Here is a 55,162-nt window from a genome sequence, read left to right on the forward strand (position 1 = left end):
GATATAGGGCGCGCCCAGTTCGTTGATCGGAATCGCATGGGCCGCCGTCAGCGCTTGCAGCGCTGTGATGCCGGGAATCACGCGTGTTTCTGGCTGAGGGGTCAAACGTGCCGCGATTCGCAGCGAACTGTCATACAGCGACGGATCCCCCCAGATCAGCAGCGCCACATGACGGGCCTTCGGGTGGGCTGCGATGGCCTCCTGCCAGCGCAATGCAATCGCGTCGTGCCATTCGTCCACTCCGCGTAAATAGCCATCATCGGCACGGCGTTTGGGAATGTCGAAATACGCGATTTGCGGAGGAGTATCCGCGACCTGAGCGATGATCTGCTCGCGCAGCCCTGCCAGATCGGCCTTGTTTTCGCCCTTGCGGGGGATCAGGATCAGGTCCGCCGAACGGATCGCCTGCGCCCCTTGAAATGTCACATGATCCGGGTTGCCGGTGCCAATACCGATCAGCGTCAGGTCAATCATTTTCGAACTCTGCCAGAGGTCCATACAGGATCAGGGCCGGGGCGGTGCCGATCTCGGTTTCCAACTGCTGCGACAAGGCACCGATGGTCGAGCGTTGCAGCTTTTGTTCGGGGGTCGAGACGGATTCGGCCATCAATGCAGGCGTGTCCAGCGGTAGGCCGTGCGAATGCAGGGCGCCAACCAAAAGGGGAAAGGTGCGCTTGCCCATAAATACGACGGTCGTAGCCTGTGGATCAGCCAGTGCTGCCAGGTTCAGATCTTCGGGCAGTTTGCCACTGACATCGTGGCCGGTGACGAATTGCACGCGCCGCGCGGTCAGTCGCCGGGTCAGCGGAATGCCTGCCGCTGCCGCCGCCGCTACCGCCGAGGGGATGCCGGGGATGATTTCATAGTCGATCCCGGCCTCTTGCAGGGCCACCAGTTCTTCTTCAAGCCGGCCGAACATGCCGCCATCACCGGATTTCAACCGCACAACATGCTGACCGGTTTGTGCATATTCGACCAACAAGCGGCTGACGTGATCCTGCTTGGGCGAGGGGCGCCCGGCGCGTTTGCCGACACCAACCAGGTCAGCATCCTCGCGGGCATGGCTCAGGATCGGGCCGCTGCTGAGGTCGTCAAACAGCACCGCATCAGCTTTCTGCAACCTGTCTACCGCCTTCAGCGTCAGCAATTCCGAGTCGCCGGGGCCTGAACCGATGAAGGACACAAAACCACTCATGCCGAGGCCTCGGCGATCAGATGAAAGAATGTCCCAGTGACATTGCCTCGCACCGATCCGGTTTGCGGGCCTTCCGCGCCTTCGGCGTCGAACACGCGTGCCAGCGGCGCGTCAGGCTGTTCGATGATCGAGGAATAGTGGAACTCATGCCCGCGTAGCGCTGTGCCTTCGGCAAATCCGGCCATCGAGGCCAGTAATTCTGCCTTGCGATAACCCAGGTTGAACTTGCGCTTTTCATAGGAGGTCACAAGGCCCAGAAGGCCCGCCATTTCGTGCTGGACTCCGTCTTTGTCGATCAACGCCTGACCCAGCGCCATGTAGCCCCCGCATTCGCCGTGCACAGGTCTTGTCTCGGCATGTTTGCGCAGCCCAGTCTGGAAGGTGTTGGCAGCGGCCAATGTGCCTGCGTGCAACTCGGGATACCCACCCGGCAGCCAGACCAGATCGGCATCCGGGGCAGGGGCTTCATTCGCCAGTGGTGAAAATGGTAGGATTTCTGCACCCGCCGCGCGCCAGCCTTCCAGCAAATGCGGATAGGTGAACGAAAACGCAGCATCCCGGGCCAGTGCGATCCGCTGCGCCGGAGGGCGCGGCAGCACGGCTGACGATGGCCTATCTGGGCTTGAGGAAGCCGCCCGCTTGATCGCCTCCAGATCGACATGTTCACGCAGGAACGCAGCATAGCCGACAATGGCGCTTTCCAGATCGGGATGTTCCACCGCCTGGATCAAACCTAAGTGCCGCTCGGGAAGTGTCAGGTCTCCGCGTCGTGGCAGAACGCCCAGAACCGGCAGGCCTGCACGTTCCATACCCAACCGGGTCAGACGCTCGTGACGCGGGCTGGCGCAGCGGTTCAAAATTACCCCGGCAAAGGGCAGGTCGGGGTTGTACATCCGAAACCCCAGCGCCGTGGCTGCAGCTGATTGCGCCTGACCGCCGACATCCAGAACCAACACCACAGGCCAGCCCATACGCTGCGCAGTTTCCGCGCTAGATCCATGGCCAATCTCACCGGGTTTGGCGACACCGTCGAACAGACCCATCGATCCTTCGGCTACGACGATATCCGCGCCGTCAGCCTGTGCCGATATTGCGTTCAGCAGAGGATCGCCCATCGCCCAGCTGTCCAGATTGAACGAGGCGCGCCCAGCCGCCGCCCGGTGAAAGGCCGGGTCGATATAGTCAGGGCCGCTTTTGAATGGTTGGACGGTCAGGCCATCCTCGGCCAGCGCACGCAGCAGGCCCAGCATCACGGTGGTCTTGCCAGTCCCCGAAGACGGTGCCGAAATCAGAATACCCGGAGGGTTAGTCATCACCATGGCTCCAGGTTGACCAAGGGCTGTCCGCGCTTTGCGGGCGATACCGGCGGTCGTAATCCTTAGAATACAGGCAGCTTTCGTCAAACCCTTCACCAGCCAGTGCTGGACCCACCATGATCAGCGCTGTGCGTGAGATGCTCTCGTCCAGCGCGTCTTTCAGCGTCGCCAGCGTCGCACGGATGATCTGTTCGTCGGGCCAGCTGGCACGATAGACCACGGCCACCGGGCATTCGGCGCCATAGGCCGGGGTCAGATCGGCGATCACAGTGTCTAGATTGCCGATCGACAGGTGGATGGCCAGCGTCGCCCCGGTACGGGCAAAATTCGCCAACGTTTCGCCCTCGGGCATCGACGATGCGCGTCCCGGTGTCCGGGTCAGGACCACTGATTGCGCAAGTCCGGGCAGGGTCAGTTCCGTGCCCAGTGATGCGGCCGCAGCGGCAAAAGACGGCACGCCAGGGGTCACGCTGACCGGGATGCCCAGCTCTTTCAGGCGGCGGATCTGCTCGCCCATCGCGGACCAGACCGACAGGTCGCCGGAATGCAGTCGCGCAACATCCAGACCGGCCTGATGTGCGGTCTCGATCTCGGCCATGATTTGATCCAGATCCATCGCCGCCGTGTTCACGATCTTGGCGTCGTCGGGGCAATGGCCCAGAATTTCCTCTGGCACCAGCGAACCCGCATACAGGCAGACCGGGCAAGCGGCGATGATATCGCGCCCCCGCAGGGTCAGCAGGTCGGCGGCGCCCGGTCCAGCGCCAATGAAATGAACGGTCATGTCTGTCCTCCGATGGCGATGGCGCAGGTGGCCAGCCGGTCGTCTGAAATCTGTCGGGGTGAGATCAGCCGCGCACCAGGTCCGGCGGCGGCAAGGGCGGATGCTTCGGCGACGCTGCCGGTGCCATAGGTGGCGCGGCTGCGGGTCGAGCAGGTGAGGGTGCGCTGCCCAGCCAAATCGGCGGGGGCAATGAAATGCAATGGCAGGGCAATGGCCGAGGCGAAATCTGTCAGCGCGGCGTGGCCTTCCTTGTCGGCAACCGTGGCCAGCGCGTCCACAGATTGGCCGATACTGGCCTGATCATAGGCGGCGCGCAGGCTGTTCACCGTGGCGGTCGAGGAAAATCCGATGCCTGCGACGATCATAGCGTGACGCTCCATTGCACCACCGGATAGGCCGATTTCCAACCGCGCCGCGGCCCCAGGGCTGAAGCCTGTGCCAGTTCGATCCGTAGCAGCTCACCGCCCAGCATATTCTGCCATTGCGCCAGCAGAGCTTCGCTCTCCAGTGTCACAGCATTGGCCACAAGCCGCGTTCCAGATGGCAGAGCCGCTTGCAGCCATTGCAACAGATCCCCGCTTAGCCCGCCACCTATGAACACCACATCGGGCAGGGGCAGGCCGTCAAGCGCATCCGGGGCGCTGCCGTGCACCACCTGCAGCCGGTCTTGACCCAGCGCGTCGGCATTTCGGCGAATGCGCTCGGCGCGGTCTTCGCGGGGTTCGATCGTTGTGGCGCTGAGCGTTGGATCACACATCAGCCATTCGATGCTGATTGACCCGGTGCCGCCGCCAATGTCCCACAGATGCTCGTCCCGCTGCGGGGCCAGCGCCGAAAGGGTCAGCGCACGGATAGGGCGTTTGGTGATCTGGCCGTCGGTCTCAAAAATCTCATCCGGTTTGCCAGAGGCGCGCGGAAAGGCCTGCCCGCCGCCAGCAACCTCGAGCCCGACGCAGACCGGGTGATCGAACCCACCCAGCAGCGCCTCGGTCAGCGAGACACTGCGCGCCCGTTCGCGCGGGCCACCCAGGGCCTCCATCACATGTAGGTGTGTGTCGGCAAAGCCGGTGTCAGTCAGATAGGTGGCAAGTTCCGTCACGGCCTTACCATCGCGCAACAGCAGAATTGCGCGCAGGCCGGGGGCCAGATGCGGGCGCAGCCGGGTCAGCGGGGCCGCGTGCAGACCAAATGTCTGCGTGCTTTCCAGCGGCCAGCCCAACCGCGCAGCGGCCAGCGAAAACGTCGATTGGCCGGGCAGGGCGGCCCATTCCCCGGCTTCGAAATTCCGCGCGATCACGGATCCGGCGCCGAACCAGAACGGATCGCCCGAGGCCAGAACCACGGTTGATCGCCCGCGAAAACCGGTCAGGATCGGCAGACCATCGGCAAAGGGCACAGGCCATTCCACCTGCTGGGCTCCGAAATCGGGAACCAAGGACAGGTGTCGCGGTGGCCCCATGATGATTTCAGCGCGTTCCAGCACTTGACGGCTTGCGGGGGGCAAGCCATCCAGTCCATCTTCGCCCAAACCCAAAACGGTCAGCCACGGAGCTTCAGACATGTCCAACCTCCTGATATTGGGCGGCACGACCGAGGCCAACGCGCTGGCAAAAGCCATTGCCGACCGGGGTATTCCCGCGACGTACTCCTATGCAGGACGCGTGGACAACCCGCGCCCGCAACCTCTGTCGGTGCGTATTGGCGGGTTCGGTGGGGCCGAAGGGCTGGTGAAATATATCCATGACCACAGCATAAGCCACGTGATCGACGCTACCCACCCTTTTGCCGCCGGGATGAGCCATAACGCGATTGAGGCCTGCCATGCGGCGCAGATTCCACTTGTTGCGCTGACACGGCCCGAATGGGCACCGCAGCCCGGTGACACCTGGCTGCGCGTCCCGGATATCGCCGCAGCGGTGGCCGCTTTGTCCGGTAATCCGCAGCGCGTGTTTCTTGCGGTCGGGCGCATGCATCTCGAAGATTTCGTCAGCCAGCCCCAGCACCATTACCTGTTGCGGCTGGTGGATGAACCCGATGTCCTGCCCTTGCCGAATTGCGAGGTTGTCGTGGCGCGCGGACCCTTTGCCGAGGCTGATGACCGGGCGTTGATGCAGCGCCACGGCACGCAGCTGGTGGTATCCAAGAACGCGGGCGGCGCCGGCGCGCGCGCCAAGCTGGACGCCGCGCGGGCTCTGGACATACCGGTGTTGATGATCGACCGTCCAGCCCTGCCGCAGCGGCTGGAACTGTCGAGCGTTCCGCAGGTTCTGGACTGGCTGGCTCATTCGGGTGTGAACCTCGGCGTATAGACGATGGGATCACCGTCGCGTTCTATCACGCGGGTTAAGGATGAGCCGACGATCACCACGGTCTGCATATCGGCCATATCAGGCGTGGCCTCGACCAATGTCGAAATCCGGATTGCCTCATCCGCCCGGCTGACAGCGCGGGCGAACAGGATCAGCCGCTCGGGTTCACATTCTTCGCGCAGGATTTCCAGCGTTTTGACAAAGCCTTCGGGGCGAGATTTCGAGCGGGGGTTGTAAAACGCCATCGCGAAATCCGCTTGCGCGGCCAGACGCAGGCGCTTCTCAATCAGAGGCCAAGGTTTGAGGTTGTCACTCAGGTTGATGGTGCAGAAATCATGCCCCAGCGGGGCACCAGCGCGGGCGGAGGCCGCAAGCATCGCAGTGATCCCGGGCAGCACTTCAACCGGTAGGTCTCGCCATTCACGGGGGCCGTTCTCCAGCGCTTCGAACACCGCTGCTGCCATGGCAAATACACCCGGATCGCCCGAGGATACGACCACTACGCGCTTCCCTTCGGCCGCCATTTGCAACGCATGCTGCGAACGGTCGATCTCAACCCGGTTGTCGCTGGCATGCAGCGTCAGGCCGGGGCGTTCGGCGATGCGCGCGACGTAAGGAATGTAGCCGACGACATCCGTCGCCTCAGCCAGCGCAGCGGTCACTTCGGGCGTCACCAAAGCCTCGTTTCCTGGCCCGAGTCCTGCGATCTTGACCCAACCGCTCATGGCCGCCGCCCTTGTCCGTGAACGATGATGATCGAGAAATACGGAGTGATCCCCTCGCAATTTTCCGACAATTTGCACACGCGTTGATTGGGCATCTGAGCGTATTCCACGATCCAAGCACGGTCATACAAACCGGCCGTCTTCAAGGCCCGCTTCACTTTGTCGATATTGCGCCCGATCTTCATCACTACCAGCGCGTCGGTTTGCGCCATCCGATGTGCAAGATCATCCTCGGGCAATGTGCCTACCAGCACGGTCAGAACATCATCGCCCCATGTGATCGGATCGCCAGTTGCGGTCCATGCGCCGGACATTCCGGTGATCGCAGGCACGACTTCTACTTCAGCTCCGCTGCGTAGGCGATTGTAAAGATGCATGAATGATCCATAGAAAAACGGATCTCCCTCACACAGGACCACCACGTCTTCGCCCTGATCCGACAGTGTCTTCAGATGCGCGGCACAATCTTCATAAAACGCCGAGAGCAGCTCATTGTACCGCGGATCACTCAATGGAATTTCTGTGGTCACGGGGTATTCCATCGGGAATTCCACCGCGCCTTCTGGGATCATGCCATTGACGATCTTGCGGGCCTGACCACTGCGACCCGGTTTTCGGAAAAAGGCCACGTGACGTGCTGTGCGCAGTAGGCGGTCGGCCCGGACGCTCATAAGGTCCGGATCGCCGGGGCCGAGGCCCACGCCGTATATCTTGCCCGCGTTCATTCGGCGCGGCTCGCGATGGCGTTGATGGCTGCGACTGTGATGGCACTGCCGCCGAGGCGGCCCTTGACGATGCAGGACGGCACGGGCTGCGCCTCCCACAGAGCGTCTTTAGATTCGACCGCACCGACAAAGCCCACCGGGCAGCCGATGATGGCCGCAGGGCGCGGGCAGTCGGGGTCTTCCAGCATGTTCAGCAGGTGGAACAGGGCGGTGGGCGCATTACCGATGGCCACCACGGCACCTTGCAGATGCGGGCGCCACAACTCCAGCGCAGCGGCGGACCGGGTGTTGCTCATCTCGGCAGCCAGCGGACGCACACGTTCGTCGTGCAGGGTGCAGACCACCTCGTTATCGGCGGGCAGGCGGAACCGGGTCACACCCTCGCTGACCATGCGGGCGTCGCACAGGATCGGTGCGCCGTCTTCCAACGCGGCACGGGCCGAGGTCACAAAACCGGTTGAGAAATGCACGAACTCTTCCAGCCCCACCATACCTGCCGCGTGGATCATCCGGACGGCGACCTGTTCCTCATCGGCGTCGAACCGTGCCAGATCGGCCTCGGACCGGATGGTGGCAAAGCTTTGTTTGTAGATCGCGGCGCCGTCGGTTTCGTATTCATAGGGCATCAGGTGAAGTCCATGGTCATAAGTGTTTCGGGGCTTAACCCGCGCAGGTTTGGCTCATCTCCCGCGCGGCCTTGTTTGACAAGATCAAATCGACCATCGTGGCCGACCAGGGTGACATCAGCTGGTCCCATGCGCGCGCATCCTTTGGCACAGCCCGAGACATGCAAGTGGCCGGGAATACGCGAGGCAAGCGCGCGGGCGATATCGCGGGTCTCCACCTGCGCCTGCGGGCAGAGCGGGGCGCCGGGGCAGGCGTCAGTGGTCATCAGCGGGTCGGTGCCATCGGTGACGAACGCTCGGGCGGGTATCGCCGCCCCGCCTTCCATCAGGAACAGCCGCCAAGGGGTGACCCGCAGCGCAGAGGCACCGCAGGTCTCAATCAGCCCCGCAAGCCCGCGCGCTGGCAACTGACCGAACGCGGCTCCGTAAAGCGCACCCAGTTCCACGATGCCCGGCTCAGGCAGAACGCCAACATCACCCGGTGCGCTGCCTTGGCATTCTGACGGCAAATCCTGTGACGCAACCACGCGGGCCATGCGCCGGGCCTCGGGAGTGTGGTGACCCGCGAACCATTCGGCCAGCGCGATCAGGTGGTCGATGGCGATTTGTTCGGTCACGCGACGCCCTGTTTCGGCCCCATCAGCGCGTAGGATCAGCCCCTCGGGGCCTGTCTCCAGCCGGATATCCGCGGAATCCCCGACCAACAGGCGATTTGGTCCGGTGTCGATGGCAAACCCAAACTTGGCTGGTAGCGACGGCAATTCACCCAACCGGTCGGTCAGTTCCTGCGTCAGCCGTGCGGTAAGATCGCCGGATTGGTAGAGCGGCGTCACCAGAATATTGCGCCGCACCTCGATACCCGGTTCCGCATCCAAAAGGTTCAGCGCAGCGAGTTCTTCTAGCAAAGGTTGGTGATCGGCCTCGGCCACACCGCGCAGTTGCAGATTGGCGCGGTTGGTCAGATCGATGGTACCATTGCCGAACCGGTCGGCCAGGTCGCACAGGCCCAAAACCTGCGCTGCCTCAAGGCGCGCCAGCCGCGGCCGAACCCGCACGACCAGCCCGTCCCCCGACATCATCGGGCGATGGGCGCCGGGGCACCAGCCCTGAACGATCGGTGCACTCATCCCAACCCCTCCAGATCGGCTCGGATCGAGTTTCGGCGCGTGTTCCACAGGCCAGCCTCGAGCAGCGCACGGAACCGGTCCTGCATGGCCTGATGCGCCTGTGGGTTCTTCTCTTGCAGAAAGGCATCAACCTCGGCGTTACCCAGTGTGGCATCGTGGTAGATGTCAAACAGATGCGGTGCAACGGTTCCCGACAGATGGGCAAAGCTTGCCATATGATCCAGCGTTGCCGCGATCTCGGCGGCGCCGCGAAATCCGTGCCGTTGCATTCCTGCGATCCAGTCAGGATTAGCCGCGCGCGCGTGGACAACGCGGCTGATTTCCTCAGACAGGGTTCGGGCGCGGGGGGTGTCTGGGTTGGTATTGTCCAGATGGTACAGCTGCGCAGTACCGCCAGTGACTTTCTTAGCGGCGGCAAAACCGGCCTCATGGGTGGCATAGTCATTGGCCAACAGCAGATCGGTTTCGGTCAGGTCCTGAAGGTGAACAAAGCTGTCGGCAAGAGCAACGCGTTGGGTAATACCATCGACATCCCGTGCAATTTGCTCGCCCTCAAGCGCAAAGGAACTGGCATCCAGCCAAGCCTGACCGGCCTGTGCCCGCGCTTCGTCCGTATAGATTTCGGATAGCTGCGTCATGTTCAGGCCATAGCTGCCGGGGGCGGGGCCATAGACACGGGCGGCGGGTGCCTGCCCGGCATATGGGTTCCAGTCTGCTGCCTCGTCCCGTTCACACAATGCTCGCACTGCTTGGCCATACAGCGCAGAAAGCGTCGGGAATACATCGCGGAACAGGCCCGAGACACGCAAGGTCACGTCTAGCCGTGGACGGCTGAGATCAGTGATTGGCAGCACCTCGATACCGGAAACCCGCTCCGACCCCTTGTCCCAAACCGGTTTCACACCCAGTAGGTGAAGCGCCATGGCGAATTCTTCACCCGCAGTGCGCATCGTGGCCGAGCCCCAGAGGTCGACAATCAGCCCCTTGGGGTAATCGCCTTCTTCCTGCAGATGTCGTCGCACTAGTTCCTCGGCCAGTTTGACACCTTGGGTATAGGCCGCGCGTGTTGGAACCGAACGCGGATCGGTGGTGTAAAGATTTCGCCCTGTCGGCAGCACGTCCGAGCGCCCGCGATAGGGTGAGCCAGACGGGCCAGCCTCGATCCGTTTCCCGGCCAGTGCGTCCAAAAGTGATTGACGTTCCGCATGCGCCGAAGGCGTGGCATCAAAATTGCCGGTCACTTCGGGGACGCGGCCAAAGACGTGCAAGCCGTCGCCGAACTGGCTTTCTTTGATGTCGCAGACAAATCGGTCGATACGGGTGATCGCTTCGGCGGTACAGGTTGCCTGATTCAGACCCAGATCGCTTTCCAGACCAATGGCCTGCGCCTCATCCCGTATGTCTTCTTGTAGTCGGTCGCGGCGTTTGGGGTCCAGCCCGTCGGCGTTCGAGAATTCGTCCAGCAGGGATTCCAGCCGCACCATACGGTCCGGCGTGTCACTTGTTCGCATCGGGGGTGGGATATGGCCCAGTGTAACCGCGCCGATCCGGCGCTTGGCCTGTGCGGCCTCGCCGGGGTCATTCACGATAAAGGGGTAGATCACCGGCAGATCGCGGACCAACGCCTCAGGCCAGCAGTTTTGGGACAGGGCGACCGATTTGCCTGGCAGCCATTCCAACGTGCCATGCGCGCCGATATGGATCAGCGCGTCCGCGCCATGCCCCTTACGCAGCCAGAGATAGAAGGCAACATAGCTGTGGCGCGGGGTGCGGGACAGGTCGTGATAGTCGTCATCGCGCAGCTCGGGCGTGCCGCGTTCGGGTTGCAGCGCGATCAGCGTCTTGCCCCGGTTCAGGGCGGTAAAGTGGAAGGCACCATCGGCAAAAACCGGGTCGTCCTCAGGCTTGCCCCAAACGGATTGCAAATCCGTTTGCAACTGTTCCGGCAAGTCTGCCAGCGCGGTCTGATAGGCCGCGAGCGGCCAAGCCAGTCGCGCATCCAAAAGCGTCTCGGCTATCGGTTCGCCGGGTGCTGTATCATAGCCTTCAGCCTGCAGATCGGACAGCATCGCCTCGGCCGAGGCCAACGCATCCAGGCCAACCGCATGGGCCATCTGCCAGTCCTTGCCGGGATAAGTCGACAGCACCAACGCTGGGACCTGATCTGGCTTGGGTTTGTCGCTTAGGCGCAGCCAGCCGTCCACCCGATCAATGATCGCCTCAACCCGTTCCGGCTCGGGGCGGTGGGCAAAACGGGAGTATTCCAGATACGGGTCGCGCTTGCCCGGTTCCTTGAACGAAGCGATGCCCGCCGAAATGCGGCCATCCACCTCGGGCAGGACCACATGCATTGCGAGGTCGGCGGGGGACAGCCCGCGTTCTGCATCGACCCAGGCCTTGCGGCGTGCGGTGGACAAGGCGACCTGAAACACCGGCACATTGGCGGCGTCCAACGGGGAGGTGCCCGAGGCGCCTTTGCCCGAAAAGGATGTAGCGTTGATGATGGCCGAGGGGGCCAGCACCACGGCCTGTTCGCGCAGCCAATCGGCGGCGGCAGGGGCCTTGAGGGACTGCGCAAACAGGCCGATGGCCTGGAACCCACGGGCGCGTAGGCGGTGGATCACGGCTGCAACAGGGGCCGTGTCAGCCGAGGTCAGATAGGCACGATAGAAAGTCACCAGGATGCGCTTGGCATCACCGTCGAAGGCTGTGTCCGCAGGGATGACCCCCCGATCCGGGCACCACGCGCCGCATTCCGGGATCGTCTTGGCACCCATCACCGGCCCGGCATACAACCCCGCTGCCAGTGCCATCTGCGCCAGTGCCGCCTGCGCTGCGACCTCACCGCCTGTGTCGCAAAGATGCGCCAGCCGCCGCAGGGTTGAAACGGGCAGGGTAGAATAGTCATCCAGCCGCGTATCTTCACGTCCATCCGCAGGCAGCACAGCAACGGCAATGCCCTTGGCTTGAGCCAGTGCCAGAACCTGCTGCAAGCCATAGGACCAGTAGGGCACGCCACCGATCAGGCGGATCAGGATGCCTTTGGCGCCCTCCAGCGTCTGCTCGACATAGGTGTCGACAGAAAGCGGGTGCTTCAGCGCCGTTAGATTGGCCAGCCGCAGGGTCGGCATCCGACCTTCGGGTCCACCCCCCCGATGCCAGCCTGCCGCGAAAGCGCCAAGGTCACTGTCGGAAAAGGACAGCACCACCAGATCCGCCGGGCTCTGGCCCAGATCGGTTGGGGTCTCCGTTTCCTCTAACCCGTGGCTTTCGCGGAAGACGACGTGCATGGCTTACTCGGCAGCCTCGGTTACACCCACGAGGATATCGCGGATTTCGGCCTCTTTGATGTCGTCATGTTCGGCGATGACCACCAGACGCGAGCGGCGGTCTTCACCTGGCTCCCACGGGCGGTCGTACTGATGACGCACACGGGCCCCGACAGCCTGCACCAAAAGGCGCATGGGTTTGCCGGCAACAGCGGCATAGCCTTTTACCCGCAGGATGTTCAGTTCATTCGCCAGACGTTCGATATTGGCGACCAACTGGGCCGGATCGGTCTGTTCCGGCAGTTCAACAATGATGCTTTCGAAATCATCATGCTCGTGATCGTGGTGGCCATCGTGATGGCTGGGACGTGCCTCCATGTCATCTTCGGCAGCGGCCTCAAGCCCCAGCACAACACGTACATCCACAGCGCCTTCGGCCACTTCGACCACGGGCAGCGGGCGCGGAGCCTCTGCCGCGATGATTTCCTTGGCCTTGGCGACCCCCTCGGGGCCAGCAAGATCAGGCTTGGTCAGCAGAATGATGTCGGCGCAGGAGATCTGGTCCTCGAACACCTCGGATAGCGGCGTTTCGTGATCAATCGAGTCATCGGCCAGGCGCTGGGCATCCACCGCAGCGACATTTGGGGCAAAGCGACCGGCGGCCACAGCTTCGGCATCGGCCAGAGCAATTACGCCATCCACGGTGATTTTCGAGCGGATATCCGGCCAGTCGAACGCTTTCAGCAGCGGCTTAGGCAGGGCCAAGCCAGAGGTTTCGATCAGAATGTGATCGGGGCGCGGTTCTAGCGCCATCAGCGCCTCGATGGTCGGGATGAAATCATCTGCCACGGTGCAGCAGATGCATCCATTGGCCAATTCCATGATGTTTTCCGCCGGGCAATCGGGGATCGCGCAGGATTTGAGGATATCGCCATCGACGCCAACATCTCCAAACTCGTTGACCACAATGGCCAGGCGCTTGCCCTGCGGGTTCTGCATCAGATGACGCACCAGCGTGGTCTTTCCCGAGCCCAGAAAGCCGGTGATCACAGTGACGGGCAGTTTTTCGAGATTGCTCATATCTAAGCTCCAATCGGGGGAATGCGGGCCGCACAGTTTTTGCGGAAATGTTCAGGACGTTCGCGCCATTTAACGAGGCCATCTTGGGTCGCGAGATATTTGGTCGCGCCTTCAACAATGGTCTCGACATGATCGGTTTCATCGAGATGCTCATAGACAAAGGTCCAACGTTCGGGTCCGCCACGCAGCACAATCGAGCAGCCCTGATCGCAATTTGAAAGGCATTCTACTGCCTTCAAAGTGACGCCATCAGGAAGTTCTGCCTGCTCCAACGCCTTGTGCAGCAACGCCCCAGGACGATCTGCATCATTCTCGACGGGCAGGCCGCGGCGGCAGGTCGTGCACACCAGCAGTTCAACAGGTGTGGTCTCGGTCATGTCTCTCATCCCCCCAAATCCTCTTCGCGGGGGACGGGGTTTCATGCGGGCCACGTATTGCGACATGGGCCCGACACCGGATCACCCCGTCCGGTTTCAACTTCGGATGTTGGCAGGTCTCCCGGCTTGCGGATGTCAGAGGCTGGCCTCTGGCAGATGTCCCGCCTTCCCGGCCTGTCTGGCCAGTGGCTTTGGGCACCCTCTCCGGTCACGGTCGCGGGGGCGGCTGCGTTTGACGGATGACCGCTGACGCATTCCCTTTTCATCTGCATGTGCAGACACCAACGGATGGGACATGCGGCACGGGCAGGGGGCTTGTCAAGCGCGGCAGACGCACGGAAATCATCGAGAATGGAAAAGCGACCTGCCAATGCCTGTCAGCGGCATGTTTGGTCAGCCATATGCAAAATGACCGCAGGCGAATTTGGGCTTTGCACCTCGAAGATATCCAGACGAAAGGATTCGCGGGCCCGTCACTTCAAAGGGCATATCGCGTGGAATCGATAGAGCGGTCAAATTTACCGGCCGAGCCAGTGAGTTCACCGCCTTCTGATCAATCCGGTGCCAAGCTTCACTCAGCAAAGCACTGCTGTAGCGAGACGGCGTGTCGCAGGCTCGAAAAGCCGAATGCGAAGCAACTGTTTGAAAGTATTGGAGGCGAGTACCGGAATCGAACCGGTGTACACGGATTTGCAATCCGCTGCGTCACCACTCCGCCAACTCGCCTTTTCAAGTAATATCAAATACTTGCCGTGGTGTGACAGGCGTTTTAGCAGCTTTAATCCGGGGCGTCCAGTGGGTTCGGTCTAAATTTGACGAACTGAAAATTGGATCACCCAATCGGATCACTCTAAAATCTTCACGACAGACGAAAGTTTCCGCTTGCGGGCCGTTGCTGGTTTGCCCGGGATGTGGCACAAGCCCAGCAACCTTGGGAAATGAATGAGCGATCCAATGACAGATTTCGCAGCCCGCCGCCGCACCATGGTCGATACGCAGGTCCGGCCTTCGGACGTTACCAAGTTCCCGATCATTGATGCCATGCTGTCCGTCAAGCGCGAGAATTTTGTGCCAGACGCGCAACGCGAAGCCGCCTATGTCGAGGGTTTGATAGAACTTGAGGCTGGACGCTGCATTCTGGAACCGAGAACACTGGCCAAGATGCTGGATGTACTGAACATTACCAATGATGAGGTTGTTCTGGATATTGCTCCGGCGCTGGGATATTCGACGGCTGTTGCAGCCCATATGGCGCAGTTGGTCGTAGCGGTGGAAGCGGATGAAGCGCTAGCTGCCGAAGCGCAAACGCTGCTGATGGAGGCTGACGCGGATAATGTGGTCGTTCACGTGGGGCCGCTGGATGAGGGCGCTGCCGAGCATGGGCCTTATGACGTGGTCATGATCCAGGGCGGCGTAGAAGAGGTTCCGTCTGCATTGATTGACCAGCTTAAAGATCATGGGCGTATCGCCTGCCTGTTCATGGAAGGTGATCTTGGGACAGTCCGTATAGGCCACAAATCAGGCGATCGCGTTACATGGCGCCAGGCATTCAACGCCAGTGCACCTGTTCTGAAGGCTTTCTCGGCCGAGAGTGCATTTTCGCTATAGTCGGCGGGCAGATTTATCTGCTGCCTTGATTAGTTCAACACAAAGACGCAAACTGCCCTGAGGGCTGCGTTATTTTGATTTGAGAGGATTTCGCCATGCGTTTTGCAGCAGGAGGCAAGCTGGTCAGGACTCTGGCAGTGACTGCGGGTATTGCTCTGGGCACGTTGCCCGGTAAGGCGGTTTGGGCCGATAACCTGACTGATGCGTTCATCGGAGCTTATAATACCAGCGGTTTGCTGGAACAGAACCGGGCGCTGCTGCGGGCTGCGGACGAGGATGTGGCGATCGCGCTGTCGGCTTTGCGCCCTATTATCAACTGGACCGTCGCGGTTAGCCAAGACTATACGCGCAGCAGAAACAGTGGTGTTACGAACAGTGTTGATCCTTCGAACTTCTTCTCGGGCCTGACGCTGAGCCAGCTTTTATACGATGGCGGAGCCTCGATTCTGGGCAAGCAATCAGCGCAGGAAACGGTGCTGTCGACCCGGCAGGCGCTGATCGATATCGAACAGCAGGTCCTATTCCGCGCGGCGACCGCTTACCTGAGTGTTCTGCTGCAGGAAGAGACCGTATCGATTCGTCAAAACAACGTTGAACTGTCCGCAGAAGAGCTTCGCGCCTCGCAGGATCGTTTCGAAGTTGGGGAAGTTACCCGCACAGACGTCGCATTGTCTCAGGCTCAGCTTGCAAGCTCGCAGGCCGATCTGGCGAATGCGCGCGGCGATCTGAGCACTGCTCAGGCGGAATATGTGAACGCAGTTGGCAAACTGCCGGGCCGTACTGCTGGTCAGCCCAGCCTGCCAAACTTGCCCCGGTCCCAGAGCGAGGCCGTCAGCCTGGCCCAACGCAATCACCCATCCATTCTGTCCGCCCAGCATCAGGTGCGCGCCCTTGATCTGGTCGTGCAGCAGCAGCGCGCGGGCCTGGGTCCGAATGTCAGCCTGAACGCTGATGCGGGCGTCACCGAGAGCTATGATGACGACGATTATGTGAATGATGCGAGTATCTCGCTGAACTTCAGCCAGCCGATCTATGCGGGTGGTCGACTCGCGGCAAGCGTGCGCCGCGCAATGGCCTCGCGGGATGGGTCACGTGCCAATCTGCTGAATGTGCAAAAGAACATTACGCAGGGTGTGTCTGATGCCTATGTCCGGTTTCAAACTGCAAGCGCAAGCCTGAGGGCCTCTTCGGAACGTGTGCGCGCCTCGGAAGTTGCGTTTGATGGTATCCGCGAAGAGGCAACTTTGGGTGCGCGGACCACTCTGGACGTGCTGGCTGCTCAGCAGGATTTGCTGGACGCGCAGCTTGCCGAAATTGCTTCCAGAACCGAGCGATCTCTGGCGGCTTATCAGTTGCTGCAGGCCCAAGGTTTGCTCACGGCCGAGCGTTTGGGTCTGGCGGTTCAGATTTACGATCCGACCCTTTACTACAACCTGGTGAAGAAGGCTCCAGCGCAGGTCAGCAAGCAGAGCAAAGATCTGGATCGGGTCCTGAAAGCACTGCGTCGGGATTAAACACCCAATACTGCCTGTTGTGAGGTCTGCATTGTTTGGCTACACTCGGACCTGAGGTTAGAGCGGTAGAAAACAATGACAGACAATGTCGTGAACTCCGGGATCGAAGACGTACTGTCATCGGTCAAGCGGCTGGTCAGCGAAGAAGGTCGAAAAGTTCCCGATCTGGTGCGTTCCAAGTCAGAGCGAAAGCCAGGGCGGCTTGTTCTGACTGATGCGCTCAGGGTTGGCGAGCAAACAGGTGTCGAGACGCAGCCTTTAAAGCTGGATGCTGCGTACAGCGCTGAAAAATCGGTGAAACCGATGCTTCTGCGCGCCTGTGATGTTGTTGCGGGTGATGAAGCGGAGTCGGCTACAGAATATTCACCTGATCCAGTTGCGGAAGAGGGCATAGCCAAAAGTCTAAGTGCCAAAATTGAGGCGCTGGAAGCCGCGATCGCCCGGACCGAAGATCAGTGGGAGCCGGACGGTGACAGCGTAGATGCCTATTCCGGAACGCCAAATCAACCGTTGGAATGGCAACCCCAAGACGAAGCCCCAGATGCAGAGACAGAGACTGTTGAAAAGGCAGTGTTTGTACGGGACCCAGAGGTATCGGCTGCCGCGGATACAACAGGTTCAGAAGCAGATGCTGCCATGTCCCGGCTTGATGAAGATGGCTTGCGCTCTTTGATTGCGCAGGTTGTTCGTGAAGAACTGCAGGGCGTACTGGGTGAACGCATTACGCGGAACGTTCGAAAAATGGTTCGCCGCGAAATCTACCGTGCGTTGGCCGAGCAAAAAGCCGAGTAAAAGTCAGCCTCTAATCGGCGTTTCAGCCAGTTCCAGCAAGCGGTCCAGATCCATATGTCGTTCCAGATGGTCGGCCAGACGATCAAGCGTATCTTCGACACCGTCCTCATAGTGCAGGGTGGAAGAGACTCCCAAAAGCTGTAGGTAGTCGGCCCGAAATTGATCGGATGAGAATATACCGTGTAGGTAGCTTCCGCGTATCCGGCCAGTCCGATCAGCTGCGCCCTCCGGGCGGCCCTCGACCTCCAGCCAAGCGTGGGTGCAATCGTTGCCTTCGGTGCGGCCCATATGGATCTCATATCCGGTTAGCGGTTGGTGCCCCGGCAGGGCGCGTGCAGTCCGCAGGGTCACCTTTTTCTCGCCGACCATAACGGTATCCACATCCAACAGCCCCAATCCATCGACTGTACCTGGCCGCCCGTCCACACCATCGGGATCAGCAATGGTGTTACCTAGCATTTGGTAGCCACCGCATAATCCCAACACGTGACCGCCACGTCGCACATGGGCATAAAGGTCGATATCCCAGCCCTGCGCACGAAAGTAAGCCAAATCGCCAATGGTTGATTTGCTTCCGGGAAGCAGGACCAAATCCGCATCGCCGGGCAGCGCGCGGCCAGCGGGCACGATCTCGACCGTGATGCCGGGTTCTGCCGATAGCGGATCAAGATCATCAAAATTGGCCATCCGTTCCAACTGAGGTACTGCAACCTTGCAGGAACCGCCACTGTGGGACCGGATGTCCATCATATCTTCGGCTGGCAGTTTCCATGCATCGTCGAACCAGGGCACAACACCGATACAGGCCCAGCCTGTTCGAGCGGCGATGTCATCGCGACCTTCGTCGAATAGGGATACATCGCCCTTAAAGCGATTGATGGCAAAGCCTCGGATCATTGCCAGATCGCCAGCATCCAGCACGGCCTGAGTCCCGACGATCTGAGCAATTACCCCACCTCGGTGAATATCGCCGACAAGTACGACCGGCACACCCGCGGCGCAGGCGAAGCCCATATTGGCAATATCACCCTGACGCAGGTTGGTCTCGGCCGGGCTTCCGGCCCCTTCAACCAACACCAGATCAGCGTCGGTGCAGAGCCGGTCAAAACTCTGGCGCGCGGCTGTCATCAGCTTGGATTTATCCTTGCGGTAATCGCCAGCCTGCATCGTTCCGGCGCGTTTGCCCTGAATGATGATCTGCGCGCCTGTATCTGTTTCAGGCTTCAAAAGGATCGGGTTCATATCCGTATGTGTGGCGCGTCGTGCCGCCAACGCTTGTAGGGCTTGCGCGCGCCCGATCTCGCCACCATTTTCGGTTACTGCGGCGTTATTCGACATGTTCTGCGGTTTGAACGGGGCAACCCGCAGGCCTCGGCGCGTATAGGCGCGTGCCAATCCGGCCACCAGAACCGATTTTCCAACATTGCTGCCTGTGCCCTGAATCATGATGGCGCGAACCATGCCGTGTCTCCTGTTAGCTAACGCGCAGATGACCTGATTTAACGGTGAAGGGAAAGCCCCGGATGACGCGGCATTGTCATCATTTTTCAGTCATCGGGTGAGGGCGCAGTTTCGCACCGGAATTCATATTCGGGGTCTATGCAACAAAAAAACACGCCTCCATCAATAGGAGGCGCGTTTTTTCAAACAGACTCGTGTCTGTGATCAGGCGGCTTCGGCCTGTTGGGCGGCGTTGCGGCGCTCGCTTTCTTCGCGCGAAAGAGCGACCGAAGTCCGCACACCGCGACCAACGAAATCCATCAATCCGCTGACAACCCGTTCATTTGGGTCGATACCCGCGCAAGACAGCACTTCGCGCCCATCGCGCGAGCGTGCCCAGCGGGCGATCTGTTCTGGGCCATTGCCATACTTTTTGTCGTCGGCAATAGCATCATCCAGCGCAGCCAAAACGACAGCTGCGAAAAGTTTACGAGCACGGTTGCCTTGCTCATTGTTAAAGGCGGTGCCGTCAACGAAATCTCTCATCTCGTCTTCCTTGTTGTTCTTGCTCTTGCATTTTCGGCGTGACGGTTCTTATGACCTATTAAGTGCGATTCGGATACACCTAATGTGCATAGTTGCGTTGCGTCACGCGCATAGCTTGCTGCGGCTGCAGCACAAGGTGTCGTTGTCTTGTCAGGTGCGGCCACGCCAGATATAGGGTGCGCGACTGACGCATCAACCGTTTGTGAAGGATTTATGTAATGCCCAAGATAAATGGGAACGAAATTCGCCCCGGCAATGTGCTTGAGCATAACGATGGGCTATGGGCCGCTGTCAAAGTTGATCATGTAAAGCCCGGTAAAGGCGGGGCTTTTGCACAGGTCGAACTGCGCAATCTGCGCAATGGTTCCAAACTGAACGAACGTTTCCGCTCAGCTGACAAGGTCGAGCGTGTTCGCCTGGAACAGAAAGACCAGCAGTTTCTATACGAATCCGACGGCATGTTGGTGTTCATGGATTCCGAGACCTATGAGCAGATCGAACTGTCCGCTGATCTGTTGGGTGATCGCCGCCCGTTTCTGCAGGACGGCATGACTATCGTCGTAGAATTTTACGAAAGTGAGGCACTGAACGCCAAACTGCCACAGAAAGTGACGTGCAAGATCGTCGAGACCGAGCCTGTGGTCAAAGGTCAGACTGCTGCGAACTCGTTCAAACCGGCCGTCCTGGACAATGGTGTAAAAGTCATGGTGCCACCGTTTGTGGGCCAAGATGAAATGATCGTGGTGAATACTGAAACCATGGACTATTCGGAACGCGCCTAACTGCACTTCTGCTTCAAGACACCGAGAACCGCGACAGCCTGCGCTGCGCGGTTCTTTTGTTTTCACTCTTTGACGCGCCGGTATTTCTCGGGGTTCGGGCCAAATAGTTCGAGCATCAGTTCGAATTTGATCCGATTTGCGCTGACCTGGCGATAATAGGCGATCAGAAAGGCCGTGGGGCCTTGAATACGGCTGAGCCCACTGGTGGCGGCAACAACTGTGCCGACATCGGTTCTGCCCTGAAGGACAAGCCAGCCACCCAGCATCAGAACCCCAACCGTCCCGGCGCCGTTGATCACGCTTAGAAGGAATTTGGCCGAGAGCTTCCAGATGAACATCTTTCGGCGAGTTTCGTAGATTTTGTCGAATTCCGCTTCGATCTCGTGCGCGGCCGCGTCAATCTTTTCTGCTGTCAAACTGTCGGTGGCACGGCGCAGGATACGAACGCGTTCGGCGACAAAGACGTTCACTTTGCGTTGCGAAACCAGAACGATGATGATCTGCGGCGCGACCATCGAAAAAGCGATCAAACCCAGCCCCGGCTGTGTAGACGAGATATAGCCAATCACGCTGATCAGAGTGCCGATTTGGACCACGGGGTCGGAAAAGGCACCGCCTGCGAATTTACCCAGCTCTTCTGCTTCGGCAGAAATGGCGGTAGTCATGGTCCCCTTGCGCATGGTCTCGCCGGTTTCATCCAGATCGGCGGACCGGACCAGCAGCCTTTGCCGGATCAGGCGGATCATATCCTCGCCTAGTGTTCCCGCCCGATAACCGAGCAGCCATTTCAGCCCCAGGCTCAGCAAGATAACCACCATCATGCCCGCACCAAGCAGGATCATCCGGTCCACAGATACATCGTCCGAGGTCAGGTGGTTGATGATATCGCGCTGAAACTCCAGCGGGACCGCTGCCAGAGCGGCAACCGCAATAGACAGGATGATAAGGATGATCTGCCGGGCGGAACTGGCACGCCAAATTGCTTTATACAGACGAAACATCAACTCACCCGGATCACTGAACCAAACCTAGTTTGGCAGCCTGTGCTGGGCGGATCAAATGGTTCCGGGGCTGGCGGGGCCATGGCCAGGCTGTATTCGAGAAATTTCATTCCGTCAGGCGCACGGTCGCGTCGCCCGCCTGCATATCGCTCTTGGCCCTGTCGAGCCTGAGATATGCGATCCCCTGGCCATCCGCTTGGGTAAACAGGCGCCCCACGGATTTCCCGTCAGCAGTTATTTCGGTTCCGACAGGCGTGGTGCCTGCGACAAGTACCGTGCGCAGCCCTTTACGCAGCTCGGTCTTGTGTTTCATGCGCGCGGTCACTTCCTGACCGACATAACACCCTTTTTTGAAATCAACGCCGTTCAGCAACTCGAACCCTGATTCCAGAATATAACTGTCTTCGGTCAGTTCGATTCCGGTTTCGGGAATGCAATGGAGCACGCGGATCGCGTTCCAATCGGTTCCGTCCTCGCTTTCGGCATCTTCGGTATATGCGCGCCAGCCCATATCTGAATGGCGCGGATCGGGCAGGGCCCCATCGGGTGCCAGGCCAGTGCCGCGTTGCAGATTCAGGCCGCTGGCTTCGATCGTCAGGTCGGCGCGCAGCTTGTACATGCTCAGACGTTTGATCAACCCGTCGGCAATAACCTCGGCGACGTCCAGCAAGATATCGTCGCCCTCGCGTTTCAGAAAGAAATCGGCCAGATACTTGCCTTGTGGGGTCAGCAGCGCCGTATAGACCAGACCCCGATCAAGCCCGGCAATGTCATTGGTCACCAGCCCCTGCAAGAAGCTGTCAACGTCGGCACCGGTTAGGCGCAGAATGCGGCGATTGGGCATGGCAGAGTCCTCGTCTTTTCCATGGTGCTCGTGATATATGAGAAATCGCTCATAAGACCAGAGGATATCCGACGTGCCGGCACCGATCAGTATTGTAATTCCAACCCTGAACGCGGCCGAAACCTTGCCTGCTACACTTGGAGCGCTGATGGAGGGGCTGCGCGCAGGGTTGATCCACGAATTGATTGTGTCGGACGCAGGCTCTACCGACAAAACCCATGAAATCGCCGAGAATGCCGGGGCCAGGATCGTGACCGGAGAAGCCTCGCGCGGGGGGCAGCTGCGCCGTGGCTGTGCAGCCGCCAAAGCCGATTGGCTGTTGGTAATTCATGCGGATACGGTTTTGCAGGACGGGTGGAGCAATGTTGTGCGGGATCATCTGCCCTCGGGGCGACCTGCGGCGTTCAGACTGGCCTTTGTGGCCGCGGGGTTTGCGCCATCCTGGGTTGCCGGATGGGCCAATCTTCGTAGCCGGATCTTTGGGTTGCCCTATGGTGACCAGGGCATGCTAGTCCGGCGTTCTGAATATCAAGATGCAGGCGGCTTCCCGGACCAGCCCTTGATGGAGGACGTGGCGCTTGCCAAAAAGTTGCACCGCATCACGCTGTTGTCCGCCCGCGCCTTTACGAGCGCGGACCGGTATGAACGGGCGGGGTGGTTGCGTCGTGGTGGTCGGAATCTGTGGACTCTGATCCGCTATCTTCTGGGCGCTGATCCCGAGCGGTTGGCGCGGGCGTACCGGCAGTAAGCGTCGTTCTGAGTTCGACAATGGATTTGCCCAGCCGGAACGGGGCGGCAAAGCTGACAAGGCACAGCGCAATGATCTGAAGCACCAGAATATGCCCGTTTTCCCGCAAATACTCCCATTCATCCTTAAGCTTGCCGACTTGAGTGACAAGGTCATCGTAACTTTGGGCCAAGATCAAATAGTCGCCTGCGATTGCGGGAATTTTCCTGCGCAGATTGTCGATAGCTTCCTGTGTCGGGTCATCCAGCGTTGTGAACACCAGAAACTGGTCGACGTCGAATGAGTGCACCTTCGATGTCATCGCGCGCATGTCATCACGCTCTTCCTGGGCCTGCCGTCCAAACAGGAATTGTAGCCCCCTCAGAGGGGCGACTTCGTTTGTTACGGCAATAAACAAGGGCAGGTCAGCGTTGCTTGCGGTTGAGGCTGAAAGGAACTCAACTTTTTCGCACAGCGCTCCGATATCCTTGTCATAGGCTGGGTCGCAGAACCGCAATCGAAACCGCGCGGCGTCGCGGTCAAAGGCAAGTGTTGCGGCATAGGCAACGTCAATCTGCCGGTCCAGACGGGAACTGTCCGCTGTATAAAGCCCGGCCATCACCGCAACCAATGCGCCGACCCCGCCCAGAACCACCCAGACCAGATCAGCCAGTTTCCATGCGCGATGCCCGGCTGGTTTGCGAAACAGGAACGCTGTGCCAACTGTGCCGATCAGAAAAAACAGAATCAGCAGCGGCAGCTGGTTTTCGGTAATAAATGTCATGGAAACAAAGTGACCAACCGCCGGTCAAGTGGCAACACTCCTCACGGGCAGTTGTAGTTTTGGAACAATCCGAAGCTAAGAGCCCGAACTTTGACCGAATTTCCGAAACAGCTTGGTGCGATCAAAGGCCTGTTCCAGTTCGACCGTGCGATCTTTGACCGAATCCCAAAGCCGTTCCTGAACTTCGGCTATGGCGCATTCCATCAGGGTCAGTATCGCAGCCATCGAATCCCAGGCAGAAGGCACCGAGATGCGCGCCGCGAATGTGTGTTTGGCCAGCCGGTGGATTGGCGAGCGCCACTGATCGGTCAACAGCACGATTTCGGCCCCGCGCTCGTGGCAGAGCTGACCAATCAGCAGGCTCGCATTCTCATAGCGCCGGACATCCAGCGCGATCAGCACATCCCCTTGACGCACGTCCAACAGATCATGGGTCCAGGATGCGGCGACCGGCAACAGGCGGACATCCGGTCGGATCATTTGCAGGTGCAGATACAGGTATTGCGCCAGTGTTCCGGTAATGCGGCCACCGGTGATGAAAATACGCCGGTTCTGATCGCTCAGCAGGCTGCAGAAGCTATCGAATTCGTCGGGGTCGATCTCGTCGATTGTGCGCTTCTGGTTGGCCAGAGAACGCTGGGAATAGCGGTTGAGGATATGTTCTTCGGGCAGGTCATTCTGCCAGACATCACGTTTGGCTACTGGCCCCGAGATCATTTCTTTGACCTCACCACGCAGCGCGGCCTGAAATTGAGGATATCCGTCAAAACCGGTCTTTTGCAGCATCCGTGCAACCGTAGTGGTCGAGACTGAGGCGGTACTGGCCAATTCGGTAATACTACCCAGCCCGGCCATCGGGTAATCATCCAGCAGAACGCTGACCAGTTGCCGTTCAGACGGGGTCATCTTGTCCCGATGGGCCAGAAGCCTGTCTGTCACCCGCACTGGTGTGTCCTCCTATTATGCGACCAGACCATAATGTGAATAATTTTTCAGCAAGATCAAGCTTGGAAAAATTTATACAGAAAAAATATTGACAGGATGATGCGGTCTGTGGAAATTTTTCCACAATGTCTCATTTTGGAATCGCAGGACGGTAGATTGGACTTCGGCAAAGTTGTTCATACGGATTTGGCGGGCAATGCGCCTGTGGTCGTGCTGGTGTGCGAACATGCGTCTAATCGTATCCCGGCTTTTCTGGGTGATATGGGGTTAAGCGCTGAAGCACGCGAAAGTCATATTGCCTGGGATCCAGGCGCACTGGCCGTGGCGCAGGCTATGGCCAAACGCATGTCAGCACCTTTGGTCCATGGCGGGGTGTCTCGGCTGGTCTATGACTGCAATCGCCCGCCCGAGGCGGCGGGTGCAATGCCGATCCGCAGCGAGGATTACGAAATCCCGGCGAACATCAACATGTCGCCCGAGCAGCGAGTGGCCAGAATCGAAAACGTGTATCAGCCGTTTTGCGCCGCTCTGTCGGATTTGATCGATCAGCACAGCGCTTCACTTAGGCTGATGGTGACAATCCACAGTTTCACGCCGATCTATATGGGGCAGAAACGGCAGGTCGAACTGGGTGTTCTGCACGGTGTGGACAACCAGTTTGCCACAGCGATGATGGCTGATGGAGCTATCGGCAGCCCCTTTATCATCAGGCTGAATGAGCCTTATTCTGCGGCGGATGGAGTAGCTCATACACTGGATACCCAGGCGCTGCCCCACCGCTTGCTGAACGTGATGATCGAGATCCGCAATGACTTGATCCGCACGCCTAAGCAGCAGGCAGAGATGGCCGATTGCCTGGTGCCCTGGATAGCGCGTGTTCTGTCGGATTTTCAGGAAGGGGCGTCAGCGTGATCAAAGCAATGAGCGCATATGTCCGTATCGTGGATGCGATCAACTATCGGATCGGGCGGGTCATGATGTGGGGCCTGTTTGTCATGATGGGCATCCTGCTGTGGTCTTCGATATCAAAGACCTTCTTCCTACCGTCGCTCTGGACACTTGAAATGGCACAGTTTGCGATGGTGACCTATTACATCATGGGTGGGCCATATTCGATCCAGCTGGGTTCGAATGTGCGCATGGACCTGTTTTACCACAACTGGAGCCCCCAACGAAAAGCGTGGTTCGATGCGTTCACCGTGCTTTTGCTGATCCTCTATCTGGGTGTGCTGTTCTACGGTGGGCTTGGATCGACGGCGTACAGCCTTGGTTATTGGGGCGACGAACCCGTTTCCTACTTCACCGGACTGCTGACCGGCAGTGAAGAGATCGGTCGGCTTGAACGTTCCTCGACCGCGTGGCGGCCGTATATCTGGCCGGTCAAATCCATCATGGTTTTCGGCTTCTTCCTGATGTTGCTGCAGGCAGTCTCGGAATTTTTCAAAGACATTGCGCGGATCAACGGGCAGGAAATCGGGGTACAGCGGGCATGAGCCAGGAATATATCGCCATCTTCATGTTCGCGTTGATGATGCTGATGCTGTTCACAGGTCAGCGCGTTTTTGGTGCGATCGGTGCGGTTGCGACGATCGCGGCGCTTTCATTGTGGGGAACCGGAGGGCAGGACATCACATTTTCAGCCGCGATGAAGCTGATGAAGTGGTATCCGCTGCTGACCCTGCCAATGTTCATTTTCATGGGCTATGTGCTCAGCGAAAGCAGGCTGGCGGATGACCTGTATCGCATGTTCCATGTCTGGATGGGGCCGGTGAATGGCGGGCTTGCCATCGGGACGATTGGTTTGATGGTCTTGGTTTCTGCCATGAATGGCCTCAGCGTGGCCGGGATGGCTATTGGAGCCACGATTGCTTTGCCTGAACTGTTGAGACGCGGGTACGACAAAACCATGGTGACCGGTGTCATTCAGGCCGGGTCCAGTCTGGGTATTCTTGTACCACCTTCGGTGGTTCTGGTGCTGTATGCGATGATCGCCCGTCAACCTGTGGGACAGTTATGGCTGGCGGGGATCGTGCCCGGGCTGATGATGGCTGGTATGTTCATCCTTTACATCTGGATCCGCTGCCGCATTCAGCCCGAGCTTGGTCCAGCGATGAAAGACGCGCACGAGGTTCCGCGGGCCGAGAAAATCCGGTTGCTGGGCGCGGGTGCGTTGCCGCTGATTATCTTCGCTGCGATGATGGTGCCCTTTGTGAACGGGTGGACGTCACTGGTTGAAAGTTCGGCCATCGGAGCGCTGGCGGCATTGGTGGTTTCGGTGGCCAAACGTCGAATGACCTGGGCGATTTTTGAAACCTGTACCAAGCATACGCTGGCGATATCGTGCATGTTCATGTGGATCATCCTTGCAGCACTTGGTTTTGGCGCGGTTTTCGACGGGCTTGGTGCGGTGAAGGCAATCGACAACTTGTTTACCGACCAGTTGGGCCTGTCACCCTGGATGATCCTGATCCTGATGCAGCTCAGCTTTATTGTCATGGGCACGTTTCTGGACGACACCGCGATGCTGGTGATTGTGGCACCGCTTTATGTACCGCTGGTTGGTGCGCTGGGCTTTGACTTGATTTGGTACGGGGTTCTGTACACGATCACCACACAGATCGCCTATATGACACCGCCTTTCGGCTATAACCTATTTCTGATGCGCGCGATGGCCCCACCAGAAATCACGCTGAGGGATATCTATGGCTCGATCTTTCCGTTCGTCGCCGTGATGGTTCTGGCGCTTACGATTATCATGATCTTCCCGGAACTGGCTCTTTGGCTGCCCGGCTATGTCTATGGAAATTAACAAGAATGCCTTTCGAAGAGGCACGAAGCACTTCAACAGAGAGGAAATTGACATGACGACAAGACGTAAGTTTCTGAAAACCGCCGGGGTAGGGGTCGCAGCCGCACCTCTGGCCGCACCGGCGCTGGCTCAAAGCACGATCACGTGGCGCATGCAGACCTATGCCGGTCCTGCGCTGGCTGCGCATGTGATCGACCCGGCAATCGAGATGTTCAACAAGATTGCCGGTGACCGGATGCAAATCGAGCTGTTCTATGCTGACCAGCTTGTTCCGACAGGCGAACTGTTCCGTGCCATGCAGAAAGGTACCATTGATGCGGTACAGTCCGATGATGACTCGATGGCGTCGCCCACCGATGTCACAGTATTCGGCGGCTATTTCCCGTTTGCCTCGCGCTATTCCCTGGATGTACCGGTTCTGTTCAATCAGTACGGTCTGAACGAAATCTGGGACGAAGAATACTCGAAAGTCGGGGTCAAGCACATCTCGGCTGGCGCATGGGACCCGTGCCATTTCGCCACCAAGGATCCAATCAACAGCCTGGCGGACCTGCAAGGCAAGCGTGTCTTCACTTTCCCTACAGCGGGTCGCTTCCTCAGCCAGTTCGGTGTGGTACCAGTTACACTGCCATGGGAAGATATCGAGGTCGCCGTACAGACCGGCGAGTTGGACGGCATCGCATGGTCGGGCATCACCGAGGATTACACTGTCGGCTGGGCGGATGTGACCAACTACTTCCTGACCAACAACATCTCAGGCGCCTGGGCCGGGTCTTTCTTTGCCAACATGGATCGCTGGAACGAGTTGCCGGAAGATCTGCAAACCCTGTTCCGTGTTTGCTGTGATCAGTCGCATTACTACCGCCAGTGGTGGTACTGGGGCGGCGAGGCCAGCTTGCGGGTCAATGGCGACAAGATGCAGCTGACCACGATCCCAGATGAGGAATGGGCACAGGTCGAAGGCGCGGCAATCGCATTCTGGGATGAGATTGCGGCAGAATCTGAGATCAAGGCGAGGGTTGTTGAGATATTCAAGCAATACAACGCCGACATGCTCAAGGCCGGACGGCCTTATCGTTACGGATAATAAGCAACTTCCCGACGCGGGTAACTCCTCTCGCGTCGGGTTTGGACATCACCTGGCGACACCTCTTATGTTCATATCAATCCCAATAACAGAGATGCGAAACCGGATGCACAGTGCTGCTCACCGGTCGGACGGGGTATGAACACATGGCCATCGCTGGTTTTCTGATCGAGATTTTTGCCGCAACCATGTTGCTGCTTTTCGCCGTTCGCTTGGTTCGTACGGGGATTGAGCGGCGATTTGGCGCGCTATTTCAATCGCTTTTGACCCGACATTCAAACAGTTTTGTCGCCGGTGGCGCGGGTATGGTTCTGGCCACGATCCTGCAAAGTTCAGCCGCCGTGGCGGTTTTGCTGACAGGGTTTGCGGCGGCCGGAATGGTCAGTTTTGGCATCGCCCTGGCGGGGGTTTTGGGGGCCGATCTGGGATCGGCTCTGGTCATTCAGATACTGTCTTATGATTTGGGATGGTTGCAGCCGGTGTTGCTGGCGCTGGGCGGGTGGCTCTACCTCAAATCCGATCGGGCAAATGTTCGCCTGATGGGGCGGATTGTTCTGGGTGTAGCCTTCATTTTGGTATCACTGCAATTTTTGCGCGATGCTGTCGATCCGATCCGCGAAAGCGCCTTTTTGCCGGCCATCGCGGGCTATCTTGAAAGCGACTATTTCAGTGCCTTCATCGTTGGAGCTGTGCTTGCCTTTGTCATGCACAGCTCGGTTGCGACAATCCTGATGTGCGTGACGCTGGTACAGATCGGGGCAATCCCATTCGCGGCGGGTTTGTCGTTGGTATTGGGGGCCAATTTGGGCTCGGCCTTTATTCCGATCTGGTTGACGCGCGACCAGATCGTTTCGGCCCGCCGGATACCGATAGCCAACCTGTTGCTGCGCGGCAGTGCGGCGCTTGTGATGCTGTTTGCTGTCAACGTCACCGGGACCCATGCCGCATTGATGATCAGCGGACCGGGGCAATCGTTGATCTTTGCCCATATCGGTTTCAACCTCGTGGTGTTTCTGCTGGCAACCGGATTCGTCACCCGGATGGAAGCGCCGATGGCATTGCTCATGCCCGAGACCGACCCTGAATCTGGTGTGGCAGATCAGTTCTCGGGTGCTCTTAATCCGCTAGGCGACCCCAGTGCCACAGGCCCTGATGTTGCGATGTCCTCGGTGCGACACGAATTGTTGCAGATGGTCACGCAGGTCGAACGCATGTTCCGCCCGGTGCTGGATATCTATGAGCGTGACGACATTGATACCATTGCCGCTCTGTCGCAGCAGGATGAAATGGTAAACGCCCAGTTGACGGAAATCCGACGCTTTGTCGCGCGGTTGCCGCGGCAGAATATGAGTAAGTCTCAGATCAAAGCCGCCCGTGGTCTGGTGGAATACGCTATTCGGCTCGAGGCCGCTGGAGATGTCGTGTCGAACAGAATGACGCGTTCAGCAAAGATTAAACACATGGAAAGGGCCGAGTTTTCCGCCCAGGGGTGGAAAGAACTCAAGGATTTACACGCCACCATTCAGGAAAGTTTTTCGCTGGCGCGACACGTTTTGTTGGTGGACGACGTCGACTGTGCCCGCCGCCTTGTTCTGGACAAGGCCGAGATCAAAAGGATGTCCCGCGACAGCCGCAAGGCGCATCTAAAGCGGCTGGAGCGTGGTCAAACGGAAAGTTTCCAGTCCAGCGATCTGCATCTGGAGGCACTGCGCGCTATGCGCGATCTGCACGGCCATATCGCGGCCATCGCCTATCCGATCCTCTACAAAAGCGGACAGGTTCTGGAAACGCGGCTGGTTATGGAAATGGAGAAAGAAGCGGCCGAAGACTAACGGCCGTCGATGGGAACAGGGGCGCGGTGGGCCCGATTGTGATGAAGGATGAACATGATGGGCCATGATGTTGTGTTGGCGGACCTCAAAGCCAAGGTTGAAGCAGGTCAAGTAGACACCGTTCTTGTTTGCATGGTGGACATGCAGGGGCGGCTGATGGGCAAACGGTTTCACGCCGGTCACTTTGTGGCAGGCGCTTGGCAAGAGACCCATTGCTGCAATTATCTGTTGGCGACAGATCTGGAAATGGGCACGCCTGACGGATATGCCTCGACCAGCTGGGAGCGGGGCTATGGCGATTACGTCATGAAACCTGATCTCAGCACTTTGCGCCCGGTGCCGTGGCTTGAGGGCACGGTGATGGTGATGTGCGATGTTCTGGATCACCACACGCATGAAGAGGTCCCGCACGCGCCCCGGTCGATCCTGAAGAAACAGGTCAAACGCCTGAAAGCCATGGGTTACGACGCGATGTGCGCCACTGAGTTGGAGTTCTTTTTGTTTGAGAAGAGCTTTGACCAGATCCGCAAGGAAGGGTTTCGCGATCTGGCGCCGATCTCGGGCTATAATGAGGATTATCATATCCTGCAGACCACCAAGGAAGAGCATGTGATGCGTCCCATCCGCAATCATTTGTGGAACGCGGGCATCCCGGTCGAGAATACGAAGGGCGAGGCCGAGACCGGTCAGGAAGAATTGAACATCAAATACGCCGCCGCCATGGAAACGGCCGAGTATCACTCGATCGCCAAGAATGCGGTGAAGGAAATCGCCTGGCAGCACGGGCATGCGGCCACGTTCCTGCCGAAATGGCATCATGACAAGGTTGGCAGTTCATCCCATGTGCATCAGTCGCTGTGGTCTGAGGGAAGGCCAATCTTTTTCGACGAAAAAGATCCGCTCGGCATGTCGGCAGTAATGAAAAGCTATATGGCCGGGTTGTTGAAATACGCTGCCGATTATACGTGTTTCATGGCCCCCTACATCAACAGCTACAAGCGTTTCCAAAAAGGAAGTTTTGCGCCGACGCGGATCATCTGGTCGGTCGACAACCGCACCGCCGGTTTCCGACTGTGTGGTGATGGAACCAAATCGGTTCGCGTGGAATGCCGTATTCCGGGCTCGGATATGAACCCGTATCTGGCGATTGCTGGTATGTTGGCGGCGGGTATCGCAGGCATCGAGGAGGGGTTGGAGCTTGAACCACCAACCAAAGGCGATGCGTATCAGAGCGAGTCCGGCATGATCCCCGGGAACCTGCCCGCTGCGCGGGATGCCCTGCTTGGCTCAACCATGTTGCGGGCCGCTATGGGGGACGAAGTTGTTGATCACTATGCGCGCGCCGCCGAGGTAGAAATCGAGGAATTCGAAAGCGTGGTTACTGATTGGGAAATTGCCCGCGGGTTCGAACGGGCCTGAGGGTGGACGAAGCTGGGGGCCCTGCCTGCCGCTATTGGTGCTTGAACCAATGGTGCATCAATGACGGCCCCCGAGGTTTGTGTTGGCCAGATAAAGCAGGAGATTCTGCTTTTTAGAGGATGGAATGGAGATGGGGCAGATGTTGGAATGCATCTCGCCGATCGATGGATCGGTTTATGCTGAGCGCGAAACCTTATCGCGCGAAGCAGCGTTTGAGGTGGCCGCGCGGGCCAGGGAAGCGCAAACAGCCTGGGCAGCACGTCCATTACAAGAGCGAATTGATCTTGTGATGGCGGGCGTGGCCGCCGTGGGCGCGATGAATGATGAGATTGTGCCGGAGCTGGCCCATATGATGGGGCGCCCGGTGCGCTATGGCGGTGAGTTTGGCGGCTTTAACGAGCGCGCCAGTCATATGGCCGAGATCGCGCAGGGTGCACTGGCCGATATTGCGGTGGGCGAGGATGAGGTCTTCAGGCGCTATATCAAACGGATTCCGCACGGGGTGGTCTTTGTCGTGGCGCCCTGGAACTACCCGTACATGACGGCGATCAACACGGTGGCCCCGGCGTTGATTGCGGGCAATACCGTGGTGTTGAAACACGCGACCCAGACCTTGTTGGTGGGTGAGCGGATGGCGCAGACTTTCCATTCGGCAGGTGTTCCTGAGGATGTGTTCCAGAATGTGTTCCTGAGTCATGATGTGACTAACGATTTGATCGCTGGAAATGCGTTTGATTTCGTGAACTTCACCGGCTCGGTCGGTGGTGGTCAGGCGATGGAACGTGCGGCGGCGGGCACATTCACCGGGGTCGGTACCGAGTTGGGCGGCAAGGATCCAGGCTATGTCATGGACGACGCCGATCTGGACGCAGCTGTTGATACGCTGATCGACGGTGCGATGTTCAACGCGGGCCAGTGCTGCTGCGGGATTGAGCGAATTTACGTGCACGAAAGCCTGTATGATGCGTTCGTTGCCAAAGCGGTTGAGATTGTTCAGGGCTATAAGCTGGGCAATCCGCTGGATGCAGAGACGACGATTGGACCGATGGCCAATATACGCTTTGCCGATGAGGTCCGCGCGCAGATTGCCGAGGCAGTCGCGGATGGCGCAGTTACCCATATCGACACTTTCCCCGAGGATGATGGGGGGGCATATCTGACCCCGCAAATCCTGACCAATGTCACACACGACATGCGGGTGATGCGGGATGAGAGTTTCGGCCCCGTAGTTGGTATCATGAAAGTGTCGTCGGATGACGAAGCCATCGCGCTGATGAATGACAGCGAGTTTGGTCTGACCGCCAGCCTCTGGTCCTGCGACGTGGACCGGGCCGCGCAGGTCGGGGACCAGATTGAAACTGGCACCGTCTTCATGAACCGCGCCGATTATCTGGATCCGGGCCTGTGCTGGACCGGTTGCAAGAATACCGGGCGTGGCGGTGGTCTTTCTGTCATCGGCTATCACAACCTTACCCGCCCCAAATCCTACCATCTGAAGAAGGTGACATCATGAGCCTGTCTGGAAACTGGTCCTATCCGACCGCGATCAAATTCGGCGCTGGCCGCATCAAGGAACTGCCCGAAGCCTGCGCTGCGGCCGGAATGAAACGCCCTCTGCTGGTCACGGACAAGGGGTTGGCTGATCTGCCGATCACCTCGGCGACGCTGGATATTCTTGAGGCTGCGGGTCTGGGGCGTGGCCTGTTTAGCGAAGTGGACCCGAACCCCAATGAGAAGAACCTTGAGGCCGGCGTTGCGGCGTATCGGGCAGGCGACCATGACGGGGTAATCGCATTTGGCGGTGGCTCGGGGCTGGATCTGGGTAAGATGGTGGCCTTCATGGCCGGGCAGACGCGCCCGGTCTGGGATTTCGAAGATATTGGCGACTGGTGGACCCGCGCCGATGCCGATGTCATTGCTCCGATCATTGCGGTGCCGACCACCGCCGGGACGGGGTCAGAGGTGGGGCGCGCCAGCGTCATCACCAATTCGGAAACCCACGCGAAAAAGATTATCTTTCACCCTAAGGTACTGCCAACCGTGGTGATCTGTGACCCGGAACTGACCGTGGGGATGCCGAAATTCATCACCGCGGGCACCGGTCTGGACGCCTTTGCCCATTGTGTTGAGGCGTTCTCTAGCCCGCATTACCACCCGATGTCACACGGCATCGCGCTGGAGGGGATGCGGCTGGTCAAGGACTACCTGCCGCGCGCCTATACCGATGGCACTGATATTGAAGCCCGTGCCCAAATGATGAGCGCGGCAGCGATGGGGGCCACGGCGTTTCAGAAAGGCCTCGGCGCGATCCACGCGATGAGCCACCCGATTGGCGCGGTGTTCAACACCCATCACGGGACGACCAACGCGGTCTGTATGCCCGCGGTGCTAGAGTTCAACGCCCCCGCCATCGCCGACCGGTTCCAGCAGGCAGCGGCCTATCTGGGCATCGATGGAGGCTTTGACGGGTTCCGCGCCTTTGTGCAGGAGTTTAATGACTCGCTGGGTATCCCCCGCAAACTCTCGGATATGAAAGTGACCGATGCGGCAATCCCCGAACTGGTCAAGGGGGCGATCATCGACCCCTCTTGCGGCGGCAATCCGATTGAACTGACCGAGGACAACCTGACGGCGCTGTTCAAAGCGGCGCTGTAAGCCTCTTGCCGATCCGCTCCCTCATCTCTCATAGTGAAGGCAGGTGAGGGGGCGTTTCCATGACCAAAGAGATTGTTCTGATCCACGGAGCCTTTGCCGGACCGTGGTGTATGGCCGATTACGCAGAATTCTTTCGCGACCGGGGCTGGATGGTGCACACGCCCGCTCTGCGGTACCATGGTGGCGATCCCAAGGCCGAACCCGATCCGGGGCTGACCGACACCAGCGTGACGGACTATACAAATGACATTGCCGACTTTGTTCAGGGGCTGGACAGCAAACCGGTTATTCTGGGCCATGCCATCGCGGGCGTTGTGGCGCAGCAGGTGGCAGCGCGCGGCTTGGCCAGCGCCATCGTTCTGATCAACCCGAACGCGCCGTGGGGCACACTGCCCGAAGCCGACGACGAACGCGCCGTTCCGCGTGCGTTGATGGAGGGCGGGGCGTTCTGGAAACAGCCCATGCGCGTTGAGTTCGATCTGATGGCGCCCTTTGCGCTGAACAAGATGCCCGAGGCGCAGCAGCACGCGGTGTTCGACCAGCTGGGTGCCGAAAGCGGGCGGGTGATGTTCGAGATGTTCTTTTGGATGTTCGACGATCACCACGCGATGAAGGTGGATATCGACAAGGTCGACTGTCCGGTTCTGATCGTGTCCGGCACCGAGGACCGGGCCGTGAACCCAAACACCTGCAGCACGTTGGCGAAGCTCTACGGAGACCGCGCGACGTTTCTGCCGGTCGATAACCACGCGCATTTTCTGTTCATGGAGCCCGGGTGGGAGGGGCCAGTCGGGCAGATTGCGGAGTGGTTGGACGGGGTGTCGGAGTGACGCCCAATCGTGCGGGAATCGGGAATTGTGGTAATGCAGGATGGGTGTTTCGCCCACCTAGATGTGGAAAATTTGATGGTTAAAAACTCATCCTACGCTTGCGTGTTTTATTGACAGGAAGCGTTGATTACGTTTTGGGAAACTTCTTTCGTTCTTGCTCGGCTCTGCCCATTCACCATTTCATTATGATAAACCAGTTGCATTGCGATTAGAGGCCGGGCATCGAAATTTTGAAAAATAGGCGGACCAAAGGTTTCACCTGAAAGCGAATCTTCTGAAAATAGTGAATCCAAGCCTATCGGATCGCCCGGCACGCCACTTGCGTTGAAAATTTCTTCTTTCACACAATTCGCAAGCCTCATTGGCGAAGTCGATGTTTTGATCCAAACTTCGGAATACTCAATTTCTGCATCTGGCCAGTCAAAGTTCGTGGCAAGGCAGGTTAGCTTTTTGGATTTTAAGAATTTTCCAAAAAACTCCGGCACTAGAGAGGTTTGATTTGACTCATCAGAGTCGCCAACCAAGATAACGTGGATAACGCCAGTTACAGTTTCTGGATGCTCATCAAGATAGAACTCTAGCCCGGACAAGTGGTTAACCAAGTTGATTGTGTATGCGGCGTTAGCGTTGAACAGTTTTCTCGTTTTCTCAGAACCACCGTCATCTATAGTGATTTGTATGGGGCTTGTTCTTTTCTTCAACCCTTTGTCGCAGCCATCGGCAAAATGGCAGTACTCAACATCGTGTGCCATGTGGGCGACCAAGTCTGGGAATGAACCCTCGCCCTTAATGCTCTCATAGACTTCAATGTAATCACACGCAGGTTTTGACAGCTCTGAGCCTGCAGCAGTTGCGAAGGCGAGAAATATTGTACCTGATGCGATATTGAGTTTGAATTTATTCAATTTTGTAACAACTAGATTGTGAATCTATGAAGGATAGAACTATTGAGTTTTCGCGTCATTTAGATTGAAGCTGCAAAATCTTCGACGTTCACTTCTCAAAGCACAAACTCAAACATCCAACTCCTCCACAAACCGCGCGTTTTCCTGAATGTATTGGAACCGCAGTTCGGGTTTTTTGCCCATCAGACGCTCGACTAGGTCGCCGGTCTCGCCAGGTTCGTCCTCGTCGATGGTGACCCGGATCAATTTCCGGGACGCGGGGTCCATCGTGGTTTCTTTCAGGTCTTTGGCGTCCATTTCACCCAGACCCTTAAAGCGTGAGACGTCGATCTTGCCTTTGCCGCCCAGACCTTTTTCCATCCATACGTCGCGCTCGGCCTCGTCCAGACAATAGACGCGTTTGGCGCCTTGGGTCAGGCGGTAGAGCGGCGGGCAGGCGAGGTAGAGGTGGCCCGCGTCGATCATGGGCCGCATCTGGGTAAAGAAGAACGTCATTAGCAGCGCCGCGATATGCGCGCCGTCGACATCCGCGTCGGTCATGATGATGATCTTGTCATAACGCAGGTCATCGACGTTGAAACGGGTGCCGAGGCCCACACCCAGCGCCTGGGTCAGGTCGTTGATCTCGGCATTGGTGCCCAGCTTGGAACTGGCCGCGCCCAACACGTTCAGGATTTTACCGCGCAGGGGCAGCAGCGCCTGTGTTTTGCGGTTGCGACCCATCTTGGCCGAGCCGCCCGCCGAGTCGCCCTCGACGATGAACAATTCGGTGCCGTCCCGTGTTGAACTGGAACAGTCCACCAGCTTGCCGGGGAGACGAAGTTTCTTAGTGGCGGACTTTCGCTGTGTTTCCTTCTCGGCTCGCCGGCGCAGGCGCTCCTCGGACCGTAGAATGAGGAAGTCGAGGATCGCTCCGGCGGATTTGTTATCCGCGGCCAGCCAGTTGTCGAAATGGTCACGGACCGAGTTTTCGACCAGCCTCTGAGCTTCGACCGTGGCGAGGCGGTCTTTGGTCTGGCCAACGAATTCAGGCTCGCTGATGAAGCAGGACACCAGGGCGCAGCCGCCGGTAACCAGGTCGTCGCGGGTGATCTGCGCGGCCTTTTTGTTGTTGATCAGCTCGCCGTAAGCTTTGATGCCCTTGAGGACAGCGGCCCAGAAGCCTGCCACATGGGTGCCGCCTTCGGGGGTGGGGACGGTGTTACAGTAGGATTGGATGAACCCGTCGCGTGAGGGGGTCCAGTTGATCGCCCATTCGACCTTGCCGGGCGCGTTGAACTTTTCGCGAAAGTCCACGGTTCCGGCAAAGGGTTGCTCGGCATAGGTGGACGAGCCGTTCATCGTTTCCTTGAGGTAATCTGACAGGCCACCGGGGAAGTGGAAGGTCGCCTCGGTCGGGGTTTCGCCGTCGTCGATATGGGACTTCCAGCGGATTTCGACGCCCGAGAACAGGTAGGCCTTGGAGCGGATGGATTTGAACAGGCGGGCCGGTTTGAATTTGTGGTGGCCGAAGATATCGGGATCGGCGTGGAAGGTGACGGTGGTGCCGCGCCGGTTGGGGGCAGCGCCGACCTTTTCCACCGGTCCCTGAGGTACTCCGCGCGAGAAGCGTTGTTCGAACAGCTGTTTGTCGCGGGCCACCTGAACAACCATGGAATCTGACAAAGCATTGACCACAGATGCACCAACCCCATGCAGACCGCCCGAGGTCTGATACGCCTTACCCGAGAACTTGCCGCCCGCGTGCAATGTGCACAGGATGACCTCAAGCGCGGATTTGTCGGGGAATTTCGGGTGCGGATCGATCGGAATGCCGCGCCCATTGTCGCGCACGGTCAGGGCGAAATCTGCGTGCAGTTCGACCTCGATCCGGTTGGCATGGCCTGCCACCGCTTCGTCCATCGAGTTGTCGAGGATTTCAGCGACCATATGGTGCAGCGCACGCTCATCCGTGCCGCCGATATACATGCCGGGGCGTTTGCGAACAGGTTCAAGACCTTCGAGCACCTCAATGGATGAGGCGTCATAGGTATTGGTCGCTTCGGGCGTCAACAGATCGTCGGGCATATGGGCTGCTCTTGTTTTTGAGTTTCCCCCATTATGGCAGGTGATGTGGTCCGGGGGAAGAGGGACGCGAGGTGTTGTGGATGGTTTGGGGCTGGTTGGCCGATTAGAGGATAATCAATATGGTTGCGGCACCAGCTATCACTAATGGAAGCGATGCGGACAATGCTGCCATTGAGCACATCCAAATTTCTTAGGCTTGAGGCATGTAGTTCATGGCCCGTCAGGCAACTCAACTTCGGGTGTCTGATCAGCCGTAGTGTATCGGATTCTTATACCTTTTTCATCGCGCCAAGTTTCATAAAAGTGCCCCAAATAGATTAAGTCACGGTAGTAACGCGAATGTCCATTCAAGTTTTCTTTTGTGATTTGGCCTTTGATACAGAAATCTTCGAGGGTTCTGTTAAACTCCAAAGGTTCAAGGGTGAATCCAAAGCACCAACCCTGCCCCTCATGCACTACATAAGCTCCTGAAATATGGCGATATAAATTGGAACCGCGCCACCATCCCGTGTCTCCGAATAGTTCTTTAGAAATCCGTTGACCGTTGTATGTAATCAAAACTTTTCGGTGCCAGTCGCTGTGAAACCCTTGCATAGGCCATATCGACATTGTGATCTGAAGATACTCTTCCGGCGTTGCGGAGGTCTTGTGAACCCGAGGATAAAACATCCAAGATAGCCCAAAAATGATGAGTGGAATTAGAGCCCATTTCTTCACGGTTCTGACTTTCTGCGTTCCTATTCAAAAGACTCATAGGCACCGCTTTTTGCAAATTTTTACTAAAAGATGTGCAGTAACTTAGGGCTCAGAGCAGAAGTTCGACGATTTCGTTTCGCGACCTGCTCTAAGGCCTCTTAGGCTGCGGATAACAAATCACCGCGACAGCAGGAGTCTTAAAATGAGCTGGATAAAAACCATCCCCTACGATACGGCTACTGGTCGGCTGAAGAAACTCTACGACCGCGTCACCGGCCCCGACAACAATGTCGACAATATCATGATGGCGCATTCCTTGCGGCCGCATTCGATGGAAGGGCATATGGCGCTGTACAAGAATGTGCTGCATCATTCGGCCAATCAGATTCCGAAATGGTTTCTCGAAACTCTGGGTGTCTGGGTCAGTTCCCTGAACCACTGCGGGTACTGTGTCGAGCATCATTTCAACGGGTTGCAAAGGCTGTTAGGCGACGAAGTGCGCGGTAATGCAATCCGTGCCGCGATCGAAGCTGGGACACCCGAAAGCGCACCATTGGAGGCTGCTCAGGTTGCGGCCATGTTGTATGCGCGCAAGCTGACGCAGGCCCCGGCGGATCTGGTGGAAGACGACATAGCCGTCCTGCGCAACACAGGGTGGGACGATGGTGAAATCCTCGAGATCAATCAGGTCTGCGCCTATTTTGCCTATGCCAACCGCACCGTTCTGGGGCTGGGATGTTCCACCGAGGGTGACATTCTGGGGCTGTCCCCCAATAACTCGGCTGATCCTGCTGATTGGGGGCATAAATAGGCCTCAGCCGTCTGTCCACTCGATAATTGCCTGTGCCATTGCTTCGGGCTTCTGGTGGTGTAACCAGTGATCTGTGCCCGGAATATCGACTCGTGTGAGGTCGGGCGCGAAATCTTCCAGACCGTCTGTCGTCTCGGGCAGCAGCGCTTTGTCATCGGAGCCCCATAGCAAAAGATGTGGGCAACGAACCATCAGCCGCTCGACCGGAAGCCGGGGCAGGTCTGTGCAGGGCTCGCCCGGTTTCGCCACAACCAGCGGAGAGGCCCGATACCAGTTCAGCATGGCATTCAGGCGACCGGGACGGGCCCATTCAGTGCGATAGTCCTCCATCCGGTCGTTGGACAGCCAGTCCAAGCCCATCCCGTGGCGAAAGAAACTTTCCAAGCGGGTAAAATTGTTCGCGGCAAAGTGTGTTGCGGCATCAGGGGCCCGTAGCGCGTTAATATATTGAGAGGCCGCGGATTGCGCGCCGCCCGATGCCATAGCCCGTTGGAAGGGCACCGGGTGAACGCCGTTTGCGATGATCAGGCGACCGACGAGATCTGGGCGGAACATGGCCAGGCCATAGGCGACCGCGGCGCCCCAGTCATGGCCCAGAACACTGATTGGCGTATCCAGAGCTTCGACAAGTGCGATCATATCCGAGACCAGCTCGGACGTGGCATATTGGCCGACACCCTCTGGTGCCCAGCTTTGGCCGTAACCGCGTTGATCAGGGGCAATGCAATGGAAATGAGATGCCAGATGTGGCGCCAGATCGGCCCATGCCCCACCATATTCCGGAAAGCCGTGTAGCATCAGCAAGGGTGGCAGGTCGGATGACCCCCAACGGCGAATATGAAACCTCTGGCCATTCAGGATCTGAAATCGGGTTTCCATGTTTATTGGCCTTTTCGCCGTATAAGTGAATTTGGTTTGACCCCAATCAAAGCGCGAAAGCTTCGGTTCTGCTAGCCGTTTTTTCGAACAGTGAAAAAAGGAGAATATGAATGGATGCAGCTGCGCAACCCGAGCAAAATCTACCACGTGTGAATGACGAAACACCTGTTGCAGGTGCTGTTTCCGAGCCAAGCCCGGAAAAGATCCGCAAGGCATTCGAAAGCGGAAGATATCCCTATCATCGCAAGATGCCCCGGCGGGTCTATGAGGCCGAGAAGGCCAAACTGCAGGCTGAGTTGCTTAAGGTTCAGCTGTGGGCGCAGGAAACCGGACAACGGTTCGTATTGCTGTTTGAAGGGCGCGATGCGGCTGGTAAGGGCGGTACAATCAAACGGTTTATGGAACACCTGAACCCCCGTCAGGCGCGCGTGGTCGCCCTTAACAAACCCACCTGGGAAGAAAAGGGTCAATGGTACTATCAGCGCTATGTGCACGAGCTTCCCACCGTTGGTGAAATGGTGTTCTACGACCGCTCTTGGTACAACCGCGCCGGGGTCGAGAGGGTGATGGGGTTCTGTTCTCCGAACGAGTACCTAGAGTTTATGCGCCAGACGCCAGAGCTTGAACGGATGTTGGTGAGGTCGGGAATTCAGCTTTACAAATACTGGTTTTCGGTCACGCAACCCGAACAACAGCGGCGGTTTCAAAGCCGTGAGACCGATCCGTTGAAGCAATGGAAACTATCTCCGATCGACAAGGCAAGCCTTGGCAAATGGGATGACTATACCGAGGCTAAAGAGGCGATGTTCTTTTATACAGACACCGCTGATGCGCCCTGGACTATCGTGAAATCGAATGACAAAAAACGCGCTCGTCTGAACTGTATGCGCCACTTTCTGTCGACACTTGATTACCCGGACAAGGATCACGGCATTGTTGGCGAGCCCGATCCTTTGATCGTGGGTCAGGCGCATCATGTGATCCACCGATCCGAGCATATTCTGGGCAACGCGCTGCATCCTGACGCCCGCTGCTAGGCCTAAGGTTCGGGGCAGGGCACCTGTCCCGGATCCATGTCTCACTCTGAAATTTCTCTGTTCCGGTCTTGTCCCGGCCTTTCCCCGGGCCTATGGCTGGTGGAATGAATAAGGTGATGACATATCAAGGCCATTTCCGTGCCATTGCCGTCCTGGGCCTGCCATTGGTTGGCGGGCATCTGGCGCAGTTCGCAATCGGTCTGACAGACACGATCATGCTTGGCTGGTACGGGGTCGAAGCTCTGGCGGCGGTCACGTTGGCCAGCAGCTTTTACTTTGTCCTGTTCCTGTTCGGGGGCGGGTTCGGTCTGGCCGTTATGCCAATGGTGGCAACAGCCGCTGCCGAAGACGATGAAACCAGCATTCGCCGTTCGACCCGCATGGGGCTCTGGTTGTCGTTGCTATATGCAGCAGTGGTAATGCCATTGCTGTGGTGGTCATACCCGATCTTGATCGCCACAGATCAGGATCCACAGGTGGCAGAAACTGCATCGGAATACCTGCGGGTTGCAGGCTGGGGTCTGTTCCCCGCTCTGGTGGTAATGGTCTTGAAGTCCTACCTTGCGGCGTTGGAGCGAACCCAGGTTGTTTTGTGGATCACTGTTGCAGCTGCGGTGGTGAACGGTCTGACCAACTATGCTTTGATCTTTGGCAACTGGGGTGCGCCTGAACTGGGCGTGATGGGCGCCGCTATCGCTTCGGTCGTGACGCAGACCGTGTCGTTAATTGCGGTTATCATCTATGCTGTAAAAGTTCTGCCCGAGCATAGCCTGTTCCAAAGGTTTTGGCGGCCCGACTGGGAGATGCTGCTGAGCGTTCTGAAGCTAGGCATACCCATCGGGCTGACCCTGCTGGCCGAAGTGTCTCTGTTCGCGATGTCGGCCCTTATGATGGGCTGGATCGGTCAGGTGCCGCTGGCGGCGCATGGGATCGCTCTGAACCTCGCCTCGGCGACATTCATGGTCCATCTGGGCCTGTCCAACGCCGCCACGATCCGGGCGGGCAATGCGCTTGGCCGCAAGGACCGCGCGCATCTGGAAAAAGGTGCCGTCGCCGTGACAGGGATGTCCCTTGTGGTGTCTATCCTGACAATCATCCTATTCCTGACCTGCGCCGAGCCTCTGATTTCCGTATTTGTGGAACCGCAGGATCCGAAACGCCCCGAGATTCTGGCCATAGGTACCGGATTGCTGGCCATGGCTGCGTTGTTCCAGCTGGTGGACGGCGCACAGGTGATCGCGTTGGGCCTTTTGCGCGGATTGCAGGATGCCAAGGTGCCAATGGTCATGGCGGGGCTAAGCTATTGGGTCGTCGGAATTCCGGCGTCCTACTATTTTGGGTTCATCCGCGGCATGGAGGGCGTCGGTGTCTGGTTGGGCCTTGTGCTGGGTCTTGCCTGTGCCGCCGTACTGTTGATGGCGCGCTTCTGGTTACGATCAGTGCGTATGATCGCTGAACCGGCAGCGTGAAGGCAAATTAGCCTTTGTTCAGCCGGTCGGCTTTCTTCCGAACCAATACGCTGCGCAGATCATGCATCGCCAGTAGTAGCCGGTCCGTAACGTCCTCGAGCTGTTGGTCAGTCGCTTTGGACTGGGCCCACTGTGTGGTTAGGTTCAGATAGTCCACCGCGCGGTGAATATCGTCGATATCGCGCTGCGCCAGAAGATCTTTACGTTCTGCCATCCAGCGCTCGATTTCGGCCTGATCCGCCTCAGTCAGAGCGCGCTGACCCTGCGGCTTCACCTCTCCGTTGCGGATGTTGATGACCGCGATCTGGTTCATTTCAATCCGACGTTGGCGGTTTTCCGTGTCGATCCGGAAAACCGCGGCACCGTTTTCGCGTATGCGGAAATAGTACTCAGGCAATTCGGCAGTCATAAGGTCTCCGATCAGGTCAGCGAAGCACAAAACCTCTGAATGCGCGTGCAGGCTTCGGTCAGCGCTTCATCTGACGTAGCATAGCTGACGCGGAAGTTGGGGGACAACCCAAACGCAGCGCCGAAGACGACTGCAACGTCAGCCTCTTCCAAAAGCGCGGTTGCGAAGGCTTCATCTGTGTCGATCAAAGTGCCAGCAGGCGTGGTCTTTCCGATCAACCCGGAAATGGAAGGGTAGACGTAAAACGCACCTTCAGGAGTTGGGCAGGTCACTCCTTCGATCTGGTTCAGCATGCTGATGACCAGATCACGGCGGCGTTTGAACGTTTCATTGTTCGGGGCCAGAAAGGACTGTGTACCGTTCAGCGCCTCTACCGCCGCCCATTGGCTGATCGAGCAGGGGTTCGAGGTCGATTGAGACTGAACCTTGCGCATTGCCGCAATCAATTCGGCAGGCCCTGCTGCAAAGCCAATCCGCCAGCCAGTCATCGCATAGGCTTTGGATACACCATTGCAGGTCAGGGTGCGGTCATAAAGCCTGGGCTCGACTTCTGCCGGTGTGCAGAATTCAAACCCGTCATAGGCCAGATGCTCGTACATATCATCTGTCATTACCCAAACATGCGGGTGCCTGATCAGGACATCGGTCAAAGCTCTCAATTCCGCCCGGCTATACCCTGCACCGGTTGGGTTGGACGGAGAGTTGAAGATGAACCATTTGGTCTTTGGTGTAATCGCTGCCTCAAGCTGTTCAGCGGTTAGTTTGAAACAGTTCTCCAAGGTCGTTTCAACTGTCACAGGCGTTCCGCCGGCCAGAAGAACCATATCGGGATAGCTGACCCAATAGGGCGCAGGTATGACCACCTCATCGCCCGCGTTCATGGTGGCCATCAGCGCGTTATACAACGTCTGCTTGCCACCGGTTCCGACTGAGATCTGAGCAGGCGTATAATCCAGTCCATGATCACGTTTCATCTTGGCGCAAACCGCCTGCTTCAGCTCTGGTATGCCATCGGGCGCGGTGTATTTGGTCTTTCCAGCGGCGATGGCCGCCACCGCAGCATCCTTGATGTTCTGGGGCGTGTCGAAATCTGGCTCTCCGGCGCTTAGGCCAATTACGTCTCGTCCGGCTGCCTTTAATTCGGCCGCCTTGGCTGTCATCGCGATTGTTGGAGATGGTTTTACGCGTGACAGTGTCGCAGACAGGAAACTCATGGTCGGCCTCAGTTTGTATGTTTAGCCTGACTGTCATAGGGTGCGCCCGAACGACGATCAAGCGATATAAAACAAGAGATTTGGAGACCCCGATGAACGACGAAAATGACTGGTACGGACCCGACGCGGCGACATTCGGCGACCGGCTGGCAGGGGCGCGTGAAGCAGCGGGGATGACGCAGGCACATCTGGCCCGCAGGCTGGGTGTCAAGAAGTCTACGATTGCCGCCTGGGAAAATGATCTGTCTGAGCCCCGGGCCAACCGACTGTCGATGATGGCAGGCATGATCAACGTTTCGATCATGTGGCTTCTCACCGGCGAGGGCGACGGGATGGACGCCCCTGTCGAGGCTGGAGAAAACGCACCTGACCTGGCCAGAATCGTATCCGAGCTTCGTTCAATCCGAGGCGAGATGCGCGCCAGCGCCGAGCGGGCTGCAAGGCTGGAGAAACGTGTGCGCATGATGCTGGAGGCGGAATAGTGGCCGAACCGCGCAATGTCAGGATCAAACGGATGAAAATGCGTTCCATGCGACGCGGCATCAAAGAGATGGATCTGATTCTGGCTGCCTATGCAGACCGCAATCTGGACTCCATGGATGCAACAGGGCTGGATGTTTACGACGCCCTGTTGCACGAGAATGATCAGGACCTGTATCAATGGGTCACCGGTCAGGTCCTGCCACCTACCCAATTCTCGGACCTTGTTTCCGAAATTGCACAAACCTTTCAAAAATAAAGATTATCCGGCTTAACTGATTTTTCGGCTTTTCGCTTCATTCTGCCTGAAACTGCGCGAATGAATCGGAGGATCGTATGAGTTTGGAAATGCAGGTCTCCGCGCCGGGGGTCAAAGGCTTCATGACCAGCTATCTTGAGGCACTTGCTCTGGTTGAGCGGCTTCATCGTTTGTTGTTGGACGTCATCAAAGATGAGTTTGAACGGGTCGGTGTTCTTGAGATCAACGCGGTTCAAGCGTTGCTTTTGTTCAATATCGGAGATCATGAGGTTACCGCTGGTGAATTGAAAAGCCGCGGCTACTATCAAGGCAGCAATGTCAGCTACAACCTCAAAAAATTGGTCGAGATGGGGTATATGCACCACCAGCGTTGCGAAATAGACCGCCGTTCGGTGCGTGTCCGGTTAACGCCACAGGGCCGGGAAATCCGCGATATCGTCTCCGAGCTGTTTTCGAGACATGCCGAAGGCCTACAATCGCGCGGCGTTCTTAGACAGGAAGGGATCGAGGACATTACCGGAGCATTGCGGCGGGTAGAACGGTATTGGACGGATCAGATCCGCTATATCTACTGATGCTTGGTCGGCCTCTGTCCCGCATCCGATAGGGTCAGGCCTTCAAGTTCGCGGATCAGTTTACGGGTCATTGCTTCTTCGTAATCGTCAAAGCCCAGAGCAACCTCAACAAAGGCGCCGGGGCCAAGGATGACCCATGCTTTGAAATAGGCCAGCAGCTCTCCGACCTGAACATAGCGGGTGCTACCGATGTCAGGGTCGTCGGCACCGATGACCAGTCCATTGATCGTGATACCGTCGCCAGAGAGCGTCTGTTTCGCATTTCTTGGATGCAGGCCGATATTGTGCTTTCCGTCCCCCGACAGATCCAATGTCCGCTTCCAGCAATCGGGTTTCTGGCCCAAAAGCTCGGCACCGAACAGCATGGCGGACCCGACGGCGGTTCCTTGCGGAGCGCCGCTGCGTTTCACATGGTCGAGCAGGGTGGCTATGCGCTCCAGATCGAGGTCCGATTGTACTGCGGTCCAGCTCAATAACAGGCGTTGGTGGCCGGGTTCGCTCCACTCATAAATCGCGATGTGTACCGGGTTTGCTGCGTCTGAAAGAAAGAGTTGCTTAATCTCGGGCCTGCGCAAAGCACCTGCCAAGCCGCCAAGCTGCAACCGGTATTCCGAGCTGTCGACTGATCCCGACACATCCAGGCCCAAAGCCAAAGCATGGCGGCATTCTGATGCCGCAGAGGTGGCCAATATGCTGACTATCGTTGCAAGCGCACGTATCATCGCTGGCCGGGGCCCGACAATGCGCCGATCTGCATACCTTTTAGTTCGCGTTCAAGTTTGCGCCGCATGGCGCGTTCGAAATCCTGGAACCCGTCGGCGATTTCCAGAAACGCGCCGGGGCCGTACAGGACATTGTTTTCAAAGAAGGGAATCAGGTACAGCTCGCCTTCGAAGTCGGCGGCATTAATGACCAGGCCATTCACAATCGTATTCTCAAAGGGAAAATGCCGATAGGCGGAATCCGGGCCATATCCATCGTTGTTCGAACCGTCACCTGACAGATCAATGGTTTGAAAAAGACATGTCGGGGCCTGCTGCATCAGCGTCGCCCCAAAGGCTAGCGCATACCCCATCGCCGTGGCCGAGTCGCTGTCTGATCGGACCGATTGCTGTATCGTGGTCGCTGCCACCAGCAAATCGGTCTGCGTGTTGATCATCGTCCAGCCCAGTATGATGTGCTGAACGTCCCGGCCGCTCCATTCATAAACAGCCAGCGCGACCGGCATCGACGAGGAAAAGAAGGCCTCGGTCACCTCGGGGGCAACCAACGCTGCGGCAAGGCCCTGCCTTTGCAGCGCGTCCTCTTCTGCGCTTACCGATGTTGAAATGTCCATTGCCAGCGCAAGCGCAAGGCGGCAGGGCTCGGCCCGCAGGGGGCTGGCTAAAAAGGCTAGGCCCAGTGTGATCAACCAGCGGATCACCAGTGCCCGGTGCTTTCCATGCTGGCCCAGGGTTCGGCCGGTTCCAGCGCATCACCGTTTTGTAGCAACTCTACCGAGATATTGTCGGGTGACCTGACAAACGCCATTCGGCCGTCGCGTGGTGGCCGGTTGATCACGACTCCATTGTCCTGCAGGTGCTGACAGGTTTCATAAATATTGTCGACTCCATAGGCGAGATGGCCGAAATGGCGGCTGTCGTTGGGCAGATCGTCATCCCCATCCCAGTTATAGGTCAACTCGATTGGTCGATCCTCTTGCCCAGCGGGAGCCATGAAGATCAGAGAAAACCGCCCCTGTTCGCTGTCATAGCGGCGTGTTTCCTTAAGACCCAGCAACTTGTAAAACGCCATGGATTTGTCCAGGTCCTTCACGCGAACCATGGTGTGGAGGTAAGTGAGCCCCATTGCGGGTTCCTTTCTGTTCAGGTGATGCCCTGCACCTTAGCGCGCGTACATCACGTGTCGAGAGGCCGCACGGACACAATTCTGAATATGCAAATGTGGGCGCACATATCGCGGTTCCTGTCTTTTGATTGGCGATATATAGTGGCAGGCGACTCATTGCTGGAAAGGAAATTTCATGCCGCTGTCCTCTGACCAACTGGGCGAGATCGAAGCGCAACGGGCGCAATCGCATCCAACACGCCGTGTTGTAGCTGCGGGGATGGAGGAACATCTGTACACGGCGCATCAGGTTCTGGACCACGGTTTTGTGCGCGTGATCGACTATATGGGTGATGACGCTGCGATTTGTCAGGCCGCACGCGTGTCCTATGGCAAGGGCACCAAATCAGTGCAAAATGACGAAGGGTTGATCCGCTATCTGATGCGGCACTGGCACTCGACCCCGTTTGAGATGTGCGAGATAAAGTTGCACGTCAAGTTACCGGTTTTTGTCGCGCGACAGTGGATTCGGCACCGGACGGCGAATGTGAATGAATATTCGGCGCGCTATTCGATTTTGGACCGTGAATTCTATATCCCGGCACCCGAGCACGTGTCCGCGCAGTCCGAGATCAACAATCAGGGTCGCGGCGATACGTTGCAGGGCGAAGAAGCCGCGCGCGTCCTTGAGATATTGAAAGCTGACAGCGCGCGTTGTTATGACAATTACGAGGCGATGATGGGTCAGGACGGGCAGCAAGGGCTTGCGCGTGAACTGGCGCGGATGAACCTTCCGGCGAATATCTACACGCAATGGTACTGGAAGGTTGACCTGCACAACCTGTTCCACTTCCTGCGTCTGCGCGCGGATCCTCATGCCCAATACGAAATTCGTGTTTACGCCGATGCCATGTGCAAGATCGTCGCTGATTGGGTGCCGGCCGCCTATAAGGCGTTTGAAGATTACCGCTTGGGTGCGGTCAATCTTTCCGCGCAGATGGTCGACAGCCTGCGTCGGATGTTGGCCGGAGAGACGGTCACGCAGGAAAACTCGGGCATGACCGGGCGGGAATGGCGTGAGTTCGAGGCGATCATCAAGGAAAGCTGAGTGCGCTTGCCGTCTGTCTATACGGGGCGTCATGAAATGGTTGCGATCGTTTCATGACACTTTCAGTTTTGATCAAAACCGGTTGTCTGACCCTGTTCCTACCTCGCGTGGCACATGCCGAGTCCCCCCATCGTCGATGGTGATTTGCGAACCCACGGCTACATGCACCAAAAACTTGCGCTCCAGTTCACCTCTGAGCGGGCAAGAGCCGGGATGTGCGATCCTGAACAACTGATGGAAGTGTGGACTAGATAATCCGGCAACTGGACGATGGTGGTCACTTATGCGACCAGTACGTCCTGTATCGTGCCATGTGGCAAAATTGAACCACGCGCCCCGAAAGCAGCAGGGCGCCAGAATAGGCACATCACTTTCGATGGCCAACGGCCTGAAATTGGCCGTTGTCCTGATTTTCGTACCCGCAGTAACGGGATTTTACAGTGGCTTCAAATCTGAAGCCATTTGTCGGCCGTCACGTCCGTCTTCCAGTTCGTAAGCGACCTTCTGATTGTCAGCGAGTCCGGTAAGACCAGATCTTTCAACGGCCGAGATGTGAACAAATACGTCCTTGCCGCCTTCATCAGGGGCAATAAACCCATAGCCTTTGGTGGTATTGAACCATTTCACGGTGCCAGTTGGCATTTCCCGTGTCTCCTTCTACTTGCACGTTGTCCCACAAAATTGGTGGGGGTAGCGATTGACGTAACCGCAACACATCACCGTCTCGTCCACACGACACGGCCCGAATTACGTGTTTCGTCTTTTTCAACATTGCACGGTGAAGTAAAAAATCAAGAAATACCGGAATACACTGGCGAATTTGCCCATTATCAAGATCGAAACAGGAGCAGCCCGAAAATGCGCGTATATGGATTGAAGACTTGCGATACTTGCCGTAAGGCTATGAAATCGCTTGAGGGTTCGGATTTTATCGATGTTCGCGCGCAAGGTGTGCCGGATGCGGTACTGGCGCAGGCCCTAAAACGTTTCGGCGAGGCTTTGCTCAATACCAGGTCGACAACGTGGCGCGGGTTGGATGCAGAGCAGCGCAAAAAAGAGCCGCTGGAACTCTTGCAGGAACACCCAACCTTAATGAAGCGACCGCTTGTTGAGAAAGACGGTGCACTTTATCTGGGCTGGACGGCTGAAACGCAGGCAGCCCTTGGCGTTGGCTGAGTGGGTACTTATGTGGTTGGTCGCAAGCTAGAGGGTTCTAAATGCGTAACGCAGCGATGATTTTAGGGGTAGTTGCCGGTCTGATCGGCATGTTGGTCGGGTTTGTTGGCTATGGATATGTCGAGTTGATCGACAGGTTTGGCGAAATCGACGGGATCGCCGAGCAGGTGGACAATGCGCAGTTGATCCGAACCGCGGCGATCCTTGCGCCTTTATTGGCTATTGCGGGCGGGGCGATGGCACATGCCCGCGCTCTGATTGGTGGCGTGTTGCTGCTGATTTCTGCGGCTGGGATGTATTATGCGTTCGGGTTCAATGTGTTCACCATGTTCCCGGTCGCCTTTGCCGCCGTGGCGGGTCTCCTTGGGCTGGCCGCGGGTAAACCGGACGAGCCCAAGGCACATTTCTGAGTTACTTCAGGCGCAGGATGCGATCGATCGAGATCGGGCCTGCGCCGTTTATCGCGATGACCAGAAGCAGGAAAGTCCACATCACGCGCTGATCCATCAAGGTAAGTGCGTTGTCGAACAGGCCTCCCAATTTGACGCCATGACCGGTCACGTCGACAATGGTCTGGACCCAAACAAACCCAATCATCCCAAGGGCTGCCACCCGGGTCAGCAGGCCGACCAGCAACAAGGCTGGCAGGACAAATTCGGCGACTGTTCCCAGAAAGATTACGACGCGTTGGAAAAAAGTCATCTGGGTTACGTCATAAAGTACGGCCTCTGCCGCTTTGGGGAAAATCTGCCCAAACGCCCCCGCTGACGGAGAGAAAATCGACCCGTCGATTTTCAGGGTGGCTGAGTTCCAGTAGTAGACAAGCAACACGGCAACAAAGACAAGACGCGCCAGGGTTGGTGTCAGCCAGTTGGCCGAGCTGTCGATCCGTCCCAGGACGTTGTTATGAAGAGAGATCAGGGCAGTCATGTTGCCAGCCTTTCAATAGTCACAGAAGTGATAGCGCCGCCCTGTAACAGCAGCGCCAGAGTGGCCCCAAGATCAAAATCCGGGGTGGTTTCGGTAGTGTTTTCAAATGTCTGTCCGATTGTGTTTCCGGCCTGCATCGCGGCGATCCAACCCGCCCCGCCTTGCGGCAGGGCCTGAGGAACAGGATCATATTCGCGGCGCGTGATCAGGGTATCTTCAGCACCAGCTTGGGGTTTCGGTGCGCCGTCTTCGGTATTGAACCGCCATATCGAAAAGATGGGCCAGTCCGAGCGCAAGATCTGCATCGAAGGTGCGAATTCCAATCGGGCCCGGAACAGATCTTCGGGTGGCACGGCTAACGCGTCGTCCGACGCTGGCACGCTGTCCGCCGCGTGGTAAGATCGGCGAAGGGCCAGCTCCAGTCGCGCCACATCGGGCAGGTACCCGATATGCGACAGCTGATCCATCCCGGCCAGGAAATCCGGAAACGCTTCGCCATAGAACATCATCAACGGCGAGGTTGGTGGGTGGCTGCGCAGAAAAAGCCCGGCCAACCCGTCCATGTTTTGCGAACCCAGCAACTTGGCGATCACCGGGAAGGCCTGATGCATGGCTTCGGTCAGCGAAACGGCAACATTGTTGCGATAAACACTGAAACGCCGTCCCGCCGGCTGATCCGACGCGTCCACAAGGCCCTCAGGCACCGACATGGCTGGATCCAGCAAAGCCAGGTGAAACTCTTCTTGCGACACGCTCATGCTGGAATGCGGTCCAGTGCCGCTTGGGCGCGATCGGCTTCGGTACGCAAGACAGGCCAATCAGGGACGTCTGTATCCCATTCCACAAGAACAGGTTTTGGTCCCGATTGTTCAAGCACATAGTTCAGAAGCGCCCAAACCGGATCAACCACTTCTCGCCCGTGGCTATCGATCAGCAAGGGAAGCCCGTGGTCGTCTTCATCCTCATCATGCCCGCCAAGGTGGATCTCACCGACTTTGTCCAGCGGATAGGCGTCGATATAGCTCTGCGGTGAGAAGTCGAGATTTGTCGCCGATACGAAAACGTTATTCACATCCAGCAAGAGCCCGCATCCGGTGCGGCCCGAAATTTCGCGCAGGAAGTCGGGTTCGGACCACGTGCTTTCATCAAATGCTAGATAGCTTGACGGGTTTTCAAGTAGCATCTGTCGCCCAACGACATTCTGAACTTGGTCGATATGATCGCAAATCCGTGCAAGGGTTGCGTCGGTATAGGGCAGGGGCAACAGATCATTCAGGAAGTGACTGTCATGTGTCGACCAGGCCAGATGTTCGGAAAAGCTGGCGGGGTTGAGCCAGCCGACGAGGTGTTTCAAACGGGCCAGGTGGTCGGTATCCAGCGGGCCTTCACTGCCGATGGACAGGCCAACGCCGTGGACGGAAATCGGGAAGTGTTCCGACAAGTGCCGCAGCTGTGCCAGCGGGCGGCCACCATCGCCCATGTAATTCTCGGCGTGGATTTCCAGCCATGCGACCGGTTGCGGGTGATCCAGAATCTGCTGGAAATGCTGAGGCTTATAGCCGACGCCTGGTGCCGCAGGCAGCCTGTTCGATCGGATTGTGCTGTCCAGCATCTGGTAACCTCGCGGTCTTGAAAAAAGAGGCGGGCGATTCTTGCCCGCCCCTCAGATTTGGCAAAAACTCAGGCTTATGCCGGCAGGTCGCGCTCCAGCGGCTCGAGCGATCCCTTGCGGGCAGCGCCGTCAGCTGACTGAGGCAGGTCGATATCGGCGCAGGTGCCGGCATCTACCAGCGTCCAGGCATTGCCCTGATAATCAACAGTCGAGGTGCCCGCGCACGTGGTGCCAGGACCGGCGGCACAATCGTTCTGACCGGCCAGAGAAACGCCATAGCACTTTTCTTTGGCTTGTGCGGATGCGGTTGTGGCCATGCCTGAAACGGCTGCGGCTACGGCGCTTGCGATGACAAGGGATTTAGCGGTGTTCGACATCTCGGTTATCCTTTTGATGACTGCGTATGTCTGTGTTCGACAATGACAAAGGTAATGGGTTGCAGGTCACAGTTGAATTCACGAGCCTGTGTCTCACGAGCCCGTCAATGACTGTCATGACATCTTGCAAACTAATAGTTTGTTTTAGAAGAGATAAAACGCAAATGTTTCAATCCGGCCCCTCAGGGGGGGCCGGATTTTGTGCAATTTGCCGCTGATTGTTACAGCAGGTCGGGCGGCGTAGCGGCCCGCGACAGTTCATTTGTTACAGCCTCAAGCGGCTGCACTTGTGTCTGTTTCTCACCAAGACGACGGACACTGACTGTGCGGTCCTCAACTTCACGGTGACCGACGGCCAGAATGACCGGAACTTTGCCGACCGAGTGTTCACGAACCTTATAGTTGATCTTTTCGTTGCGGATGTCCGCCTCGGCTCGGATACCTGCGGCCTTGAGTGTCTCAACCACTTCCTGCACGTAACCGTCAGCCTCGGAGGTGATCGAAGCGACCACGACCTGACGCGGGGCCAGCCAGAAGGGCAATTTGCCCGCGTGTTCTTCGATCAGGATGCCGATGAACCGTTCGAACGAACCCAGCGTTGCACGATGCAGCATGAAGGGGCGGTGCTTCGATCCGTCCGCGCCAATGAAATTGGCGTCCAGCCTCTCGGGCAGGTTGGGGTCCACCTGAAGGGTGCCGCATTGCCAAGTACGGCCGATCGCGTCGGTCAGGGTGAATTCAAGCTTGGGTCCGTAGAAGGCGCCTTCGCCTTCGAGAAGCTCATAGTCGTATCCTGCGGCCTTGCAGGCGTCACCCAGGGCTTTTTCGACCAGATCCCAGCTTTCATCCGACCCGATGCGCTTTTCCGGGCGCGTCGAGAGCTTGATGGTCCAATCATGGAAACCGAGATCGGCATAGACCTTCGACAGAAACGCGATGAATTTTGCAGTTTCAGATTCGATCTGATCTTCGGCGCAGAAGATATGCCCATCGTCCTGGGTAAAGCCGCGCACCCGCATGATACCATGCAGCGCGCCAGAGGGTTCGTACCGCGCGCAAGACCCGAACTCGGCCATGCGCAGAGGCAGATCGCGATAGGATTTCAGACCCTGATTGAACACCTGCACGTGGCAGGGACAATTCATCGGCTTCAGGGCGTTCACGGCCTTTTCACGGGCATGTTCCTCGTCGACTTCGACGATGAACATGTTTTCCTGATACTTGTCCCAGTGGCCCGAGGCTTCCCACAATTTGCGGTCAACAACCTGCGGTGTGTTGACTTCGACATAGCCGTCACGCTCCTGCATGCGGCGCATATAGTCCTGCAGGGTGGTATAGATCTTCCAGCCATTCGGATGCCAGAAGATCTGGCCGGGAGCTTCTTCCTGCATGTGGAACAGGTTCATTTCGCGGCCCAGCTTGCGATGGTCACGCTTGGCAGCCTCTTCCAGCATGTGCAGGTGCGCTTTCAGCTTTTCCTTGCCGGTAAAAGCCACGCCATAGATGCGTTGCAGCATCGCGCGGTCGCTGTCACCGCGCCAATAGGCCCCGGCGATGGACATCAGCTTGAACGCATCGCCCGGAACCTGGCCGGTATGCTGAAGGTGCGGGCCACGGCACAGGTCCTGCCAGTCGCCATGCCAGTACATGCGCAACGGCTCGTCGCCCGGGATGGCGTCGATCAATTCGACCTTATAGGGCTCGTTGTTTTCGGTGTAGAAATCAATCGCGCGCTGACGGTCCCAGACCTCGGTGGTCACGGTGTCGCGCTTGTTGATGATTTCCTTCATCTTTTTCTCAATCGCGCCGAGATCTTCGGGCGTAAATGGCTCGGCCCGGTCGAAATCGTAGTACCAGCCGTTTTCGATGACGGGGCCGATGGTGACTTTAGTGTCGGGCCAGATTTCCTGCACGGCGCGGGCCATGATATGGGCGAGGTCGTGGCGGATCAGCTCGTTTGCCTGATCTTCATCTTTCATGGTGTGCAGGGCGATTTCGGCATCAGATTCAATGGGCCATTGCAGATCCCAATGCTGGCCATTCACCGTGGCTGAAATGGCCTTTTTGGCCAGTGAGGTCGAGATGTCGGCGGCCACCTGCGCAGGGGTTACACCCACGTCATAGGATCGTGCATTGCCGTCAGGAAAAGTGAGAGAGATTGACTGTGCGTCCAAGGCCATGGC

General features: G+C 57.8%; 57 protein-coding genes, 1 tRNA gene and 1 riboswitch (1 of these 59 running past the window's edge). Of the genes, 24 read left to right on the plus strand and 34 right to left on the minus strand.

Annotated elements, in window-relative coordinates; genetic code table 11:
• The 6 genes in view from cobF to cbiE are tightly spaced (each overlapping or abutting the next) and all read right to left on the minus strand, a layout consistent with a single transcriptional unit that may run on beyond the window.
• Window positions 1–474 carry the 5' portion of a precorrin-6A synthase (deacetylating) gene (gene cobF / locus AC2FIC_RS08340; protein ID WP_281971820.1) on the minus strand. The gene continues 270 nt to the left of window position 1, outside the view, so the window shows 474 of its 744 coding nt (coding positions 1–474); the start codon lies at window positions 472–474; the stop codon falls past the left edge of the window.
• A complete protein-coding gene (gene cobA, locus AC2FIC_RS08345; RefSeq protein ID WP_496692422.1) occupies window positions 467–1,195 on the minus strand; it encodes a uroporphyrinogen-III C-methyltransferase in 729 nt (242 codons plus the stop codon). The genes cobF and cobA overlap by 8 nt, the downstream gene beginning before the upstream one ends.
• Window positions 1,192–2,514: a cobyrinic acid a,c-diamide synthase CobB gene (locus AC2FIC_RS08350; protein WP_496692421.1), complete on the minus strand. Its 1,323-nt coding sequence runs from the start codon at window positions 2,512–2,514 to the stop codon at window positions 1,192–1,194. The genes cobA and AC2FIC_RS08350 overlap by 4 nt, the downstream gene beginning before the upstream one ends.
• Complete coding sequence (cobM, locus tag AC2FIC_RS08355; RefSeq protein ID WP_496692420.1) at window positions 2,501–3,295, minus strand: precorrin-4 C(11)-methyltransferase; 795 nt, start codon at window positions 3,293–3,295, stop codon at window positions 2,501–2,503. Before cobM ends, AC2FIC_RS08350 begins: the two co-directional genes overlap by 14 nt.
• Complete coding sequence (locus AC2FIC_RS08360) at window positions 3,292–3,660, minus strand: cobalamin biosynthesis protein (RefSeq protein ID WP_496692462.1); 369 nt, start codon at window positions 3,658–3,660, stop codon at window positions 3,292–3,294. The genes cobM and AC2FIC_RS08360 overlap by 4 nt, the downstream gene beginning before the upstream one ends.
• On the minus strand, window positions 3,657–4,856 hold the full coding sequence (gene cbiE, locus AC2FIC_RS08365) for a precorrin-6y C5,15-methyltransferase (decarboxylating) subunit CbiE (RefSeq protein ID WP_496692419.1): 1,200 nt from the start codon (window positions 4,854–4,856) through the stop codon (window positions 3,657–3,659). The genes AC2FIC_RS08360 and cbiE overlap by 4 nt, the downstream gene beginning before the upstream one ends.
• Here cbiE and AC2FIC_RS08370 point away from each other — a divergent pair.
• Window positions 4,855–5,604 carry a cobalt-precorrin-6A reductase gene (locus AC2FIC_RS08370; protein WP_496692418.1) on the plus strand — a complete coding sequence of 250 codons (750 nt, stop codon included), beginning with the start codon at window positions 4,855–4,857 and terminating at the stop codon, window positions 5,602–5,604. The genes cbiE and AC2FIC_RS08370 overlap by 2 nt on opposite strands.
• Here AC2FIC_RS08370 and cobJ read toward each other — a convergent pair.
• The 8 genes from cobJ to AC2FIC_RS08410 form a co-directional block, all read right to left on the minus strand.
• On the minus strand, window positions 5,577–6,329 hold the full coding sequence (gene cobJ / locus AC2FIC_RS08375; RefSeq protein ID WP_496692417.1) for a precorrin-3B C(17)-methyltransferase: 753 nt from the start codon (window positions 6,327–6,329) through the stop codon (window positions 5,577–5,579). The two genes, AC2FIC_RS08370 and cobJ, sit on opposite strands and share 28 nt — an antisense overlap.
• Window positions 6,326–7,054 carry a precorrin-2 C(20)-methyltransferase gene (locus tag AC2FIC_RS08380; RefSeq protein ID WP_496692416.1) on the minus strand — a complete coding sequence of 243 codons (729 nt, stop codon included), beginning with the start codon at window positions 7,052–7,054 and terminating at the stop codon, window positions 6,326–6,328. Before AC2FIC_RS08380 ends, cobJ begins: the two co-directional genes overlap by 4 nt.
• Window positions 7,051–7,680, minus strand: a complete 630-nt coding sequence (locus AC2FIC_RS08385; protein ID WP_496692415.1) for a precorrin-8X methylmutase — start codon at window positions 7,678–7,680, stop codon at window positions 7,051–7,053. Before AC2FIC_RS08385 ends, AC2FIC_RS08380 begins: the two co-directional genes overlap by 4 nt.
• Window positions 7,680–8,807, minus strand: a complete 1,128-nt coding sequence (locus tag AC2FIC_RS08390; protein ID WP_496692414.1) for a ferredoxin-like domain-containing protein — start codon at window positions 8,805–8,807, stop codon at window positions 7,680–7,682. The genes AC2FIC_RS08385 and AC2FIC_RS08390 overlap by 1 nt, the downstream gene beginning before the upstream one ends.
• Window positions 8,804–12,097 (minus strand): cobaltochelatase subunit CobN, encoded by a 3,294-nt coding sequence (gene cobN / locus AC2FIC_RS08395; protein WP_496692413.1) that lies wholly within the window; start codon window positions 12,095–12,097, stop codon window positions 8,804–8,806. Before cobN ends, AC2FIC_RS08390 begins: the two co-directional genes overlap by 4 nt.
• A 3-nt stretch (window positions 12,098–12,100) precedes the next feature.
• Window positions 12,101–13,156, minus strand: coding sequence for a cobalamin biosynthesis protein CobW (cobW, locus tag AC2FIC_RS08400; protein ID WP_496692412.1), 1,056 nt, complete (start codon window positions 13,154–13,156; stop codon window positions 12,101–12,103).
• Window positions 13,157–13,158: 2 nt separating this feature from the next.
• Complete coding sequence (locus tag AC2FIC_RS08405; RefSeq protein ID WP_496688588.1) at window positions 13,159–13,533, minus strand: DUF1636 family protein; 375 nt, start codon at window positions 13,531–13,533, stop codon at window positions 13,159–13,161.
• A 94-nt stretch (window positions 13,534–13,627) separates the two neighbouring features.
• Window positions 13,628–13,834, minus strand: a riboswitch (cobalamin riboswitch).
• Between the two features lie 351 nt (window positions 13,835–14,185).
• Window positions 14,186–14,259, minus strand: a tRNA-Cys gene (locus AC2FIC_RS08410).
• 228 nt (window positions 14,260–14,487) lie between these two features.
• Between AC2FIC_RS08410 and AC2FIC_RS08415 the strand changes: the two genes are divergently transcribed.
• From AC2FIC_RS08415 to AC2FIC_RS08425, 3 genes are all read left to right on the plus strand, one after another.
• A complete protein-coding gene (locus tag AC2FIC_RS08415; protein WP_496692411.1) occupies window positions 14,488–15,141 on the plus strand; it encodes a protein-L-isoaspartate O-methyltransferase family protein in 654 nt (217 codons plus the stop codon).
• 95 nt (window positions 15,142–15,236) lie between these two features.
• Entirely contained in the window at window positions 15,237–16,655 is a 1,419-nt protein-coding gene (locus tag AC2FIC_RS08420) for a TolC family outer membrane protein (protein ID WP_496692410.1), read from the plus strand.
• A 75-nt stretch (window positions 16,656–16,730) separates the two neighbouring features.
• Complete coding sequence (locus AC2FIC_RS08425) at window positions 16,731–17,447, plus strand: hypothetical protein (protein WP_496692409.1); 717 nt, start codon at window positions 16,731–16,733, stop codon at window positions 17,445–17,447.
• 3 nt (window positions 17,448–17,450) lie between these two features.
• Here the strand turns inward: AC2FIC_RS08425 and AC2FIC_RS08430 are convergent, their stop codons facing one another.
• Complete coding sequence (locus tag AC2FIC_RS08430) at window positions 17,451–18,908, minus strand: cobyric acid synthase (RefSeq protein WP_496870127.1); 1,458 nt, start codon at window positions 18,906–18,908, stop codon at window positions 17,451–17,453.
• Between the two features lie 204 nt (window positions 18,909–19,112).
• A complete protein-coding gene (locus AC2FIC_RS08435; protein ID WP_108785849.1) occupies window positions 19,113–19,433 on the minus strand; it encodes a DUF6280 family protein in 321 nt (106 codons plus the stop codon).
• Between the two features lie 218 nt (window positions 19,434–19,651).
• Between AC2FIC_RS08435 and efp the strand changes: the two genes are divergently transcribed.
• A complete protein-coding gene (efp, locus tag AC2FIC_RS08440; RefSeq protein ID WP_142632922.1) occupies window positions 19,652–20,215 on the plus strand; it encodes an elongation factor P in 564 nt (187 codons plus the stop codon).
• 62 nt (window positions 20,216–20,277) lie between these two features.
• On the opposite strand, the gene AC2FIC_RS08445 is transcribed toward efp, so the two are convergent.
• On the minus strand, window positions 20,278–21,216 hold the full coding sequence (locus AC2FIC_RS08445) for an ABC transporter transmembrane domain-containing protein (RefSeq protein WP_142632924.1): 939 nt from the start codon (window positions 21,214–21,216) through the stop codon (window positions 20,278–20,280).
• Between the two features lie 106 nt (window positions 21,217–21,322).
• Window positions 21,323–22,060 (minus strand): CAF17-like 4Fe-4S cluster assembly/insertion protein YgfZ, encoded by a 738-nt coding sequence (ygfZ, locus tag AC2FIC_RS08450; protein WP_142632926.1) that lies wholly within the window; start codon window positions 22,058–22,060, stop codon window positions 21,323–21,325.
• A gap of 73 nt (window positions 22,061–22,133) precedes the next feature.
• Between ygfZ and AC2FIC_RS08455 the strand changes: the two genes are divergently transcribed.
• Window positions 22,134–22,808, plus strand: a complete 675-nt coding sequence (locus AC2FIC_RS08455) for a TIGR04283 family arsenosugar biosynthesis glycosyltransferase (RefSeq protein ID WP_496692407.1) — start codon at window positions 22,134–22,136, stop codon at window positions 22,806–22,808.
• Between the two features lie 838 nt (window positions 22,809–23,646).
• Here AC2FIC_RS08455 and AC2FIC_RS08460 read toward each other — a convergent pair.
• Window positions 23,647–24,516, minus strand: coding sequence for a MurR/RpiR family transcriptional regulator (locus AC2FIC_RS08460; protein ID WP_142632930.1), 870 nt, complete (start codon window positions 24,514–24,516; stop codon window positions 23,647–23,649).
• Window positions 24,517–24,672: 156 nt separating this feature from the next.
• Between AC2FIC_RS08460 and AC2FIC_RS08465 the strand changes: the two genes are divergently transcribed.
• The 9 genes from AC2FIC_RS08465 (at window position 24,673) to AC2FIC_RS08505 (ending at window position 35,148) form a co-directional block, all read left to right on the plus strand.
• Window positions 24,673–25,428, plus strand: coding sequence for an N-formylglutamate amidohydrolase (locus AC2FIC_RS08465; protein WP_496692406.1), 756 nt, complete (start codon window positions 24,673–24,675; stop codon window positions 25,426–25,428).
• 8 nt (window positions 25,429–25,436) lie between these two features.
• Entirely contained in the window at window positions 25,437–26,009 is a 573-nt protein-coding gene (locus AC2FIC_RS08470) for a TRAP transporter small permease subunit (protein ID WP_185956598.1), read from the plus strand.
• On the plus strand, window positions 26,006–27,325 hold the full coding sequence (locus AC2FIC_RS08475; protein ID WP_281971849.1) for a TRAP transporter large permease: 1,320 nt from the start codon (window positions 26,006–26,008) through the stop codon (window positions 27,323–27,325). Before AC2FIC_RS08470 ends, AC2FIC_RS08475 begins: the two co-directional genes overlap by 4 nt.
• A gap of 52 nt (window positions 27,326–27,377) precedes the next feature.
• Window positions 27,378–28,412: a TRAP transporter substrate-binding protein gene (locus tag AC2FIC_RS08480; protein ID WP_142632938.1), complete on the plus strand. Its 1,035-nt coding sequence runs from the start codon at window positions 27,378–27,380 to the stop codon at window positions 28,410–28,412.
• 146 nt (window positions 28,413–28,558) lie between these two features.
• Window positions 28,559–30,244, plus strand: a complete 1,686-nt coding sequence (locus AC2FIC_RS08485) for a Na/Pi cotransporter family protein (RefSeq protein WP_142632940.1) — start codon at window positions 28,559–28,561, stop codon at window positions 30,242–30,244.
• Window positions 30,245–30,301: 57 nt separating this feature from the next.
• A complete protein-coding gene (locus tag AC2FIC_RS08490; RefSeq protein ID WP_496692405.1) occupies window positions 30,302–31,663 on the plus strand; it encodes a glutamine synthetase family protein in 1,362 nt (453 codons plus the stop codon).
• Between the two features lie 130 nt (window positions 31,664–31,793).
• Window positions 31,794–33,176, plus strand: coding sequence for an aldehyde dehydrogenase family protein (locus tag AC2FIC_RS08495; protein ID WP_496692404.1), 1,383 nt, complete (start codon window positions 31,794–31,796; stop codon window positions 33,174–33,176).
• Complete coding sequence (locus AC2FIC_RS08500; protein WP_496692403.1) at window positions 33,173–34,318, plus strand: iron-containing alcohol dehydrogenase; 1,146 nt, start codon at window positions 33,173–33,175, stop codon at window positions 34,316–34,318. Before AC2FIC_RS08495 ends, AC2FIC_RS08500 begins: the two co-directional genes overlap by 4 nt.
• A gap of 59 nt (window positions 34,319–34,377) precedes the next feature.
• On the plus strand, window positions 34,378–35,148 hold the full coding sequence (locus AC2FIC_RS08505) for an alpha/beta hydrolase (protein ID WP_496692402.1): 771 nt from the start codon (window positions 34,378–34,380) through the stop codon (window positions 35,146–35,148).
• Between the two features lie 107 nt (window positions 35,149–35,255).
• Here the strand turns inward: AC2FIC_RS08505 and AC2FIC_RS08510 are convergent, their stop codons facing one another.
• From AC2FIC_RS08510 to AC2FIC_RS08520, 3 genes are all read right to left on the minus strand, one after another.
• Entirely contained in the window at window positions 35,256–36,053 is a 798-nt protein-coding gene (locus AC2FIC_RS08510) for a DUF2927 domain-containing protein (protein ID WP_496692401.1), read from the minus strand.
• Between the two features lie 108 nt (window positions 36,054–36,161).
• Window positions 36,162–38,120, minus strand: coding sequence for a DNA topoisomerase IV subunit B (gene parE / locus AC2FIC_RS08515; protein ID WP_496692400.1), 1,959 nt, complete (start codon window positions 38,118–38,120; stop codon window positions 36,162–36,164).
• Window positions 38,121–38,330: 210 nt separating this feature from the next.
• Window positions 38,331–38,837, minus strand: a complete 507-nt coding sequence (locus tag AC2FIC_RS08520) for a hypothetical protein (RefSeq protein WP_496692399.1) — start codon at window positions 38,835–38,837, stop codon at window positions 38,331–38,333.
• Window positions 38,838–39,018: 181 nt separating this feature from the next.
• Here AC2FIC_RS08520 and AC2FIC_RS08525 point away from each other — a divergent pair, with 181 nt between their 5' ends.
• On the plus strand, window positions 39,019–39,627 hold the full coding sequence (locus AC2FIC_RS08525) for a carboxymuconolactone decarboxylase family protein (protein WP_496688555.1): 609 nt from the start codon (window positions 39,019–39,021) through the stop codon (window positions 39,625–39,627).
• Between the two features lie 3 nt (window positions 39,628–39,630).
• Here the strand turns inward: AC2FIC_RS08525 and AC2FIC_RS08530 are convergent, their stop codons facing one another.
• Window positions 39,631–40,506: an alpha/beta fold hydrolase gene (locus AC2FIC_RS08530; RefSeq protein ID WP_496692398.1), complete on the minus strand. Its 876-nt coding sequence runs from the start codon at window positions 40,504–40,506 to the stop codon at window positions 39,631–39,633.
• 110 nt (window positions 40,507–40,616) lie between these two features.
• On the opposite strand from AC2FIC_RS08530, the gene ppk2 reads away from it, so the two are divergent.
• Complete coding sequence (ppk2, locus tag AC2FIC_RS08535) at window positions 40,617–41,543, plus strand: polyphosphate kinase 2 (RefSeq protein WP_142632960.1); 927 nt, start codon at window positions 40,617–40,619, stop codon at window positions 41,541–41,543.
• Window positions 41,544–41,647: 104 nt separating this feature from the next.
• On the plus strand, window positions 41,648–43,012 hold the full coding sequence (locus tag AC2FIC_RS08540; RefSeq protein ID WP_496692397.1) for an MATE family efflux transporter: 1,365 nt from the start codon (window positions 41,648–41,650) through the stop codon (window positions 43,010–43,012).
• A gap of 7 nt (window positions 43,013–43,019) precedes the next feature.
• Here AC2FIC_RS08540 and AC2FIC_RS08545 read toward each other — a convergent pair whose 3' ends face one another.
• Together AC2FIC_RS08545 and AC2FIC_RS08550 are read right to left on the minus strand one after the other, a co-directional pair.
• Entirely contained in the window at window positions 43,020–43,421 is a 402-nt protein-coding gene (locus AC2FIC_RS08545; protein ID WP_271947903.1) for a hypothetical protein, read from the minus strand.
• Between the two features lie 11 nt (window positions 43,422–43,432).
• Window positions 43,433–44,635, minus strand: coding sequence for a pyridoxal phosphate-dependent aminotransferase (locus tag AC2FIC_RS08550; RefSeq protein ID WP_496692396.1), 1,203 nt, complete (start codon window positions 44,633–44,635; stop codon window positions 43,433–43,435).
• A 92-nt stretch (window positions 44,636–44,727) separates the two neighbouring features.
• On the opposite strand from AC2FIC_RS08550, the gene AC2FIC_RS08555 reads away from it, so the two are divergent.
• The 3 genes from AC2FIC_RS08555 to AC2FIC_RS08565 all read left to right on the plus strand — a co-directional run bounded on the left by AC2FIC_RS08555 (window position 44,728) and on the right by AC2FIC_RS08565 (window position 45,949).
• Complete coding sequence (locus AC2FIC_RS08555) at window positions 44,728–45,117, plus strand: helix-turn-helix domain-containing protein (protein ID WP_496692395.1); 390 nt, start codon at window positions 44,728–44,730, stop codon at window positions 45,115–45,117.
• A gap of 32 nt (window positions 45,118–45,149) precedes the next feature.
• On the plus strand, window positions 45,150–45,374 hold the full coding sequence (locus tag AC2FIC_RS08560; protein ID WP_282021852.1) for a succinate dehydrogenase assembly factor 2: 225 nt from the start codon (window positions 45,150–45,152) through the stop codon (window positions 45,372–45,374).
• 77 nt (window positions 45,375–45,451) lie between these two features.
• Window positions 45,452–45,949 (plus strand): MarR family winged helix-turn-helix transcriptional regulator, encoded by a 498-nt coding sequence (locus AC2FIC_RS08565; protein ID WP_496692394.1) that lies wholly within the window; start codon window positions 45,452–45,454, stop codon window positions 45,947–45,949.
• Here the strand turns inward: AC2FIC_RS08565 and AC2FIC_RS08570 are convergent.
• From AC2FIC_RS08570 to AC2FIC_RS08580, 3 genes are read right to left on the minus strand one after another with little or no spacing between them, the layout of a single operon-like run.
• On the minus strand, window positions 45,943–46,671 hold the full coding sequence (locus AC2FIC_RS08570) for a DUF1194 domain-containing protein (RefSeq protein WP_496692393.1): 729 nt from the start codon (window positions 46,669–46,671) through the stop codon (window positions 45,943–45,945). The two genes, AC2FIC_RS08565 and AC2FIC_RS08570, sit on opposite strands and share 7 nt — an antisense overlap.
• Window positions 46,668–47,372 carry a DUF1194 domain-containing protein gene (locus tag AC2FIC_RS08575; RefSeq protein ID WP_281994409.1) on the minus strand — a complete coding sequence of 235 codons (705 nt, stop codon included), beginning with the start codon at window positions 47,370–47,372 and terminating at the stop codon, window positions 46,668–46,670. Before AC2FIC_RS08575 ends, AC2FIC_RS08570 begins: the two co-directional genes overlap by 4 nt.
• Window positions 47,369–47,797, minus strand: a complete 429-nt coding sequence (locus AC2FIC_RS08580; protein ID WP_142632976.1) for a VOC family protein — start codon at window positions 47,795–47,797, stop codon at window positions 47,369–47,371. The genes AC2FIC_RS08575 and AC2FIC_RS08580 overlap by 4 nt, the downstream gene beginning before the upstream one ends.
• Window positions 47,798–47,972: 175 nt before the next feature.
• Here AC2FIC_RS08580 and thyX point away from each other — a divergent pair, with 175 nt between their 5' ends.
• Window positions 47,973–48,884, plus strand: a complete 912-nt coding sequence (gene thyX / locus AC2FIC_RS08585) for an FAD-dependent thymidylate synthase (RefSeq protein WP_142632978.1) — start codon at window positions 47,973–47,975, stop codon at window positions 48,882–48,884.
• 435 nt (window positions 48,885–49,319) lie between these two features.
• On the opposite strand, the gene AC2FIC_RS08590 is transcribed toward thyX, so the two are convergent.
• A complete protein-coding gene (locus AC2FIC_RS08590; RefSeq protein WP_142632979.1) occupies window positions 49,320–49,526 on the minus strand; it encodes a cold-shock protein in 207 nt (68 codons plus the stop codon).
• Between the two features lie 216 nt (window positions 49,527–49,742).
• Between AC2FIC_RS08590 and AC2FIC_RS08595 the strand changes: the two genes are divergently transcribed.
• Window positions 49,743–50,060, plus strand: coding sequence for an ArsC/Spx/MgsR family protein (locus AC2FIC_RS08595; RefSeq protein WP_496692461.1), 318 nt, complete (start codon window positions 49,743–49,745; stop codon window positions 50,058–50,060).
• Between the two features lie 41 nt (window positions 50,061–50,101).
• Window positions 50,102–50,470 carry a hypothetical protein gene (locus tag AC2FIC_RS08600; protein WP_142632981.1) on the plus strand — a complete coding sequence of 123 codons (369 nt, stop codon included), beginning with the start codon at window positions 50,102–50,104 and terminating at the stop codon, window positions 50,468–50,470.
• Window position 50,471: 1 nt separating this feature from the next.
• On the opposite strand, the gene AC2FIC_RS08605 is transcribed toward AC2FIC_RS08600, so the two are convergent.
• From AC2FIC_RS08605 to thrS, 5 genes are all read right to left on the minus strand, one after another.
• On the minus strand, window positions 50,472–50,990 hold the full coding sequence (locus AC2FIC_RS08605; protein ID WP_496692392.1) for a hypothetical protein: 519 nt from the start codon (window positions 50,988–50,990) through the stop codon (window positions 50,472–50,474).
• Window positions 50,987–51,748 (minus strand): HvfC/BufC family peptide modification chaperone, encoded by a 762-nt coding sequence (locus AC2FIC_RS08610; RefSeq protein WP_496692391.1) that lies wholly within the window; start codon window positions 51,746–51,748, stop codon window positions 50,987–50,989. Before AC2FIC_RS08610 ends, AC2FIC_RS08605 begins: the two co-directional genes overlap by 4 nt.
• The gene (gene bufB / locus AC2FIC_RS08615; protein ID WP_271947879.1) at window positions 51,745–52,602 is read right to left on the minus strand and encodes an MNIO family bufferin maturase; all 858 of its coding nucleotides are present in this window, start codon (window positions 52,600–52,602) and stop codon (window positions 51,745–51,747) included. Before bufB ends, AC2FIC_RS08610 begins: the two co-directional genes overlap by 4 nt.
• Before the next feature lie 74 nt (window positions 52,603–52,676).
• Window positions 52,677–52,979, minus strand: a complete 303-nt coding sequence (locus tag AC2FIC_RS08620; RefSeq protein ID WP_142632987.1) for a BufA1 family periplasmic bufferin-type metallophore — start codon at window positions 52,977–52,979, stop codon at window positions 52,677–52,679.
• Window positions 52,980–53,200: 221 nt separating this feature from the next.
• Window positions 53,201–55,159, minus strand: a complete 1,959-nt coding sequence (gene thrS / locus AC2FIC_RS08625) for a threonine--tRNA ligase (protein ID WP_282027329.1) — start codon at window positions 55,157–55,159, stop codon at window positions 53,201–53,203.
• Window positions 55,160–55,162: the final 3 nt, after the last annotated feature.

This window comes from Ruegeria sp. CDSC079, assembly GCF_059610505.1.

Coding starts and splice junctions, on each gene's coding strand:
- AC2FIC_RS08435 (WP_108785849.1), bottom strand. CDS start 19,433: ATGAGAGATTTCGTTGACGGCACCGCCTTTAACAATGAGCAAGGCAAC.
- AC2FIC_RS08370 (WP_496692418.1), top strand. CDS start 4,855: ATGTCCAACCTCCTGATATTGGGCGGCACGACCGAGGCCAACGCGCTG.
- AC2FIC_RS08445 (WP_142632924.1), bottom strand. CDS start 21,216: ATGTTTCGTCTGTATAAAGCAATTTGGCGTGCCAGTTCCGCCCGGCAG.
- ppk2 (WP_142632960.1), top strand. CDS start 40,617: ATGGATGCAGCTGCGCAACCCGAGCAAAATCTACCACGTGTGAATGAC.
- cobN (WP_496692413.1), bottom strand. CDS start 12,097: ATGCACGTCGTCTTCCGCGAAAGCCACGGGTTAGAGGAAACGGAGACC.
- AC2FIC_RS08495 (WP_496692404.1), top strand. CDS start 31,794: ATGGGGCAGATGTTGGAATGCATCTCGCCGATCGATGGATCGGTTTAT.
- cobJ (WP_496692417.1), bottom strand. CDS start 6,329: ATGAGCGGTTGGGTCAAGATCGCAGGACTCGGGCCAGGAAACGAGGCT.
- AC2FIC_RS08490 (WP_496692405.1), top strand. CDS start 30,302: ATGGGCCATGATGTTGTGTTGGCGGACCTCAAAGCCAAGGTTGAAGCA.
- cobM (WP_496692420.1), bottom strand. CDS start 3,295: ATGACCGTTCATTTCATTGGCGCTGGACCGGGCGCCGCCGACCTGCTG.
- thyX (WP_142632978.1), top strand. CDS start 47,973: ATGCCGCTGTCCTCTGACCAACTGGGCGAGATCGAAGCGCAACGGGCG.
- AC2FIC_RS08580 (WP_142632976.1), bottom strand. CDS start 47,797: ATGGGGCTCACTTACCTCCACACCATGGTTCGCGTGAAGGACCTGGAC.
- AC2FIC_RS08595 (WP_496692461.1), top strand. CDS start 49,743: ATGCGCGTATATGGATTGAAGACTTGCGATACTTGCCGTAAGGCTATG.
- efp (WP_142632922.1), top strand. CDS start 19,652: ATGCCCAAGATAAATGGGAACGAAATTCGCCCCGGCAATGTGCTTGAG.
- AC2FIC_RS08390 (WP_496692414.1), bottom strand. CDS start 8,807: ATGAGTGCACCGATCGTTCAGGGCTGGTGCCCCGGCGCCCATCGCCCG.
- bufB (WP_271947879.1), bottom strand. CDS start 52,602: ATGCTGGACAGCACAATCCGATCGAACAGGCTGCCTGCGGCACCAGGC.
- AC2FIC_RS08380 (WP_496692416.1), bottom strand. CDS start 7,054: ATGAACGCGGGCAAGATATACGGCGTGGGCCTCGGCCCCGGCGATCCG.
- AC2FIC_RS08525 (WP_496688555.1), top strand. CDS start 39,019: ATGAGCTGGATAAAAACCATCCCCTACGATACGGCTACTGGTCGGCTG.
- cobA (WP_496692422.1), bottom strand. CDS start 1,195: ATGAGTGGTTTTGTGTCCTTCATCGGTTCAGGCCCCGGCGACTCGGAA.
- AC2FIC_RS08565 (WP_496692394.1), top strand. CDS start 45,452: ATGAGTTTGGAAATGCAGGTCTCCGCGCCGGGGGTCAAAGGCTTCATG.
- thrS (WP_282027329.1), bottom strand. CDS start 55,159: ATGGCCTTGGACGCACAGTCAATCTCTCTCACTTTTCCTGACGGCAAT.
- AC2FIC_RS08360 (WP_496692462.1), bottom strand. CDS start 3,660: ATGATCGTCGCAGGCATCGGATTTTCCTCGACCGCCACGGTGAACAGC.
- AC2FIC_RS08485 (WP_142632940.1), top strand. CDS start 28,559: ATGGCCATCGCTGGTTTTCTGATCGAGATTTTTGCCGCAACCATGTTG.
- AC2FIC_RS08415 (WP_496692411.1), top strand. CDS start 14,488: ATGACAGATTTCGCAGCCCGCCGCCGCACCATGGTCGATACGCAGGTC.
- AC2FIC_RS08425 (WP_496692409.1), top strand. CDS start 16,731: ATGACAGACAATGTCGTGAACTCCGGGATCGAAGACGTACTGTCATCG.
- AC2FIC_RS08605 (WP_496692392.1), bottom strand. CDS start 50,990: ATGACTGCCCTGATCTCTCTTCATAACAACGTCCTGGGACGGATCGAC.
- AC2FIC_RS08540 (WP_496692397.1), top strand. CDS start 41,648: ATGAATAAGGTGATGACATATCAAGGCCATTTCCGTGCCATTGCCGTC.
- AC2FIC_RS08420 (WP_496692410.1), top strand. CDS start 15,237: ATGCGTTTTGCAGCAGGAGGCAAGCTGGTCAGGACTCTGGCAGTGACT.
- AC2FIC_RS08405 (WP_496688588.1), bottom strand. CDS start 13,533: ATGACCGAGACCACACCTGTTGAACTGCTGGTGTGCACGACCTGCCGC.
- cobW (WP_496692412.1), bottom strand. CDS start 13,156: ATGAGCAATCTCGAAAAACTGCCCGTCACTGTGATCACCGGCTTTCTG.
- ygfZ (WP_142632926.1), bottom strand. CDS start 22,060: ATGCCCAATCGCCGCATTCTGCGCCTAACCGGTGCCGACGTTGACAGC.
- AC2FIC_RS08560 (WP_282021852.1), top strand. CDS start 45,150: ATGAAAATGCGTTCCATGCGACGCGGCATCAAAGAGATGGATCTGATT.
- AC2FIC_RS08500 (WP_496692403.1), top strand. CDS start 33,173: ATGAGCCTGTCTGGAAACTGGTCCTATCCGACCGCGATCAAATTCGGC.
- AC2FIC_RS08610 (WP_496692391.1), bottom strand. CDS start 51,748: ATGAGCGTGTCGCAAGAAGAGTTTCACCTGGCTTTGCTGGATCCAGCC.
- AC2FIC_RS08385 (WP_496692415.1), bottom strand. CDS start 7,680: ATGCCCTATGAATACGAAACCGACGGCGCCGCGATCTACAAACAAAGC.
- AC2FIC_RS08430 (WP_496870127.1), bottom strand. CDS start 18,908: ATGGTTCGCGCCATCATGATTCAGGGCACAGGCAGCAATGTTGGAAAA.
- AC2FIC_RS08475 (WP_281971849.1), top strand. CDS start 26,006: ATGAGCCAGGAATATATCGCCATCTTCATGTTCGCGTTGATGATGCTG.
- AC2FIC_RS08530 (WP_496692398.1), bottom strand. CDS start 40,506: ATGGAAACCCGATTTCAGATCCTGAATGGCCAGAGGTTTCATATTCGC.
- cbiE (WP_496692419.1), bottom strand. CDS start 4,856: ATGTCTGAAGCTCCGTGGCTGACCGTTTTGGGTTTGGGCGAAGATGGA.
- AC2FIC_RS08620 (WP_142632987.1), bottom strand. CDS start 52,979: ATGTCGAACACCGCTAAATCCCTTGTCATCGCAAGCGCCGTAGCCGCA.
- parE (WP_496692400.1), bottom strand. CDS start 38,120: ATGCCCGACGATCTGTTGACGCCCGAAGCGACCAATACCTATGACGCC.
- AC2FIC_RS08470 (WP_185956598.1), top strand. CDS start 25,437: ATGAGCGCATATGTCCGTATCGTGGATGCGATCAACTATCGGATCGGG.
- AC2FIC_RS08350 (WP_496692421.1), bottom strand. CDS start 2,514: ATGGTGATGACTAACCCTCCGGGTATTCTGATTTCGGCACCGTCTTCG.
- AC2FIC_RS08570 (WP_496692393.1), bottom strand. CDS start 46,671: ATGATACGTGCGCTTGCAACGATAGTCAGCATATTGGCCACCTCTGCG.
- AC2FIC_RS08590 (WP_142632979.1), bottom strand. CDS start 49,526: ATGCCAACTGGCACCGTGAAATGGTTCAATACCACCAAAGGCTATGGG.
- AC2FIC_RS08600 (WP_142632981.1), top strand. CDS start 50,102: ATGCGTAACGCAGCGATGATTTTAGGGGTAGTTGCCGGTCTGATCGGC.
- AC2FIC_RS08555 (WP_496692395.1), top strand. CDS start 44,728: ATGAACGACGAAAATGACTGGTACGGACCCGACGCGGCGACATTCGGC.
- AC2FIC_RS08550 (WP_496692396.1), bottom strand. CDS start 44,635: ATGAGTTTCCTGTCTGCGACACTGTCACGCGTAAAACCATCTCCAACA.
- AC2FIC_RS08545 (WP_271947903.1), bottom strand. CDS start 43,421: ATGACTGCCGAATTGCCTGAGTACTATTTCCGCATACGCGAAAACGGT.
- AC2FIC_RS08505 (WP_496692402.1), top strand. CDS start 34,378: ATGACCAAAGAGATTGTTCTGATCCACGGAGCCTTTGCCGGACCGTGG.
- AC2FIC_RS08480 (WP_142632938.1), top strand. CDS start 27,378: ATGACGACAAGACGTAAGTTTCTGAAAACCGCCGGGGTAGGGGTCGCA.